General features: G+C 65.0%; 55 protein-coding genes and 1 other RNA gene (1 of these 56 cut by a window edge). 44 read left to right on the top strand and 12 right to left on the bottom strand.

What is annotated here, in order from left to right; translation table 11 throughout:
- Positions 1-37, top strand: the 3' portion of a protein-coding gene (locus tag B5D38_RS02340; protein ID WP_078707077.1) for a response regulator. The gene continues 350 nt to the left of window position 1, outside the view; the window shows 37 of its 387 coding nt (coding positions 351-387); its start codon lies beyond the left edge, outside the window; its stop codon occupies positions 35-37.
- A gap of 6 nt (positions 38-43) precedes the next feature.
- On the opposite strand, the gene B5D38_RS02335 is transcribed toward B5D38_RS02340, so the two are convergent.
- Positions 44-373: a DUF2293 domain-containing protein gene (locus B5D38_RS02335; RefSeq protein WP_078706765.1), complete on the bottom strand. Its 330-nt coding sequence runs from the start codon at positions 371-373 to the stop codon at positions 44-46.
- Positions 374-593: 220 nt separating this feature from the next.
- Between B5D38_RS02335 and B5D38_RS02330 the strand changes: the two genes are divergently transcribed.
- Positions 594-1,532, top strand: coding sequence for an ArsR/SmtB family transcription factor (locus B5D38_RS02330; RefSeq protein ID WP_425349309.1), 939 nt, complete (start codon positions 594-596; stop codon positions 1,530-1,532).
- A 13-nt stretch (positions 1,533-1,545) separates the two neighbouring features.
- A complete protein-coding gene (gene metF, locus B5D38_RS02325) occupies positions 1,546-2,463 on the top strand; it encodes a methylenetetrahydrofolate reductase [NAD(P)H] (RefSeq protein WP_078706763.1) in 918 nt (305 codons plus the stop codon).
- Positions 2,464-2,608: 145 nt separating this feature from the next.
- Here metF and B5D38_RS21975 read toward each other — a convergent pair whose 3' ends face one another.
- Positions 2,609-2,914 (bottom strand): hypothetical protein, encoded by a 306-nt coding sequence (locus B5D38_RS21975; RefSeq protein ID WP_131829850.1) that lies wholly within the window; start codon positions 2,912-2,914, stop codon positions 2,609-2,611.
- A 121-nt stretch (positions 2,915-3,035) separates the two neighbouring features.
- The gene (locus B5D38_RS02315; protein ID WP_165690763.1) at positions 3,036-3,470 is read right to left on the bottom strand and encodes a MarR family winged helix-turn-helix transcriptional regulator; all 435 of its coding nucleotides are present in this window, start codon (positions 3,468-3,470) and stop codon (positions 3,036-3,038) included.
- A 132-nt stretch (positions 3,471-3,602) separates the two neighbouring features.
- Between B5D38_RS02315 and B5D38_RS02310 the strand changes: the two genes are divergently transcribed.
- Complete coding sequence (locus B5D38_RS02310) at positions 3,603-5,294, top strand: MFS transporter (protein ID WP_078706760.1); 1,692 nt, start codon at positions 3,603-3,605, stop codon at positions 5,292-5,294.
- A gap of 32 nt (positions 5,295-5,326) precedes the next feature.
- On the top strand, positions 5,327-6,547 hold the full coding sequence (locus tag B5D38_RS02305) for a type III PLP-dependent enzyme domain-containing protein (RefSeq protein ID WP_078706759.1): 1,221 nt from the start codon (positions 5,327-5,329) through the stop codon (positions 6,545-6,547).
- A 19-nt stretch (positions 6,548-6,566) separates the two neighbouring features.
- Here the strand turns inward: B5D38_RS02305 and B5D38_RS02300 are convergent, their stop codons facing one another.
- The gene (locus B5D38_RS02300) at positions 6,567-6,980 is read right to left on the bottom strand and encodes a DUF4112 domain-containing protein (protein ID WP_078706758.1); all 414 of its coding nucleotides are present in this window, start codon (positions 6,978-6,980) and stop codon (positions 6,567-6,569) included.
- Between the two features lie 108 nt (positions 6,981-7,088).
- Here B5D38_RS02300 and B5D38_RS02295 point away from each other — a divergent pair, with 108 nt between their 5' ends.
- From B5D38_RS02295 to B5D38_RS02285, 3 genes are all read left to right on the top strand, one after another.
- Complete coding sequence (locus B5D38_RS02295) at positions 7,089-7,364, top strand: hypothetical protein (protein ID WP_078706757.1); 276 nt, start codon at positions 7,089-7,091, stop codon at positions 7,362-7,364.
- A gap of 163 nt (positions 7,365-7,527) precedes the next feature.
- Positions 7,528-8,790, top strand: coding sequence for a CHASE3 domain-containing protein (locus B5D38_RS02290; protein WP_165690762.1), 1,263 nt, complete (start codon positions 7,528-7,530; stop codon positions 8,788-8,790).
- A gap of 17 nt (positions 8,791-8,807) precedes the next feature.
- A complete protein-coding gene (locus B5D38_RS02285) occupies positions 8,808-9,260 on the top strand; it encodes a response regulator (RefSeq protein WP_165690761.1) in 453 nt (150 codons plus the stop codon).
- A gap of 21 nt (positions 9,261-9,281) precedes the next feature.
- Here the strand turns inward: B5D38_RS02285 and B5D38_RS02280 are convergent, their stop codons facing one another.
- From B5D38_RS02280 to B5D38_RS02270, 3 genes are all read right to left on the bottom strand, one after another.
- A complete protein-coding gene (locus B5D38_RS02280) occupies positions 9,282-9,845 on the bottom strand; it encodes a GNAT family N-acetyltransferase (protein WP_078706755.1) in 564 nt (187 codons plus the stop codon).
- Between the two features lie 12 nt (positions 9,846-9,857).
- Complete coding sequence (locus tag B5D38_RS02275; RefSeq protein ID WP_078707075.1) at positions 9,858-11,048, bottom strand: lytic murein transglycosylase; 1,191 nt, start codon at positions 11,046-11,048, stop codon at positions 9,858-9,860.
- Positions 11,049-11,185: 137 nt separating this feature from the next.
- Positions 11,186-11,938 carry a glycoside hydrolase family 25 protein gene (locus B5D38_RS02270; RefSeq protein ID WP_245318737.1) on the bottom strand — a complete coding sequence of 251 codons (753 nt, stop codon included), beginning with the start codon at positions 11,936-11,938 and terminating at the stop codon, positions 11,186-11,188.
- Between the two features lie 427 nt (positions 11,939-12,365).
- Between B5D38_RS02270 and B5D38_RS02265 the strand changes: the two genes are divergently transcribed.
- From B5D38_RS02265 to B5D38_RS02150, 24 genes are all read left to right on the top strand, one after another.
- Positions 12,366-13,079, top strand: a complete 714-nt coding sequence (locus B5D38_RS02265; RefSeq protein ID WP_078706754.1) for a J domain-containing protein — start codon at positions 12,366-12,368, stop codon at positions 13,077-13,079.
- A complete protein-coding gene (locus tag B5D38_RS02260) occupies positions 13,076-13,846 on the top strand; it encodes a peptidoglycan recognition protein family protein (protein WP_078706753.1) in 771 nt (256 codons plus the stop codon). The genes B5D38_RS02265 and B5D38_RS02260 overlap by 4 nt, the downstream gene beginning before the upstream one ends.
- 33 nt (positions 13,847-13,879) lie before the next feature.
- Positions 13,880-14,319, top strand: an RNA gene (rnpB, locus tag B5D38_RS02255) — RNase P RNA component class A.
- Positions 14,320-14,850: 531 nt separating this feature from the next.
- Entirely contained in the window at positions 14,851-15,312 is a 462-nt protein-coding gene (gene mraZ / locus B5D38_RS02250; protein ID WP_078706752.1) for a division/cell wall cluster transcriptional repressor MraZ, read from the top strand.
- Positions 15,309-16,340, top strand: coding sequence for a 16S rRNA (cytosine(1402)-N(4))-methyltransferase RsmH (rsmH, locus tag B5D38_RS02245; RefSeq protein ID WP_078706751.1), 1,032 nt, complete (start codon positions 15,309-15,311; stop codon positions 16,338-16,340). Before mraZ ends, rsmH begins: the two co-directional genes overlap by 4 nt.
- Before the next feature lie 5 nt (positions 16,341-16,345).
- Positions 16,346-16,702, top strand: coding sequence for a cell division protein FtsL (gene ftsL / locus B5D38_RS02240; RefSeq protein WP_078706750.1), 357 nt, complete (start codon positions 16,346-16,348; stop codon positions 16,700-16,702).
- A complete protein-coding gene (locus B5D38_RS02235) occupies positions 16,699-18,429 on the top strand; it encodes a peptidoglycan D,D-transpeptidase FtsI family protein (RefSeq protein ID WP_078706749.1) in 1,731 nt (576 codons plus the stop codon). The genes ftsL and B5D38_RS02235 overlap by 4 nt, the downstream gene beginning before the upstream one ends.
- 72 nt (positions 18,430-18,501) lie before the next feature.
- A complete protein-coding gene (locus B5D38_RS02230; protein ID WP_078706748.1) occupies positions 18,502-19,953 on the top strand; it encodes a UDP-N-acetylmuramoyl-L-alanyl-D-glutamate--2,6-diaminopimelate ligase in 1,452 nt (483 codons plus the stop codon).
- Positions 19,950-21,416, top strand: a complete 1,467-nt coding sequence (locus B5D38_RS02225; RefSeq protein ID WP_078706747.1) for a UDP-N-acetylmuramoylalanyl-D-glutamyl-2,6-diaminopimelate--D-alanyl-D-alanine ligase — start codon at positions 19,950-19,952, stop codon at positions 21,414-21,416. Before B5D38_RS02230 ends, B5D38_RS02225 begins: the two co-directional genes overlap by 4 nt.
- A 2-nt stretch (positions 21,417-21,418) precedes the next feature.
- Positions 21,419-22,510: a phospho-N-acetylmuramoyl-pentapeptide-transferase gene (mraY, locus tag B5D38_RS02220; protein WP_078706746.1), complete on the top strand. Its 1,092-nt coding sequence runs from the start codon at positions 21,419-21,421 to the stop codon at positions 22,508-22,510.
- 10 nt (positions 22,511-22,520) lie between these two features.
- Positions 22,521-23,915, top strand: coding sequence for a UDP-N-acetylmuramoyl-L-alanine--D-glutamate ligase (murD, locus tag B5D38_RS02215; RefSeq protein ID WP_078706745.1), 1,395 nt, complete (start codon positions 22,521-22,523; stop codon positions 23,913-23,915).
- A gap of 4 nt (positions 23,916-23,919) precedes the next feature.
- On the top strand, positions 23,920-25,074 hold the full coding sequence (ftsW, locus tag B5D38_RS02210) for a putative lipid II flippase FtsW (protein WP_078706744.1): 1,155 nt from the start codon (positions 23,920-23,922) through the stop codon (positions 25,072-25,074).
- Positions 25,075-25,167: 93 nt separating this feature from the next.
- On the top strand, positions 25,168-26,268 hold the full coding sequence (murG, locus tag B5D38_RS02205) for an undecaprenyldiphospho-muramoylpentapeptide beta-N-acetylglucosaminyltransferase (protein ID WP_116002564.1): 1,101 nt from the start codon (positions 25,168-25,170) through the stop codon (positions 26,266-26,268).
- A gap of 37 nt (positions 26,269-26,305) precedes the next feature.
- Complete coding sequence (murC, locus tag B5D38_RS02200; protein ID WP_078707073.1) at positions 26,306-27,733, top strand: UDP-N-acetylmuramate--L-alanine ligase; 1,428 nt, start codon at positions 26,306-26,308, stop codon at positions 27,731-27,733.
- 390 nt (positions 27,734-28,123) lie between these two features.
- Positions 28,124-29,047, top strand: a complete 924-nt coding sequence (locus B5D38_RS02195) for a D-alanine--D-alanine ligase (RefSeq protein WP_078706742.1) — start codon at positions 28,124-28,126, stop codon at positions 29,045-29,047.
- Positions 29,035-29,943 carry a cell division protein FtsQ/DivIB gene (locus tag B5D38_RS02190; protein ID WP_245318734.1) on the top strand — a complete coding sequence of 303 codons (909 nt, stop codon included), beginning with the start codon at positions 29,035-29,037 and terminating at the stop codon, positions 29,941-29,943. The genes B5D38_RS02195 and B5D38_RS02190 overlap by 13 nt, the downstream gene beginning before the upstream one ends.
- Positions 29,940-31,268 carry a cell division protein FtsA gene (gene ftsA, locus B5D38_RS02185; protein WP_078706741.1) on the top strand — a complete coding sequence of 443 codons (1,329 nt, stop codon included), beginning with the start codon at positions 29,940-29,942 and terminating at the stop codon, positions 31,266-31,268. Before B5D38_RS02190 ends, ftsA begins: the two co-directional genes overlap by 4 nt.
- Before the next feature lie 123 nt (positions 31,269-31,391).
- Positions 31,392-33,044 carry a cell division protein FtsZ gene (gene ftsZ / locus B5D38_RS02180; protein ID WP_078706740.1) on the top strand — a complete coding sequence of 551 codons (1,653 nt, stop codon included), beginning with the start codon at positions 31,392-31,394 and terminating at the stop codon, positions 33,042-33,044.
- 282 nt (positions 33,045-33,326) lie between these two features.
- Positions 33,327-34,265 (top strand): UDP-3-O-acyl-N-acetylglucosamine deacetylase, encoded by a 939-nt coding sequence (gene lpxC, locus B5D38_RS02175; protein WP_078706739.1) that lies wholly within the window; start codon positions 33,327-33,329, stop codon positions 34,263-34,265.
- Positions 34,266-34,604: 339 nt separating this feature from the next.
- A complete protein-coding gene (locus B5D38_RS02170) occupies positions 34,605-35,423 on the top strand; it encodes an outer membrane protein assembly factor BamD (protein ID WP_425349308.1) in 819 nt (272 codons plus the stop codon).
- Between the two features lie 158 nt (positions 35,424-35,581).
- Complete coding sequence (gene recN, locus B5D38_RS02165) at positions 35,582-37,258, top strand: DNA repair protein RecN (RefSeq protein ID WP_078706738.1); 1,677 nt, start codon at positions 35,582-35,584, stop codon at positions 37,256-37,258.
- 4 nt (positions 37,259-37,262) lie between these two features.
- Positions 37,263-39,395, top strand: coding sequence for an NAD-dependent DNA ligase LigA (ligA, locus tag B5D38_RS02160; protein WP_078706737.1), 2,133 nt, complete (start codon positions 37,263-37,265; stop codon positions 39,393-39,395).
- Positions 39,396-39,475: 80 nt separating this feature from the next.
- Positions 39,476-40,189, top strand: a complete 714-nt coding sequence (locus B5D38_RS02155) for an AzlC family ABC transporter permease (RefSeq protein WP_245318733.1) — start codon at positions 39,476-39,478, stop codon at positions 40,187-40,189.
- Positions 40,182-40,478 carry an AzlD family protein gene (locus B5D38_RS02150; protein ID WP_078706736.1) on the top strand — a complete coding sequence of 99 codons (297 nt, stop codon included), beginning with the start codon at positions 40,182-40,184 and terminating at the stop codon, positions 40,476-40,478. Before B5D38_RS02155 ends, B5D38_RS02150 begins: the two co-directional genes overlap by 8 nt.
- Here B5D38_RS02150 and B5D38_RS02145 read toward each other — a convergent pair.
- Positions 40,472-40,996 (bottom strand): cytochrome b, encoded by a 525-nt coding sequence (locus tag B5D38_RS02145; RefSeq protein WP_078706735.1) that lies wholly within the window; start codon positions 40,994-40,996, stop codon positions 40,472-40,474. The two genes, B5D38_RS02150 and B5D38_RS02145, sit on opposite strands and share 7 nt — an antisense overlap.
- 187 nt (positions 40,997-41,183) lie before the next feature.
- On the opposite strand from B5D38_RS02145, the gene B5D38_RS02140 reads away from it, so the two are divergent.
- Positions 41,184-42,386 (top strand): MFS transporter, encoded by a 1,203-nt coding sequence (locus B5D38_RS02140; RefSeq protein ID WP_078706734.1) that lies wholly within the window; start codon positions 41,184-41,186, stop codon positions 42,384-42,386.
- Here the strand turns inward: B5D38_RS02140 and B5D38_RS02135 are convergent.
- Positions 42,353-43,030 (bottom strand): DapH/DapD/GlmU-related protein, encoded by a 678-nt coding sequence (locus B5D38_RS02135; RefSeq protein ID WP_078706733.1) that lies wholly within the window; start codon positions 43,028-43,030, stop codon positions 42,353-42,355. The two genes, B5D38_RS02140 and B5D38_RS02135, sit on opposite strands and share 34 nt — an antisense overlap.
- 215 nt (positions 43,031-43,245) lie before the next feature.
- On the opposite strand from B5D38_RS02135, the gene B5D38_RS02130 reads away from it, so the two are divergent.
- The 3 genes from B5D38_RS02130 to B5D38_RS02120 all read left to right on the top strand — a co-directional run bounded on the left by B5D38_RS02130 (position 43,246) and on the right by B5D38_RS02120 (position 46,691).
- The gene (locus tag B5D38_RS02130; RefSeq protein WP_078706732.1) at positions 43,246-43,842 is read left to right on the top strand and encodes an SCO family protein; all 597 of its coding nucleotides are present in this window, start codon (positions 43,246-43,248) and stop codon (positions 43,840-43,842) included.
- Positions 43,843-43,953: 111 nt separating this feature from the next.
- Positions 43,954-45,831, top strand: coding sequence for a cation:proton antiporter (locus tag B5D38_RS02125; protein ID WP_078706731.1), 1,878 nt, complete (start codon positions 43,954-43,956; stop codon positions 45,829-45,831).
- Positions 45,828-46,691 carry a 50S ribosomal protein L11 methyltransferase gene (locus B5D38_RS02120; RefSeq protein WP_078706730.1) on the top strand — a complete coding sequence of 288 codons (864 nt, stop codon included), beginning with the start codon at positions 45,828-45,830 and terminating at the stop codon, positions 46,689-46,691. Before B5D38_RS02125 ends, B5D38_RS02120 begins: the two co-directional genes overlap by 4 nt.
- 57 nt (positions 46,692-46,748) lie before the next feature.
- Here the strand turns inward: B5D38_RS02120 and B5D38_RS21970 are convergent, their stop codons facing one another.
- Complete coding sequence (locus B5D38_RS21970; RefSeq protein ID WP_131829849.1) at positions 46,749-46,946, bottom strand: hypothetical protein; 198 nt, start codon at positions 46,944-46,946, stop codon at positions 46,749-46,751.
- A 256-nt stretch (positions 46,947-47,202) separates the two neighbouring features.
- Here B5D38_RS21970 and B5D38_RS02115 point away from each other — a divergent pair, with 256 nt between their 5' ends.
- Positions 47,203-49,035 (top strand): aminopeptidase P family protein, encoded by a 1,833-nt coding sequence (locus B5D38_RS02115; protein ID WP_078706729.1) that lies wholly within the window; start codon positions 47,203-47,205, stop codon positions 49,033-49,035.
- Between the two features lie 99 nt (positions 49,036-49,134).
- Here the strand turns inward: B5D38_RS02115 and B5D38_RS02110 are convergent, their stop codons facing one another.
- Positions 49,135-49,605, bottom strand: a complete 471-nt coding sequence (locus tag B5D38_RS02110) for a BA14K family protein (RefSeq protein ID WP_078707069.1) — start codon at positions 49,603-49,605, stop codon at positions 49,135-49,137.
- A gap of 187 nt (positions 49,606-49,792) precedes the next feature.
- On the opposite strand from B5D38_RS02110, the gene B5D38_RS02105 reads away from it, so the two are divergent.
- The 7 genes from B5D38_RS02105 (at position 49,793) to B5D38_RS02075 (ending at position 55,720) form a co-directional block, all read left to right on the top strand.
- A complete protein-coding gene (locus B5D38_RS02105) occupies positions 49,793-50,662 on the top strand; it encodes an STAS domain-containing protein (RefSeq protein ID WP_078706728.1) in 870 nt (289 codons plus the stop codon).
- 5 nt (positions 50,663-50,667) lie between these two features.
- Positions 50,668-51,039, top strand: coding sequence for an STAS domain-containing protein (locus B5D38_RS02100; protein WP_078707068.1), 372 nt, complete (start codon positions 50,668-50,670; stop codon positions 51,037-51,039).
- Between the two features lie 27 nt (positions 51,040-51,066).
- Positions 51,067-51,450 carry an ATP-binding protein gene (locus tag B5D38_RS02095; RefSeq protein WP_207552872.1) on the top strand — a complete coding sequence of 128 codons (384 nt, stop codon included), beginning with the start codon at positions 51,067-51,069 and terminating at the stop codon, positions 51,448-51,450.
- Positions 51,447-52,436 carry an ATP-binding protein gene (locus B5D38_RS02090; RefSeq protein ID WP_078706727.1) on the top strand — a complete coding sequence of 330 codons (990 nt, stop codon included), beginning with the start codon at positions 51,447-51,449 and terminating at the stop codon, positions 52,434-52,436. The genes B5D38_RS02095 and B5D38_RS02090 overlap by 4 nt, the downstream gene beginning before the upstream one ends.
- A complete protein-coding gene (locus B5D38_RS02085; RefSeq protein WP_078706726.1) occupies positions 52,433-53,560 on the top strand; it encodes an ATP-binding protein in 1,128 nt (375 codons plus the stop codon). The genes B5D38_RS02090 and B5D38_RS02085 overlap by 4 nt, the downstream gene beginning before the upstream one ends.
- Before the next feature lie 134 nt (positions 53,561-53,694).
- Positions 53,695-55,152 carry a TrkH family potassium uptake protein gene (locus B5D38_RS02080; RefSeq protein ID WP_078706725.1) on the top strand — a complete coding sequence of 486 codons (1,458 nt, stop codon included), beginning with the start codon at positions 53,695-53,697 and terminating at the stop codon, positions 55,150-55,152.
- Positions 55,153-55,324: 172 nt separating this feature from the next.
- Positions 55,325-55,720 carry a DUF6481 family protein gene (locus tag B5D38_RS02075; RefSeq protein ID WP_078706724.1) on the top strand — a complete coding sequence of 132 codons (396 nt, stop codon included), beginning with the start codon at positions 55,325-55,327 and terminating at the stop codon, positions 55,718-55,720.
- Between the two features lie 105 nt (positions 55,721-55,825).
- Here B5D38_RS02075 and B5D38_RS02070 read toward each other — a convergent pair.
- Positions 55,826-56,011, bottom strand: a 186-nt coding sequence (locus B5D38_RS02070) for a transposase (protein ID WP_342587339.1), incomplete at its 5' end; no start/stop codon positions are given.

Below are 56,011 nucleotides of genomic sequence, written 5' to 3'. Positions count from 1 at the left end.
CGAGCTTTCCGGCGTGAGGGCTTTGCCTCCGTCCTGACCCGCTTCAGCCTCGCGCCATGCCTTCGTCGTCGATTGGCTCGTCGGCTGAGAGATGCCGCGTCGCCCCCCATTGGTCCAGGACCGCGTTGATGTCGTCGATGACGAAGAAGCGCGCCGCGTCGCGCCCATACCCCTCGTCGAGCAGGGTGTCGTAATCGGTGTGCATGTGGCGGATGTGCGCCACCGCCGCGAGCCAGAGGGCCGTGGACGGGGGCAGCATCTTCAGCCGTTTCGCGCCCGCCGCCTCACGGATCGCCTCGGCGTCGATGAAGGGTGCCCGAGGGATCGTGGCTGTCAGTGCCCGCTGGATCGCCTTTTGCCGTTCGCTTGCCACCGCCTGCGGCTCCTTATGGACGGCATGAGGAAGAGCGCTTTCGCCGAAACACCGGGTAAACCTTGTCGCGCTTCCTGTCCACCGCGCGCTTGCTCTGATCTGCCTGATGATATAAACATTTCTTTATATGGATTGGGAGATAGAGTTGCCGGCCGTGCCCTTGCCGTTTGCCTGCGCTGTGGAGGTTTTGAAGGCCGTCGCCGAGCCGACGCGTCTGCGGATGCTCGTGCTACTGGCGCGGAACGACCTGACCGTCACCGACCTCACCGAAATCCTGGACCAGTCTCAGCCTCGAGTTTCTCGCCACCTGAAGCTGTTGCTGGAGGCAGGGCTGATCGACCGGCACCAGGAGGGGGCCTGGGCCTATTTTCGCCTTACCGAGGCCAAGGCGCGCGCGCGCATGGTGCGTCAGGTGCTGGACGCGGTTCAGCAGGATGATCCGGCTCTTCTTTCTGATGGAACGCGGCTCGACACGGTTCGGCAACGCCGCGCGGCCCAGGCCGCCGACTACTTTGCCAAGAATGCCGGAAGCTGGGATCGCATCCGTTCGCTGCATGTGCCTGATGCCGAGGTTGAAAGCGCTCTGCTCGACATTCTCGGCAGCCGCCGGGTCGACGCCCTGCTTGATATCGGTACGGGAACGGGACGAATGTTGGAGCTCATGGCGCCGCTCTGCGGTCGGGCGCTCGGTGTCGATGCCTCTCGCGAGATGCTGGCCATCGCGCGAGCCAAGCTCGATGAGGCGGGCATCACCAATGCGTCGGTCCGCCTTGCCGACGCCTACCGCCTGCCGGTGGAGGCGGAGAGCTTCGATCTCATAACCGTTCACCAAGTTCTTCACCATCTCGACGATCCCGCCGCGGCCATTCGCCAGGCGGCGCGGGCGCTGCGTCCTGGCGGGCGCCTCGTCGTCGTCGATTTCGCGCCGCACGAGCTCGAATTCCTGCGCACCGACCACGCCCATCTCAGGCTCGGCTTCTTGCCCGAGGTGGTTGCCGATTATCTCGCTTCCGCCGAACTCGACCTTCTCGCCGTGCGCACGCTCGATCCAAAGGCGGAAGAGGAGGGCCATATCGCGGTAACGCTATGGCTCGCGGAAAAGCCTCGCGCCAGCGCACCATCGTTTCTCCGGACGGCTGAGCCGGCCACATCTCATTGAACGGATCTGCCCCATGGCCTTTCGTCAGACCCGCCCCAGGATTAACGTCTCCTTCGAGTTCTTTCCGCCGAAGACGGAAAAGATGGAGGAGACGCTCTGGGCTTCGGTGCAACGTCTCGCGCCTCTCGCGCCGGAGTTCGTCTCCGTCACCTACGGCGCCGGCGGCTCGACGCGCGAGCGCACCCACCACACCGTTCGTCGAATCCTGACCGAGACGCGGCTGAAGCCCGCCGCCCATCTCACTTGCGTCGACGCTTCGCGGCAGGAAGTCGATGAAGTGATCCGCCAGTACCGCGATACTGGCGTGCGTCATTTCGTGGCGCTGCGTGGCGATTCGGCGAGCGGCGTCGGCGAGAAATATCGCCCCCATCCGGAGGGTTATGCCAACGCCGTCGAGCTGGTGGCCGGGCTGAAGGCGATCGACGACTTCGAGATTTCAGTCTCCGCCTATCCCGAGAAGCACCCGGAAAGCCCGGATTTCGCCACTGACATCGACATGCTGAAGCGCAAGGTGGACAACGGGGCCACCCGCGCCATGACCCAGTTCTTCTTCGACAACGACGCCTATGAGCGCTTCGTCGAGAGGGTTCGCCGCGCCGGCATCTATATTCCGATCGTGCCGGGGATTGTTCCGATCCACGACTTCACCAAGATCGCGCGCTTTTCGGCGGCCTGTGGCGCTTCCATTCCGGCCTGGCTGGCGGAGCGCTTCGAGGGGTTGGAGAAGGACCCCGAGACCCATTCGCACGTCGCGGCGGCGGTGTGCAGCGAACAGGTCCTGGATCTTGTCGATCGGGGCGTGCGAGATTTCCATTTCTATACGATGAACCGCGCGGAACTCGTCTATTCGATCTGCCACATTCTCGGGTTGCGACCGCAGCCGGAGGAGCCGGAGGAGAACGCTGCGGCTGCGGCAGGTGCGTCCGCCTGAGCGCTTTGAAAGATGGGCTTCCGTCTGCCGAGCCAGCCTAGTCGTCGTCGAGGAACGAGCATCAAACAAAAAGCCGAGGACTGGGCCTCGGCTTTCCGCATTCACGAAACTGCTGGGGCGCGGTGAAAGCCGCGCCCGGATTGCCTCAGGGCAGCAGCCCCATCACGGCCGCTCCAACGAACACGAACGCGGCGCAAATCATAATGAAGTTGATCGAGCGCGTGAGTACCATGTTCTCCTCCCTGGTGCTCTTCGGGGTCGAATGCAGAAAGGGTACCTGCTTATCCGGTTTGGTAAAGGGATATTTTTCAGTCTGGCCAAAATTGATCGATTTAACGGCCATACTTTCAACAGCCGGCGGATCGGCGGTTTCAGGCGAGAAGTCGCCTGCAACGCTCTGATTTCCCTCGGTTGAACTTCGCGCCAGAAGGCGGCGTCGCGGGTGCGTCAAAAGCTCGCACGTGACGACGTATTCGTGCCTCCTCACGATCCCGTGATGGCGGGGACAGGCATCCAAAGTTGTGGCCGGCGCAGAAGAGGAGCAGAACGATATTTCCAGCGCCTCCCGAGCGTTAATCCTCTGCCGTCAGCAGGGCCAACCGTTGGCCAAGCGACTCGTTGAGCTTCGTCAGAAGACGCGCGAGATCCGCGCCGTCTTCTGCGCTCCATTGCCCGACGAGCTCCTCCACCCGCTGAATTCGATCCTTGCGCATGGTTTCGGCGGCGGTGCGCCCTTTGCCCGTCGCCTCGATGAGACTGCTGCGGCCATCGGCCGGATTCGCTCGCCGCTTGATCAGCAATTGGCGTTGCATCGCAGCCACCTGGCGCGTGACCGTCGAGGAGTCGAGCGAAAGGCCCGCAGCAAGCTCGCCGATGCTTTGAGGGCCGTCGGTGAGGCGCAGGAGGAGCAGATAGTGGGCGCGCTCCATCGGATAGGCGCGCCTTCGGTAGAGCGCTTCGAGATTGCGCGCCAAGAAGGCAATCTCACGCTCGAGGGTCTCTTCCATTGGTTCGCCGCCGACGGCCTGTGATCGGTCGTTTCGCATCGCTGTCATGCAAGTTTATATGTATCATACATCTTGTTGCGATCTCACCGGTCTTTATATCGCGGGGATCGAAACGCGCATGGATTCGACGCCGTGTCCTCCCAGTCCGCCGCTCCCCATTTCCTCGATCAGCCGCGCGCGGTGTGGGCAACGGCCTTCGCCTGCGTCGTCGGCTTCATGTCCATCGGACTGGTCGACCCGATCCTGACATCGATCGCCGCCGGGTTGGACGCCTCTCCCAGCCAGGTTTCCCTTCTTTTCACCAGCTACTTCTTCGTCACCTCCGTGATGATGCTGGCGACCGGCTTCGTGTCGAGCCGCCTCGGGGGCAGGGCGACGCTCCTGCTCGGCGCTGCGCTCATCGTCGTCTTCGCAGGTCTCGCCGGCACCTCCGACTCCGTGGCCGCACTCGTGCTCTATCGGGGCGGTTGGGGCCTCGGCAACGCGTTTTTCGTCGTCACCGCTCTCTCCGTCATCGTCGCGTCCTCGCGCGGCGGAACGGCGAGCGCCATCCTTCTCTACGAGGCGGCGCTCGGTCTCGGCATCTCTGCTGGGCCGCTCGTCGGGGCCGCGCTGGGTTCCATGTCCTGGCGCTATCCGTTCTTCGGCACGGCGACGCTGATGGCCATCGGCTTTGTCGCCATCGCCCTGTTCCTGCCGAAGCTGCCGAAGCCCGAACGGAAGATTGGCCTCAGTGCGCCCGTACGCGCGCTCGGCCACCCCGGGCTCCTCACCGTCGCGTTGTCGGCGATGGCCTACAACTATGCCTTCTTCACGGTGCTCGCCTTTGTGCCTTTCGTGCTCGAAATGTCGGCCTATGCCACGGGATTGATCTTCTTCGGCTGGGGCCTTCTCGTCGCGATTTTCTCGGTTCTGGTGGCGCCCCGCCTTCAGGCGCGTTTCAGCGCGCCGGCGCTGATGACCGGCTGTCTCGTCACCTTCGCCCTTCTTCTGCTGATGATGGGGCTCGCGCCGCGCTGGGCGGTGGCGGCCGGCGTGGTCCTGTCCGGTGCGATTTCGGGCGTCTGCAATACGGTCTTCACCGAGATGGCGCTGGAGGTCTCCGACGCGCCCCGGCCTATCGCTTCCGCCGGTTACAATTTCCTGCGCTGGTTCGCCGGTGTCGTCGCGCCCTATGGCGCCCCGCTCATCGCCGAGCACTGGGGCGTGGAGACGACGTTCATCGTCGCGGCGGCGGCGGCCGTCGCTTCGCCGCTGGTCCTGTTTCTGCGCCGCAGCTCGCTCGGCGCCTTTGCCGCGCGTCCCGGCGAGACCAAATCTACGCTCGGGTCGTCGCCCGCGCCCGTCATGGCGGCGGTAGACGGCAGCCCGACCGACGAAGCCGTGCTGGCGCGTGCCGTTTCGCTCGCCCGGACGAAAGGCTCGGGCGTCGTCGTGGCTCATGTTCGGATGGCGGAGGTCTTCGGCGACGAGGCGGCTGAGCTCGAGGATGAAACCGCGCCGAGAGCAATTGTCGAAAGCGGCCTGGCCCGGGTCCGCGCTTCCGGCCTTACAGCGATTCCGCTGCTGTTGCGTTCAAGCGCGGCCCTCGCGGCCGAAGCCGTGCTGGAGCAGGCAAGGCAGGACGGCGTCTCGACGCTCGTCGTGGGGGAGCCCCACAGCCACGATCTCGGCGATTTCGTCCACGGCTCGTTCGCTGCGACCCTTGCGAAGGCCGCACCGGATGCGCTTTCCGTCATTCTTGTGCCGGAAATCGCGCCAAAGGGCGAAGCGAACGGGAATGATATCGCTCCTTCGCTTGTGCCTGCGGCCTCCCAGCGCTAGTTGCTCCTGCCGTTGAACGGGAAGAGTGCCTAATGCTGAAATTCGCGACGGCCAGGGATGCGGTGCTGGAACTTCGGCCCGATGCCCCGGTCTACTGCTTCCGCCCCGAGGTCCTGGCCGGGGACGCGCGGCGCTTCATGGCCGCCTTCCCGGGCGAAACGGCCTATGCCGTCAAGACAAATGGCGAGCCGATGGTGTTGAAGACGCTGGCCGAAGCCGGCGTGACGACGTTCGATGTCGCCTCGCCCGGCGAGTTTGCGGCGGTGCGCGACGTCGCGCCCGACGCGCACATGCTCTACATGCACCCGGTCAAGGCACAGTCGGACATTCGCCTGGCGCTGGAGAAATATCATATCCGCGTCCTCGCTCTTGACCATGAGGACGAGGTCGCGAAGATCCTGCGGATCGTCCATGCGCTCGATCTCGACCCTTCCTCGATCACGCTTTTCGTGCGCATCCAGACCAAGGGCTCGGCCGCCTACGAGCTGTCGAAGAAGTTCGGCGCAGCACCCGCCCACGCCGTCGAGTTGCTGCAACGGTGTGCCCGGATCGGCTTCAAGGTCGGCATCTGCTTCCATGTCGGATCGCAGATCGAGGACCCCGAAACCTATAACCGCGCCATCATCTCCGCCGATTGGGTCCGCAGCCGTGCCGGCGTCGATCTGGCGGGACTGGACGTCGGGGGCGGCTTTCCGGCGACCTATGGGCGCGATCCCCGCCGCAAGAAGGTGGAACTTCCCGATCTCGAAACCATCATGGCGCGCTTGCGCTCGGACCTTCACGAGTGGGGCTTCTCTGATCTGCCGCTGGTGGCGGAACCGGGCCGGGTGATGGTGGCACGGGCCTTCTCGTTGATCGTCAGGGTGCTTCTGCGCAAGGGGCGGCGGCTCTATATCAACGACGGAATATGGTCGTCGCTGTCCGATTCCTGGACGGGAAAGATCACGCTGCCGGCCCGCTTTCTGCCCGACCCGGCGCGGCGCAACCGCCATGGCGACCCGGACAGCATCGGTGCCTTCCGGGTCTGCGGCGCGACGTGCGATTCTGTGGATATCCTGTCTCGACCGTTCTGGCTGCCGGAGACGGTAGACACCGGGGATTGGATCGAGATCGGCCATATAGGCGCCTACTCGATGGCGCTGAGGACGCGTTTCAACGGCTTCTATTCGGACGACTTCGTCGAGGTCACGACGCCGTTCGACGCCGGAGGTGCGGCGGAGAGCTTCGCCAGTCTCGAGACCATGGCCGACTGACCTCGCGGCCCGCCGGCGTTCACCGCCTTGGCGGCGTGATGTCCTTGGCCAGATGCGGACGCAGCTCGTCGAAATGGTCGAGGAGGATGTCCATGTTGCGCCGGTTCGCCTTGAAGAAGACGTCGAACACGTCGCCGAGCACGGGCACGGCGCCCACCGCCGCGTCGATCCCGATGTTGCCGATCATGCGCGCCAGCTTTTCCGGCGGCACGTTCATCTTGCGCGCCTCGTTGACCATGTAGAGCCCGACGAGACCGCCGGCGATATCGCCGACGCCGGGGATAAGGCCGATGACGGAATCGAAGCCGAACCGAATGCCGAGGATCGGGATGCGGACCGCCGTATCCATGGTGCGCGCGAGCATCGCCAGGCGGCGGAGCCGGCGAAGCGTTTCGGCGGCCTGAAAGTCCTGGTCGATGGAAGGGCGTGGCATTTGGGCAGCTCGCAACTCGGTTGCCGACGACCCATTCTTGCGTGGAGCCGTGGTAGGCATGGCGCCGCGAAAGCACTAGGATCGGCGTTTGGGAGGAGAACCGACGTCATGCCGCAGAGTTCCGCGAAGATGCCGAAGCTCGTGCGCTTCGTCTTGAAGAACGCCCTGATCGGCGTGGTGTTCGGCTGGGTTGTCGCCGCGCTGTTGCTCTATTTCGATATGGGCGGCATGGGCACTCGGATCGCCCACTCCCGCGACCCCATTCCCCCGCTCGTCATGCTTGCCATGGGCTTCGGCGTCACCTTCGGCTTCGGATATCTCGCCACCGCCGTCTGGTTCCTGCCATGGGACCAGGAGAGCTTCGACAAGCTCTTCAAGGAATAGCGAGGCCGCGGCTCTGGCGGCTTTCTCCAGGTCAACAATTCGGGTTGCGTAACGAAGGATTCACCCTTATCGCTTGAGCTCTGCTGATCGGGTGTCTCCAAAGTGGCTTTGTATGGCTCAAACTCGCGGGCTTGACGGTTTTTCGGGGTCCCGCCGAGCTGTGATGACAGCCAGCACGCTTTCGCGCTTGATCATCCTGGTGGTCTGCCTGTTCCTGGCGGGTATCATCGTCCTGCTGTTTCAGACCACCGCGGCTGAACAGCGCGCCCGTGAGCAGGCCGAGGCAACGACCCGCTCTCTTGTCATGTTGCGCCGCTCGCTCAGCATCGGGCTGGAAACGGAGACCGGTCAGCGCGGCTATCTCCTGACGTTGGAGCCGCGCTACCTCGAGCCTTATCTGCGGGGGCAGGACACTTGGCTCGCCGCCATTGACGAGCTGCGCCGTTCGCTCTCCCTGACCCCGGAACAAGCCGCAAAGGTTGACCGCATCCGCGAGCTTGCGCGCGAAAAGCTGAAGGAGGAGGCGGACACCATTGCTCTTGCGAAGCAGGGACGGGTCGAGGAGGCGATCGCCGTGGTTCGCTCGGACGCGGGCAAGAAGATCATGGACGAAATCCGCAATCTGACGATCGCTCTCGAGGAGGAGGAACAGACGCTGGTCACGCAGCGGCTGACCGAGGCTGCCGTCATCGAGACGCGGACTTGGCCTATCCTCTATCTCCTGGTGGGCGGCATTCTGGTCCTTGTGGTCATCGGCTTCTGGCTCGAGAAACGAAGCGCGCTTGCCGAGATGTCGGCGCATGAGGCCGATGCATTGCGTGCCGCCAGCGAGCGGTCGGACCTTTTGGCGCGCGAGCTCAACCATCGGGTCAAGAATCTCTTCGCCGTAATCCTGTCGATCGTGTCCTTGTCGGGACGGGGAGAGACGAACGTCAAGCGCGCCGTCGAGAAGATCAGCGACCGCATCCATGCCCTTTCCATTGCCCATGCCGTCAGCCAGGGGCAGCTGGAGGCGAAGACCGTTCCGCTCGCCGATGTCGTCAAGGCGACGATCGAGCCCTACTCCGAATCGGGTGCCGCGATATCCATGGACGGTCCCGATGTGGTGTTGCCGGTGCGCGCGATCACGCCCTTCGGGCTCTTCGTCCACGAACTGGCCACCAACGCCGCCAAATATGGCGCTTTGTCGGAGGAGGGCGGGCGGCTCGATATTTCGTGGTCGCTCGATGCGGAAGGCGCTGAGACGAAGGTGCGTTTCCTGTGGTGGGAATCGAGTTCCCGGCAGGTGCCCGAAAAGGCTCCCCTTGATGGTTTCGGCTCGCTGATGATGACGCAGTCAGCTCGCCAATTGAAAGGGCGCGGCGACCGCCGTTGGCACGAGAGCGGCATCGTCGCCGAGCTTGTCTTTCCCTTGTCCGAGTCATGACAGACGGGTTGTGTAAGATGTTGTGGTCGCCGTCGATTTATCTTCCCTCGCGGTTTCCGGCCGCTGCCTTCCGCGCCATGGCGCGGCTCGATGATCCCAAGTCGAAGGGGCTCAGCGAGAGGCGCATCCTGATCGTTGAGGACGAGGCGATGATCGCGCTGGATCTTGAAATGTCGCTCGAGGACGCGGGGGCGGAGGTCGTGGGGCCGGCGATGGACATCGAGACCGCGCTCGATTTGGCGACGGACGAGGACGATGAGATCGACGCGGCCATTCTCGATGTCGACATGCATGGCAAGGATGCTTTTGCCGTGGCCGAGGCTCTGGCCGCCCGGGGCGTTCCCTTCCTCTTCCACACGGGCCATGCCTCGCAGGCCGAGCTTCGACGTCGCTTTGGCGATGTTCCCGTCTGTATCAAGCCCACGCGCCATGACGTGCTGCTGCATCATCTGGCAAAACTGGTGGACTGATCCTGAAGCAGCGCCAGCCGCTCAAGCCGGCCTTCGCCGTGTCAGCAGAACCGCCGCTTCGCCCTGAAAATCAATGGTGCGCTCCTCGCCATAACCGAGGCGACGTGCAAGACGCAGCGACGGCGGGTTGTCGGGCGCGATGATGCAGACGCTGGCGGAATGGGGCGTTGCCTCGTCCAGCCAGGCGAGCGCGGCGGTCATGGCCTCTCGGGCATAGCCCTGTCCCTGGGCGGCAGGCGATATGATCCAGCCGGCCTCGGGTTGGCCGCTGATGGAGGGCGTCAGCGGCCGATGAAAGTCGCCGAAGCCAATGTCTCCGACAAAGCGTCCGCTGGCCCTTTCACGAACTGCCCAATAGCCGAAGCCTAGAAGTGGCCAGAGGCCGCGATAGCGCAGCATCCTGAACCAGCTTTCCTGGTCGGTGGAAGGTTTGCCCGAAATGTGGCGAACGATCGCCTCGTCGCGCCAGAGGGCGAGGAGCGCATCGAAGTCCTTGAGTTCATGAGCCTCAAGAATGAGCCGCGCCGTCTCGATACGCGGCGGCGCGACAGGGGGGAGGCGAGGGGCACGATCGGGGCGCCTCAATCGGAAGGCCGGTTACTCGGCCTGAAGCAGCGCGGGCGTCGGCCAGCCATCAGCCGGAAGCCCCAGCCGAAGCTGCTCCTGGCGCACAGCGGCTCGCGTGTTCTCGCCGAGAATGCCGTCGATGTCGCCGACATCATAGCCGCGCGCCGCGAACTTGCGTTGCAGCGCCTTCATCTGGTCGCCCGTGAGGCCCTGTTCAGGATTGCCGAAATCCACCGCCGGGGCGCCGTCGAGCCGCGTCGCGAAATAGGCGGCTGTCAGCGAATAGACCAGCGACTTGTTCCACTCCAGATAGACGTCGAAGTTCGGGAAGGCGAGGAAGGCCGGCCCCTTGCGCCCCATGGGCAGGATGATCGAGGCGGGCAGCGAGTCGTTCTCCAGGGGAGCGCCGTTCGCCTTGGTTACGCCGAGCGCGGCAAAGCTGGAACGCGGCTCCTTGGAGACGAGGGCCGCTCTGTCCCAGGGGAAATTCGCAGGAACGCGCACTTCCTCCAGCCAGGGCTGGCCGCCCTGCCAGCCGAGCGAGCGAATGAACTTGCCGGTCGTCGCCAGAACGTCCGGCACGTCGTTGCGAAGGTCGACCCGCCCGTTGCCGTCGGCGTCTGTGCCGTAGGCCAGATAATCCTCTGGAAGAAGCTGCGTCTGGCCGATTTCGCCCGCCCAGGCGCCCTTCATCTCGGACGGCGGCAGATCACCGCGCGCGAAAAGCTTGATCGCCGCGATGAGGTGGGGCCGGAAGATTTCCGGACGGCGGCAGTCGTGGGCGAGGGTCGCCAATGCCGAGAGCGTGTCGAAGTCGCCGAGGAACCCGCCGTAGTCGGTTTCCAGGCCCCAGAACGCCGTGATGACCGGCCCGGGCACGCCGGTTTCGGCCTCGACGCGGGCGAAGTTGCTCGCGTATTTTTGGAGCATCTGCTTGCCCTTGGCGAGGCGGTTGGCGTTCACCATGCGGGAGGAGAACTCCTTCCACGTCTGGGTGAACACGCCCTGGCCACGATCGCGCGACAGCACCTTCTGGTCGAGATGCATGCGCGAAAGCGCGTCCGTCACCTTGGCTTCGGGTACGCCCTTGGCCTCGGCCTCTGCGCCGACGCCCTGGAGGAAGGAGTTGAAATCGCCACCGCACGGCACCTGCTGGGCGGCGGACATGGAAACGCTCCCCATCATTGCGGCGAAGAGGGCGGCAAGACGCAAGGCATTCATTGGCGAAGGAATTCCCCTGAAAAACACGATTCGGGCAGCGGTCATGGAGGGATAAAGCGGCGTTTTGAAGAAGTCACGCCCGATTGTCGCCATCCGTCGCCCGGGGGAGACCACAGCCGCTATTCCGGTGCCCGCCCCTATCCCCATCCCCGTGCCCGCGCGCGAGTGGCCGCGCGCCATTTCGCCCAATCGGATTTCGAGCCGGCGAAGACGTTGCGATCCACCTCGCCGCCAATTCCTGGTACGGTGCCGGTTCCCGTCCACTGCCAGAAGCGGAAATCGCGTTCCTCGTAGACGTTGGCGGGGAAGTCCTTCACCGCCCTCAGCCAGAATTCATGGCCAGGGAAGGCACCCACCAGCCGTTCGCGGTGAACGTCGATCGGCACGTAGATGATCGGCCTGACGCCATAGTGGCGCTCAACCGTGTCGAGGAAATCCTTCATCTCGCGGACTAGCTCGTCGCGCGGCGGGCGGCGCGTGCAGGTCGGCGAGTCGGGCGTCCATTCCACATCGAGCACCGGAGGCAGCGCGTCGGGATCACGAGGCACGTTGCGGATGAACCAGTCCGCCTGCTCCTTTCCGGGCCGGCAGAAATAGAAGAAGTGATAGGCGCCGCGCGCAACGCCGGCGCGTCCGGCCGCCGCCCAGTTTTCCGCGAAGCGATCATCGACCCGGTCGCCGCCTTCCGTCGCCTTGAGATAGGCAAAGGCGATGCCGGCCTTCTTCGCCCGGTCCCAATCGATCGGACCCTGATACTTGGCGACGTCGATCCCGTGGACCGGGTAGTCGTAGACGGAGGCCGAGTGAAACTCCGTCAATCCGAGATTGCGCGCATCCATGGATGTCGAGGTGCACCCGGCGGCGAATGCGGCGATGACCACGGCTGCCATCGCCGAAGTCTTTCGCAGAAAGTTGCGAGACCTCATGCCGCGGTGTCGCGTTCCTTGTTTGGGAAAGCGTTCGATCGTCATGTTTGAGCCTGCGCCCCCTCGATGCGGCGCCAGAGCGCCGTTGCGGGAGCCAAACTCTGCCCGTCATGGTTAAATTTGCGTTGATGCGTCATTGTCCACTGGTCTGCCATCGTGCCCCCATGCATGTGGCGGATCTGCCGCCTTTCTTCTGGGTAATCGTGGCGACGGTGCGTCAAACCCTGCGCGAAACCGTGTCGGGGAGGGGCTGCGCGACGTTGGGCTGCCGCATGGTTCGCGCACGACGCTTGCTCTTCCTCGCACAACTTGAAAAAAGACGATGCTCGTCGAAAATCGAAGCGGGCCGATGTGAATCGGACGGCAGACTCGGCGAAGTTCGGAGCGAAGAATGAAGGCCCTCAGCAAGCTTACCGAGATCCTGCTCGCTCTGCCGGGGCAGGGCCGGGCAACGCTTGGCGCCGTGGTGGAGACGGTGCGCTCGGTGTTCGGCGGCGATCGCCAGACACGGCGCAGCGTCGCCTTCTCGATCGCCATGATCGCGCTCTCCGCGAAGATGGCGAAAGCCGATGGCGTGGTGACGCCCGCCGAGGTGGCGGCCTTCCAACAGATTTTCCACATTCCGGCGGACGAGATGCGCAACGTCTTTCGCCTCTATGACCTCGCCAAGCAGGATACGGCGGGCTTCGAGGCGTATGCGACGCGCCTTGCGGGCCTGTGCGAAGATGGTGAAAAGCAGTGCGCGCTTCTTTCCGACGTGCTCGACGGCCTGTTCCACATCGCCAAGGCTGACGGCTTCGTCCACGAGCGGGAGCTCGACTTCCTCGCTCGGATCGCCGAGATCTTCGGCCTCGATCCCGTGGATTTCGCCTCGCTCCGCGCCCGGCACACGGCAGGCGAAGGCCAGGATTACGCCATTCTCGGCGTGAACCCGGCCGAGCCGGTGGAGGCCGTGCGCCGCCGCTATCTGGCGCTTGTGCGCGAGAACCACCCCGACAGCCTCATCGCGCGGGGCGTGCCGGATGAGTTTCTGGCCATCGCCACCGAGCGCATGAAGGCGATCAACCATGCCTATGAGAATATTGTGAAGGCCCGAGCCGCATGACGCCCGACAGTCCCCTCGCAAGCGAAGTGATCGCCTCGCCCAACCATGACGAACGCCGCAGCGGCGCCCGGCTCGACACCATCATTCTCCACTACACCGGCATGGCCAATGCCGCCGCCGCCGTGGAGCATCTCGCTTCGCCGGAGAGTAAGGTTTCCTGCCACTACGTGGTTCATGAGGACGGCCACGTGCTCCAGATGGTGCCGGAAGCGCGGCGCGCCTGGCATGCGGGCGCCGGCAGTTGGCGGGGACGCGGCGACGTCAACTCCTTTTCCGTCGGCATCGAGATCGTCAATCCTGGGCATGAGTACGGCTATCGGCCGTTCCCGCCCAAGCAGATCATGGCGGTGGCTGAGCTATGTCGCGACGTCTCTGCGCGCCATGGGATTTCTGCCGAATCCATCCTTGCCCATTCGGACACCGCTCCGGCGCGCAAGCAGGACCCCGGCGAGCTTTTTCCGTGGGACGCGCTCTTCCGCGAAGGTGTCGGGCATTGGGCCGCGCCCGAGCCGCTGGGTGATGGGCGCCATTTCGGTCTTGGTGATCGCGGGCAGCCGGTGGAGGCTTTCCAGGCTCTGCTGGCCGCCTATGGATACGAGGTCGAAATAGACGGCAACTTTGGGCCGGCGACGCGCCTCGTCACGCTCGCCTTCCAGCGCCATTTCCGTCAGTCGCGCGTCGATGGCGTCGCCGACGCGTCCACTGTGACGACGCTCCACCGTCTTCTCGTCGCCCTGCCGAACTCTCCCTTCGCGTCTCGCGCTTGACAGGGCGCGCCTTGGCGGGGCACTGACGGGCCGCCAGCCGGCCGGGCGACCGCTTCCGTTCAATGTCGAAAGACGGCGGGAGAGGAAAGTCCGGGCTCCATGGAGAAACGGTGCCGGGTAACGCCCGGCGGGGGCGACCCCAGGGAAAGTGCCACAGAAATGAAACCGCCCCGCCTGTAGTGCGGCTGAATCGCCGGGATTGTCCGGTGCTGGAGCCGCAGTGCTGGCGGGGTAAGGGTGAAACGGTGGGGTAAGAGCCCACCGCGCGACTGGCAACAGGAGCGGCACGGCAAACCCCACCGGGAGCAAGACCGAATAGGAATGACGTGGCGGCCGCGAGGTCGTCAGCCTTCTCCAGGCCAGTCGTTCGGGTGGGTTGCTTGAGGCGCCGCGCAAGCGGCGTCCCAGAGGAATGGTCGCCGGTCAGCCGCAAGGCTGTCCCACAGAACCCGGCTTATAGGCCGGCTGGCATCTTTCTTGGTACACGACGACGATTTTGCGCACCGTGGGAGGACATGGGACGCGCCTTCCCACATGATCGCGGGCCCACGCCCAAACTTTTTTTTGCCAAGCCAAAAACAGTTCGGAAAGCTGAGCGTTTTCCTCGCCTTCGCTGTTGACTTTCAAGGGTGTTTTCCACGCGATCTGACGCAACGGCAGAGCATCGGGCGCCGTGCGGCGTCGGCTGCGAGCAAGTAAGGAAAACCTAACGTTAATAGGGCGTTAAGACAGTCGAATTATAAAGGACTGAAGCTCCCCGAACTGCCTCCGTGGGGGGCAATCCCATTGACGCCCAAGATGGCCCATGCTATCCCTTTTCACGTCATCGCAAGGGTCGTTCAGGCCCTTTTCAACAACAACCAAACGCACCTTCGAGGTGATCGAAGGCGGCAAGGCATTCCGCTTTGTGGGTGCCTCACGGGTAGCTGCGTGTCGTCAGTGGACCAACCGAGCGGGGGTGCAAATGTCGGGCGCGGTGGCCGAAGAAGCAGGTCTGGCTGTTGATGGACCGGTTTCTCTCCAACGCGGTCAACAATATCGATTCCAAGGGTCGTGTTTCCGTGCCGGCGATCTTCCGTCAGGTGCTGGCGCAGCGCGCCGACCCGCAGCTCTATGCGCTCCAGTCCATCGCGCATCCGGCGATCGACGTTGGGGGGATGGACCTTCTCCAGCGCTACGAGGATCGGATGAAGGCCGAGGACCCTTTCAGCGAGACCTTCGCGGACATGTCGCTCTTCACCTACGGCGACGGTGCATTTCTGAAGTTCGATTCGGAGGGGCGGATCACTGTGACCGATTTCATCCGCACTCACACCGGTATCACCGATCGCGTGGCGTTTGTCGGGCGCAACGATTTCTTTCAGCTTTGGGAGCCTTCCCAATTCGAGGCCCACAGGGCGCAGGCCCGTGCGCGTTTGGCGCGGCTGCACCTCAGCAAGGGCGTGTCCCAGAGTACACCGGAATGATGGCGGGTAACGGCGGGGGTGAGGCCCCTGTTGGTGGCGGACCTGTCCGCCACATTCCGGTGCTTTTGTCCGAGGTTCTTGATGCGCTCTCCCTGGAGGGCGGTGAGCAGGTCGTGGACGGCACCTTCGGGGCAGGGGGCTACAGCAGCGCCTTTCTGGCGCGTGGCGCCAATGTCCTCGGCATTGATCGTGATCCCGCGGCCATCGCCGGCGCCGCTGATCTGGTGGCCCGCTTCGCGCCTCGCCTGACCCTTGTGGAGGGGCGTTTCGGCGATCTCGATGCTCTCGTTGCCCGCGCCATCCGCGGCCCCGTCGATGCCGTGGTCCTCGATATCGGCGTCTCCTCCATGCAGATCGACGAGGCAGCGCGGGGCTTTTCCTTTCAGAAGGATGGGCCGCTCGATATGCGCATGAGCGGCAAGGGGCCTAGCGCAGCGGATGTCGTGAATCAGCTGAAGGTTTCTGACCTCGCCCGCGTCATCGGCATTCTGGGTGAGGAGCGTCATGCCGGGCGCATTGCCCGCGCCATCGACGCCCGACGCTCTGAGCAGTCTTTCGAGACGACACTTGATCTCGCTTCGCTTGTCGGCCGGGTGGTGGGACGCGCGCCCAAGGACCGCATCGATCCCGCGACGCGTACCTTTCAGGCGCTTCGGATTTTCGTCAACGACGAACTTGGCGAGCTTGCTCGCGCTCTCGTCGCCGCCGAGCATGTGCTTCGACCGGGTGGTAGGCTCGCCGTCGTCACCTTCCATTCGTTGGAAGACCGGATCGTGAAGCGCTTTTTCCGTGACCGTGCGGAGACAGCCGAGGGATCGCGTCATCTGCCGGCCGCTCATGTCTTGCCGGCCGTCTTCGAATCCGATCAAAAGGCCACCGCCGCGTCGCCGCGGGAAAGCGCGGAAAATCCCCGCGCCCGCTCGGCGAAGCTGCGCTTCGGTCGCCGAACCGAGGCGGCGCCCCGCGCCACGCCTCTTTCATTCTTCGATATGCCGTCACTTGCGGCTCTGCCTGGGTCGGGAGCCTGATCGCCATGTTGAGAACGCTCGATATTATCCTGATCGCGGTGATGATCTCCGCTGCCGCCTGGACCTACAAGATCAAGCACGAGGCCGAGGCGATCGAGGAGAAGGTCACGGTTCTCGACCGCCAGATCTCTCAGGAGCGCGAGACCATCGCCCTGCTTGAAGCCGATTGGAGCCTGCTCGATCAGCCGGATCGGCTCCAGCGTCTCGCCGACACCTTCTCCGCCGATCTCGGCCTGCAGGCCATGCGCCCAGACCAGATCGTCGAGCCCGACGAATTGCCGGCACCTCATATCGATTTTGTGCCCGACGCCACCAAGACCCTCGGCGGCTATGCCGACAGCAGCCGGAGCGCCGTGCGATGATCAACTTCATCAAGGAATGCCGCAAAGAGCCTGAGGACCTGCCGGCCAGCAGCTTCATGCTGGCCTCGAGGCGGCGCCGCGAGGTGGCGATGCCGCGTCATCGCGAGCGCTTCGTCATCGCGGTGGCCCTTTTCTGCGCCATCTATGTCGTCATCGGCGGGCGCATGGCTGTGTGGGGGGCCTTCCCGTCCGATGGAGGCGGCTACCGCTACGTTCCGAGCCAGATCATGGCGGCGCGCCCCGATCTGCTCGATCGCAACGGCAAGGTTTTGGCCACTGACATCAAGACGGCCTCGCTTTATGCCGAGCCGCGTCGCATCGTCGATGCCGACGAGGCGGCCGAGCTTCTGCTTTCCGTGCTGCCGGACCTCGACCCCAAGACGCTTCACGATCGCCTGTCGAGCAAGGCGGGCTTCGCCTGGCTGAGGCGCGAGCTGACGCCGCGCCAGCAGCAGGAGATCCTGAAGCTCGGCATTCCCGGCATCGGCTTCCGCACGGAGAAGAAGCGCTTCTATCCCGGCGGCCCCACCGCGGCCCATGTCGTCGGCCTTGTGAACATCGACAACCAGGGCATCGCCGGCATGGAGAAATATGTCGACGATGCCGGCTACAGCGCGCTGCAGAGCGCGGGGCTTGCCGTCGACACCGACCTCAAGCCGGTCAACCTTTCGCTCGATCTGCGCGTCCAGCACATCGTGCGCGACGAACTGGCCGCAGCGATGCAGCGCTATCGCTCGATCGCCGCGGGCGGCGTCGTCCTCAATGTCCGCACGGGCGAGGTTCTGGCCCTCGCGTCGCTGCCCGACTACGACCCCAACAATCCGGTGGATGCCCTCAAGAAGGAGAACCTCAACCGGATGTCGGCGGGCACCTTCGAGATGGGCTCGACGTTCAAGACCTTCACGACCGCCATGGCGCTCGATTCCGGGCTCGTGAAGATGACCGACAGCTTCGACGCCACGAAGCCGATCTACATCGGCGGCTTCCGCATCACCGATTTCCACGGCAAGCACCGGCCTCTCACCGTGCCCGAGGTCTTCATCTATTCCTCGAACATCGGTTCGGCGAAGGAGGCCGAGACGGTCGGCATCGAAGGCCACAAGGCCTTCCTGACCAAGATGGGCCTGCTCACCCGCATGCACACCGAGCTTCCCGAGGTGGCCACGCCCGGCCAGCCGAAGGAGTGGAAGCTGATCAACTCGATCACCATCTCCTACGGCCATGGCGTGATGACGACCCCGCTCCAGACGGCGGTGGCGGCGGCTGCCCTGATGAATGGCGGCTACCTCATTCCTCCGACCTTCCTTCCCCGTACGGAGGAGCAGGCCGCGGCGCTCGCCAAGCAGGTCGTGTCGAAGAAGACGAGCGATGAGATGCGCTATCTCTTCCGCTTGAACGTCGCCGATGATCGCGGCTCGGGCAATCTGGCCAACATCCCAGGGTACAAGGTCGGCGGAAAGACGGGAACCGCGAACAAGGTGGTCGGCGGCAAGTACTCCAACACCAAGAAGTTCAACGCCTTCCTCTCCGCCTTCCCGATCGATAACCCGCAATACGTCGTTCTCGTCGTCATCGATGAGCCGCAGCCCGAGCCCGGCAAGTACTACGCAACGGCCGGCATGAACGCCGCGCCCACCGTCGGCGCCATCATTCGGCGGGCAGCGCCGCTGCTCAAGGTGAAGCCGGATTTCGGCGACAGCGGAAAGTCCTTGCTCGTCTCATATTAGAGGCTAGAACGAGAGAGACCAAAGGCCGGCGCTTCTGTCGCCGGCTTTTCTCTGCAGCGTGGAATATGGTTAATGCGACTGTCTGATCTGTCCCAAGGCATCGCCGCCGAAACGGCTTTCGGCAACCTCGAGATCACGGGCGTCACCGCTGATTCGCGAAAAGTCGCGCCGGGTTTCCTGTTCGTCGCAGTTCCCGGCGCCAAGGCTAATGGCGTTACCTTTGTCGCCGACGCGAAGGCGCGGGGCGCCGCCGCCGTGCTGACGGACGAGGCGGCGACGATCGACGCCGGTCTGCCCGTCATCCCGGTACGCGACGTGCGCCGGGCGCTGGCGCTCATGGCGTCCCGCTTCTATGGCGAGCGTCAGCCGGCGACCATGGTGGCCGTCACCGGCACCAGCGGCAAGACATCGATTACCGCCTTCGCCCGCCAGATCTGGAGCGCGGCGGGATTTGCCGCCGCCTCCATCGGCACCACCGGCGTCGTATCGCCGAGCCGCGACGACTACGGCTCGCTCACGACGCCCGATCCTGTGGGCCTTGCCAAGCTGCTTTCCGAACTCGCGGAGGAGGGGGTGACCCACGCCGCGATGGAAGCGTCTAGCCACGGCATCGAACAGCGCCGGCTCGACGCGGTCCGGCTTTCCGCCGCCGCCTTCTCCAATCTCGGCCGCGACCATCTCGATTATCACGCGACGATGGAGGACTATTTCGCCGCCAAGATGCGCCTCTTCCAGACGCTCCTGCCCAAGGGCGCGCCGGCCGTCGTCTTCGCCGACGACCTGTGGTCCGATCTCGTGGTCAAGACCGCGGAGGCGAGCGGCGTCAAGGTGCTGACGGTGGGGCGCAAGGGCTCCTTCCTGACGTTGAAGCGCCTGGAACTGGAGCGCTGGCGCCAGATCGGCGAGATCGAGGCCGAAGGCGAGCTTCATCGCGTCGTTCTGCCGCTCGCAGGCGAGTTCCAGATGGCGAACGCGCTCGTCGCGGCGGGCCTCGCGATCGCCACCGGCGTGCCGGCCGCCAAGGCGCTCGCCGCGCTGGAGCATCTCAAGGGCGCGTCGGGCCGCCTCGATCTTGCCGGCACGACGCCGTCCGGCGTTCCGGTCTTTGTCGACTATGCCCACAAGCCGGAGGCGCTGGAGAACGTTCTTTCCGCTGTGCGTCCGTTCACGACGGGCCGCGTCATCGTCGTGTTCGGCTGCGGCGGCGACCGCGATCGTGGCAAGCGCCCGATCATGGGCGAGATCGCCGCGCGTCTCGCCGACATCGCCATCGTCACCGACGATAATCCGCGCACCGAGGACCCGGCGACGATCCGCGCCGCGATCATGGCCGCCGCCAGGGGCGCAACCGAGATCGGCGATCGCCGCGCCGCCATCCGCCATGCGGTGGCCGAGGCGCGGGCGGGAGATACTGTCGTCATCGCCGGCAAGGGTCATGAAAATGGCCAGACTATCGGCGAAGAGACGCATCCCTTCAGCGATCACGAGGAGGTTCGTGCCGCGATTGGGGAGGGTGGAAAATGAGCGAGGATCTTTGGGAAATCGGTGCTCTGGTCGCTGCAACAGGGGGGCGCCCCATTGGCGCCATGCCCTCGGTCGTCTCCGGGCTTTCGATCGACACGCGCACACTTCAGCCGGGTGATGCCTTCTTCGCCATCAAGGGCGATCGCTTCGACGGCCATGGGTTCCTGACGGCGGCGGTCGCTGCCGGCGCGTCCGTCCTCGTCGTCGCGGAGAAGAAGCTTCCGGCGCTTGGCCGTGTGCAGTCGCCGATGATCGTCGTCGACGACGTTCTGGTCGCGCTTGGCCGGCTCGCGGAAGCGGCCCGCGCGCGCTCCAAGGCGAAGATCATCGCCGTCACCGGCAGCGTCGGCAAGACCACGACCAAGGAAGCGTTGCGCCACGCATTGGCGGCCTCCGGTCCCGTTCACGCCTCCGCCGCCTCGTTCAACAATCACTGGGGCGTGCCGCTGAGTCTTGCGCGAATGCCGGCGGATGCCCGCTATGCCGTGTTCGAAATCGGCATGAACCATCCTGGCGAGATTCGCCCGCTGGTGAAACTTGTTCGGCCTCATGTCGCCATCGTCACGTTGATCGCGCCGGCCCATCTCGGCCACTTCCGCGATCTCGACGAGATCGCCGACGCCAAGGCTGAGATCTTCGAGGGGCTGGTGGTCGGCGGCACCGCGCTTCTCAATGCCGACGATCCGCAGAGCAGCCGTCTCGCCACGAAGGCGCGACAGGCGGGCGTGACGGCCATCCTTACCTTCGGCGAAAGCACTGGCGCCGACGTTCGCCTTACGTCCTTCACACCGGCGCCCGAGAGCAGCCGCATCAGCGCCCAGGTCGAGGGCGAGGAAGTGACCATCGCTCTGCCGGTGGCGGGGCGCCATACGGCGCAGAACGTTCTGGCCGTTCTGGGCGCCGCCAAACTGGTCGGCGCGGATCTCCAGGCGGCGGCGGGCGCGCTGGAGACTTGGCGCTCGGTCAAGGGGCGCGGCCAGCGCCATTCGATCTCGCTGCCCGCCGGTGGCTCGATGGTGCTCATCGACGATAGCTACAATGCCAACCCCGCCTCGGTTGCCGCGGCCATCGCCGTCCTGGGAGATGCACGCCCGACAGGCGAGGGACGCCGCATCGCCGTGCTCGGGGATATGCTGGAGCTCGGCGAACATGCGCCAGCTCTTCACGCCGGCTTGGCCGGCGCGCTGGCATCGGCAGGCCTCGGCAAGGTCTTCCTTGCCGGCGAGGCGATGAAATCGCTGGATGATGCCTTGGAAGGGCGCGTCGCCTGCGAATGGCACGAAAACACCAAGGACCTGGCGGCGAGCCTCGTGCCGCAGTTGCGCTCCGGCGACGTGGTGCTGGTCAAGGCCTCCCTGTCCATGGGGTTCGGAAAGATCGTCGAACGGCTTCTCGCGGCCGGCTCGCCGGAAAAGGAAACGGCGAGCGAAGAAGGTCCGGCCGACGCGGCCGGAAAGGCCTGAGAATGCTGGCATACCTTGGCCTACTGAGCGATCAGTTCCCGGCCTTCAACGTGTTCCGCTACCTGACGTTTCGCACCGGTAGCGCGATCATCACGTCGTTCATTATCGTGTTCCTGTTCGGGCCGACGATCATCGCCGCGTTGCGGTTGCGTCAGGGCAAGGGCCAGCCGATCCGGGCCGACGGCCCGCAGACCCATTTCAAGAAGGCCGGAACGCCCACCATGGGCGGGCTGATGATCATGTCCGGGGTGCTGGTTTCGATCGCGCTCTGGGCCGATCTCACCAGCATCTATGTCTGGATGGTGCTGATGGTCACGGTCGGCTTCGGGCTGATCGGCTTTTATGACGACTACCTGAAAGTGACCAAGCAGAGCGACAAGGGCTTTTCCGGCAAGGCGCGGCTGGCGCTGGAGTTCCTGATCGCCGGCGTCGCAGCCGTGGTGATGATCTGGATCGGCATGCGCGGCACGGGCTCGTTCTCGACGTCGCTGGCCTTTCCCTTCGCCAAGCGGCTCCTCGTCGATCTCGGATGGTTCTACGCCGCGTTTGCCGCCTTCGTCATGGTGGCTTCCGGCAACGCGGTGAACCTCACCGACGGGCTGGACGGCCTCGCCATCGTGCCGATCATGATCGCCACGTCCGCCCTCGGCCTCATCGCCTACCTCGCCGGCAATGTGAACTTCGCCAACTACCTTCAGATCCACTATGTCGCCGGCACCGGCGAGTTGGCGGTGCTATGCGGCGCCGTGATAGGGGCCGGGCTTGGCTTCCTCTGGTTCAATGCCCCTCCGGCCGCGATCTTCATGGGCGACACCGGCTCGCTCGCCCTCGGCGGCATGACGGGAGCCATCGCTGTCGCCACCAAACACGAGGTAGTGCTGGCCATCATCGGCGGGCTCTTCGTCGCTGAGGCGCTGTCCGTCATCCTCCAGGTCGCGTCCTTCAAGCTCACGGGCAAGCGCATCTTCCTGATGGCGCCCATCCACCACCATTTCGAAAAGCTCGGCTGGACCGAGAGTCAGGTCGTGGTCCGGTTCTGGATCATCGCATTCCTGCTCGCCTTCCTTGGTCTGTCGACGCTGAAGCTCAGATAGGGCCCGTTTCATGATCCCTGCCTCATCGCTTTCGGGCAAGAAGGTCGCTCTGTTCGGCCTCGGCGGTTCGGGCCGCGCCACCGCCCACGCCCTGATCGAGGGCGGCGCGGACCTCGTCGTGTGGGACGACAGCCCCAACGCGGTGGCTTCCGCCGCCGCCGAGGGCATGCGAACCAGCGACCTCAAGACCTTTGACTGGACAGGCGTTTCGGCCCTTGTCCTGTCGCCCGGCGTGCCGCTCACCCATCCGAGGCCCCATTGGGCCGTGGATATGGCAAGGGCCGCCGGCGCCGAGGTCATCGGCGATATCGAGCTTTTCGCCCGCGAGCGGCGGTCCCTGGCGCCGCGCGCGCCCTTCGTCGCCATCACCGGCACCAACGGCAAGTCGACGACGACCGCGCTCATCGCCCACTGCCTCAAGGCCAATGGCCGCGACACCCAGCTCGGCGGCAACATCGGCGTCGCGGTGCTGACGCTCGATCCGCCGGCGCCCAACCGCTTCTACGTCGTCGAGTGTTCGTCCTATCAGATCGATCTCGGTCCCTCGCTGAAGCCGACTGTCGGCATTCTCCTCAATGTCACCCCCGACCATCTCGATCGACACGGCACCATCGAGAACTACGCGGCCATCAAGGCGCGCCTGGTGAAGGGCGCCGAGACAGCCGTCGTCGGTGTGGACGACGGCTTCTGCCGGGCGATTGCCGGCGAGATCGAGAGCGCGGGCGGGCGCGTCGTGCGCATCTCGAAGGAGAAGGTGCTGGAGGACGGTGTCTTCTTCGACGGCAAGAGCGTGGTGCGCCGCCGCCCAGGCGTGGGCGATATCACGTTCTCGCTCGAGGGCATCGGCTCGTTGCGGGGCCGGCACAACGGCCAGAACGCGGCGGCCGCAGTTGCCGCCCTGGAGGCGCTCGACCTGACCAACGAGGAGATCGCGGCGGGCCTTCGTTCCTTCCCCGGTCTGGCGCATCGCATGGAAGAGGTCGGCCGCGTCGGCCCCGTCCTCTTCGTCAACGATTCCAAGGCGACAAACGCCGATGCGGCGGCTCCCGCTCTCGCGACCTTCCCGAAGATCCACTGGATCGCCGGCGGCCTGCCCAAGGCGGGCGGCATCACCTCGCTCGGCGAGTTTTTTCCGAGAATTGCGAAGGCCTATTTGATCGGCGAGGCGGCCCCGGCGTTTGCCGCCACTCTTGGTGAACGAATTCCTTACGAAATATCGCATACTCTCGATGTGGCGGTGGAGCACGCGGCGCAGGATGCGGCGCGCACAGGCGAGGAAGAGGTCGTTCTCCTTTCGCCCGCTTGCGCCAGCTTCGATCAATTCCGCAACTTCGAGGTTCGTGGTGCCGCCTTCCGCGAGGCGGTTGGTCGACTGAAGGGCGTCGAGATCTTCCAGAAAGGCTGAACCCATGGCGAGCCGAGCAGATCGTGGCATTGTGAGCGAGTGGTGGTGGACCATCGACCGCTGGTTTCTGGCCGCGTTCCTGGCCCTCATGGTGGCGGGCGTGGTGCTCTCCTTTGCGGCGAGCCCGCCGGTGGCCGAGCGCATCGGCCTCGAGCCCTTCCACTTCGTCAAACGTCACGCGTTCTTTCTTATTCCTGCGGTCGTGACCATGCTCGGCTGCTCGATGTTGACGCCGCGCGGCGTTCGTCGCGCCGCCCTTGTGATCTTCTGCGTCTCGCTGGTCATGATGGTGCTGACGCTGTTCATTGGCACGGAGATCAAGGGCTCGCGGCGCTGGTTCGATCTTGGCGCGCTGTCGATTCAGCCGTCCGAGTTCATGAAGCCTGCCTTCATCATCCTGTGCGCGTGGCTCTTTGCCGAGCGGGCGCGCCGACCCGATATTCCCGGCAACTTCTTCTCCATCATCCTGCTCTTCGTCGTCGACGCGCTTCTCGTCGCCCAGCCCGACCTCGGACAGACCCTCTTGATCACCGCGACCTGGGGCGGCCTCTTCTTCATGGCCGGGATGCCCTGGCTGTGGATCGCCATTCTGGCGGTGCTCGGCGTCGTCGGCGGGGCGTCGGCCTATCTCGTCTTCCCCCACGTCGCCAGCCGTATCGACCGCTTCTGGACGGGCGAGGGCGACACTTTTCAGACCGACACGGCGCGAGAGGCCATCATGCGCGGCGGCTGGCTCGGTCAGGGGCCGGGCGAGGGCACGGTGAAGCGGCTTCTTCCCGATAGTCATACCGATTTCGCCTTTTCGGTGCTCGCCGAGGAGTACGGAATCATCGCCTGCATGATCCTCGCCTCCGTCTTCTGCTTCATCGTCGTGCGTGGCCTTTCCATTGCTCTTGGCCAGCGCGATCCGTTCTCTCGGCTGGCGGTGTCGGGCCTGGTGTTCCTCTTCGGTCTGCAGTCGATCATCAACATGGCGGTGAACCTTCAGCTCATGCCCGCCAAGGGTATGACGCTGCCGTTCATCTCCTACGGCGGCTCCTCCATGATCGCCGTCGCCGTCAGCGCGGGGTTCATTCTGGCGCTCACCCGCAAGCGGCCGGAGAACGCCTCCCAGACCGATCGGCTGGTGCAACGCACCGCAGCTTATCACGGCGCCTGAAGGTCAGCCTCTAAGCGACTCTCGCGCTTATCGAAACACTCGCGAAGGTGGGGCGATCCTGAACCCCCGACGCCGGAGCCTTGAATGCCCAGCCTGACACTTGGTCCGATCCTGCTTTCAGCCGGCGGCACTGGCGGCCATCTTTTCCCCGCCGAGGCCCTCGCGCACGAACTGAAGGCGCGCGGAGCCTCCGTGCATCTCGTCACGGACGACCGCGTCGGCCGGTTTTCCACGAACTTTCCGGCGGACGCCATCCACGTCATTCGCTCGGCGACTTTCGCCTCCAAGGCGCCCATGGCCGTCGCGGTGTCCGCCCTCAGGCTCTGGAGCGGCTATCGGCAGGCCAAGGCGCTGATCAAGCAGCTGAAGCCGGCTGCCGTCGTAGGGTTCGGCGGATACCCGACCGTGCCGCCGCTGCTTGCCGCCGCGCGTTCGGGCGTTCCGACCATCGTGCATGAGCAGAACGCGGTGATGGGCCGGGCCAACCGCTTCCTCGCCGGGCGGGCGGACCGCATCGCCGCCGGGTTCCCGCAGAACCAGGCCGATCCCGCCTGGACCTCCAAAACGGTGGTGACGGGCAATCCGGTGCGCCCGGCCGTGATCGCCGCCGCCGGGGTGCCCTATGTGCCGAGCAAGGACGGCGAGCCGTTCAACCTCGTCGTCTTTGGCGGCAGCCAGGGCGCGCGCTTCTTCTCTGAGGCGATGCCGGAGGCGATCGGCTTTCTGCCGGAGGCGCTCAAGGCCCGCCTCGTCGTTTCCCAGCAGGCCCGCGCGGAGGATGAAGCCGGGGTCCGCGCCTTCTATGAGGGGGCGGGGATCAAGGCCGAGGTGGCGCCCTTCTTCTCCGATATGGCGGCGCGCATCGGCGCGGCCCATCTCGTCATCTCGCGCTCCGGCGCCTCCACGGTTTCGGAAGTCGCGGTCGTCGGTCGCCCCGCCGTCCTCGTGCCCTATCCTTACGCCCTCGATCATGACCAGGCGGCCAACGCCGCCCGCCTGGAGGAAGCCGGCGGCGCCATCGTTGCGCCACAGGCGTCCCTCACTCCCGAGCGGATCGCCGCGCTCATCACGGAGATCGCGACCGATGCGGCGCGCGCCTCCACGATGGCGGCTGCTGCTCGCTCCACCGGCATTCCCGATGCGGCGCGGTTGCTTGCCGATCTCGTAGAGTCTATCCCCGCGTCCGGAAAATAATCCGGTAGGATTTGAAGGAAGTTCAGCCATGAAGACGATGAAGATACCGCGCAGTATCGGCCCGGTTCATTTCATCGGCATCGGCGGTATCGGCATGAGCGGCATCGCCGAGGTGCTGGTCAAGCTCGGCTACACCGTCCAGGGCTCCGACCAGTCGGAGAACGTCAACGTCCAGCGCCTGCGCGGGCTCGGCGTCAGCGTGGCGGTGGGCCATGCGGCGGAGAACCTCGGCAAGGCCGAGGTCGTCGTCGTCTCGTCGGCCATCAAGCGCTCCAATCCGGAGCTGGTAGAGGCGCGTGAGCGGCTTCTGCCCATCGTCCGCCGCGCCGAGATGCTGGCCGAGCTGATGCGTTTCCGCCAGGCGATTGCCATCGGCGGCACCCATGGCAAGACCACCACGACCTCGCTGGTCGCCACGCTTCTCGATGCCGGTGGCCTCGACCCGACAGTGGTCAATGGCGGGATCATCAACGCCTATGGCACCAATGCGCGCATGGGCGAGGGCGATTGGATGGTGGTTGAGGCCGACGAGTCGGACGGCACCTTCCTGAAACTGCCGGCGGATGTCGCCGTCGTCACCAACATCGATCCGGAGCATCTCGACCACTACGGCACGTTCGACAAGGTGAAGGAGGCTTTCCGGGCCTTCGTCGAGAACGTGCCGTTTTATGGCTTCGCCGTGATGTGCCTCGACCATCCCGTCGTGCAAAGCCTCGTCGCCGAGATCGAGGATCGGCGCATTATCACCTATGGCGAGACCATCCAGGCCGACGCGCGCTTCGGCAATGTGGAGACGGACGGCCCGCGCTCGACCTTCGACGTGACCATTCGCGACCGCGTCACCGGCGAGACCGAGGAAGTGACCGGACTGACGCTGCCGATGCCCGGCATCCATAACGTCTCCAACGCCACGGCGGCGGTCGCTGTGGCGCATCGGCTCGGCATCCCGGCCGACGCCATTCGCAAGGGGCTCGCGGGGTTTGGCGGCGTCAAGCGCCGCTTCACCTTCACCGGCAGCTCGGGCGGCGTCGACGTCTATGATGATTATGGGCATCACCCGGTGGAAATTCGCGCGGTCCTCGCCGCGGCCCGCCGGTCCGCCAAGCGCCGTGTCATTGCGGTCGTCCAGCCCCATCGCTTCTCCCGCCTGCAGAGCCTTTTCGCCGAGTTCGCGGCGTGCTTCAACGATGCCGACGCGGTGATTCTGGCCCCCGTCTACGCGGCCGGAGAGGACCCCATCGACGGCGTCGATTCCCAGATGCTGGCCGAGCGCCTGAAGCTCGGCGGCCATCGCGACGTCAAGCTCATCGACGGACCGCAGGAGCTTGCTCCCCTGGTTCATCGCATGGCGGAATCCGGCGATCTGGTGGTGTGCCTCGGCGCCGGCTCCATCACGACCTGGGCCTATGCCCTGCCGAAGGAGCTGGATGCGCTCGCCACGGCCGCCGCTGCGGCCGAGGCCTGAGACGCGATCACCACCATGGCCGGTGAACGCCGGCCGTGGCACATTCCCGAGCGGTGGCATCTGGCAACGTCGTCCATCGCCGCGGCAACGGCGCCATCATGTCGCCGTTTGACGATGCTCCCTATTCTCTACCGTTGAGATCCCGACAGCGGTCCGCCTGAAGAGGCGGCGGAGCATTGGGCGGCCGCGCGCCGCCTCCTCGCCTGGCCGAGGGGCCCATGCGTTTTCAATGGGATGCCGAGGTAGTTTCCCAGACTTAAGAAGTCAGCTTCGCACCGGGATCAGCCCTTACAACTTCTTGCGATGGCCTCCTGCGGTTAACGACTGTTTAACCATCGGGAGGCAATGAATGGTGGTGTCACCCTCCAAGAAGGTCGGGATCCACGGTCGATGGCCACGCATGTCGCAGTCTTGATGGGCGGTTTTTCCTCGGAGCGGGCGGTCAGCCTTGCGTCGGGGGAGGCGTGCGCCCTTGCACTGGAAGCCGAGGGCTTCGCGGTGACGCGTGTCGATGTCGATCACGCAATTGCCGAGCGGCTCGCGGCTCTGAAGCCCGATGTCGCCTTCAACGCCCTTCATGGGCCATTCGGTGAGGACGGCACCATCCAGGGCATTCTTGAATTCTTGCAGATTCCCTACACCCATTCGGGCGTGTTGGCGTCCGCCCTCGCGATGGACAAGCAGCGGGCGAAAATCGTCGCGAGCGCGGCGGGCGTTCCTGTGGCTGAGGCGAGGGTCATGCACCGCCTCGAGGCCGCGAAGGCCCACGCCCTGACGCCGCCCTACGTCGCCAAGCCGGTGAAGGAAGGCTCGAGCTTCGGCGTTCTCATCGTCAAGGAGGATCAGCTTGAGCCGCCGCAGGAGCTCTATCGTGATGACTGGCCCTATGGCGACATCGTCATGGTGGAACGCTTCGTTCCTGGCCGGGAATTGACCTGCGCTGTCGTCGGCGATGAGGCTCTCTCGGTGTGTGAGATCATCCCCGAGGGCCACTCCTTCTACGATTACGATTCCAAATATGTGGCCGGCGGCTCGCGGCACGTGATCCCCGCGGCCATTCCGTCGGAGGTCGCGGACAAGGTGCGCGCCTGGTCGCTCGCGGCGCACAAGGCGCTTGGCTGCCGGGGCGTGAGTCGTTCGGATTTTCGCTACGACGACCGCGAGGGCGCCGGTGGCGAGATCGTCTGGCTGGAGGTCAACACCCAACCGGGCATGACACCGACCTCTCTTGTGCCGGATATCGCCCGCGCCGAAGGGCGTTCCTTCGGTGAACTTTTGTCCTGGATGGTGGGAGACGCGTCATGTCAGCGGTGATGCCTTCTCTCGATTTTGATGCCGATGGCCGCGCGGGCCGCATCGTCCGCCGTGTGTCCATGCTCGGACGCCGCGTCGCCTCCCTTTCGGAGGGACTGAGTGGCTGGCCGGCGCCGCGCTTCATGACCATTGCTGCCGTGATGCTGGGGGCCACGGGGCTTTACGGCATGGTGATCGGCGGCCACACGACGACCGTTGTCGACAGCCTCGCCCAGCCAATGGGTTTTGCCCTCGATACGATCAATGTGTCCGGCAATCGCGAGACGACCGAGATCGACGTGCTTCAGATCCTCTGGGGCACGGGTTCGCAAAGCCTCGTTTCGCTCGATCCGGATGCGGCGCGCCAGGCGCTGGAAGCCATGCCGTGGATCGAGGCGGCGGCGGTGAAGAAGGTCTATCCCGACCGGGTGGACATCACGCTGACCGAGCGCCAGCCTTTCGCTCTCTGGCAGCGCGACCGCGACCTGTTCATCGTCGATCGCGAAGGGCGCGAGATCGTGCCTTATGCCGGCAGCCGTTTTGCGTCGCTCCCGCTGGTCGTTGGTCGTGGCGCGGAGAAGACCGCCGCCGAGCTGCTCGACACGCTCGATGCACTTCCCGGCCTCAAGGCCCGTACCAAGGCGTTCATCCGCGTCGGTGATCGGCGCTGGGACCTTCGGCTCGACAACGGCATCACCATTCGCCTGCCGGAGAAGGACCCGGTCGAGGCCGCCGCCGAGGTCATGCGCATGGACCGAGAGGAGGGATTGCTGGAGCGTGACATTCTCTCGGTCGACATGCGTGTCGAGGACCAGATGATCATCAAACTGACCCCCGATGCGGTCGTGCGCCGCAATGCCCGGTTGAAGGAGCGCGACAAGCTGATCAAGCAGCGCCAGAAGGAGAACAAGGTATGAGCCCGTTCTCCCGTCGCCGTTCGTCTTCCCTGCCTCGGCTCGCCGGTCTCACGCGCCGGTCCCGCACCGTGTCCGTGCTCGACGTCGGCAGCTCCAAGATCACCTGCCTCATTGCGCGGCTGCGTCCGCGCCAGGAGTCGGAGATCCTGCCGGGCCGGACCCATGAAATCGAGGTGGTCGGCGTCGGCCACCAACGCTCGCGCGGCGTCAAGTCCGGCGTCGTCGTGGATCTGGCGGCGGCCGAGCAGTCGATCCGCCACTGCGTCGACGCCGCCGAGCGCATGGCTGGCTTGACCATCGAATCGCTCATCGTCTCATTGACGGCGGGGCGCCTGAAGAGCCTGAAGGGTTCGGGAGAAACCGTCGCCGCCGGCGAGACGATCGATTCCGCGGATGTGAAGCGGGCATTGGGGCGCGCCGCCCAGGTGCCGCTGGAGGATGGACGCCTCATCGTTCATTCGCTGCCCTTCGACATGAGCCTCGACGGCGAGGCCGGCATCGAGAATCCCGAAGGCATGGTGGGAAGCCGCTTCAGCGCCCATCTCCATGTGCTGACAGCGGAAGAGACCCCGCTGCGCAATCTCGAGGCGGCGGTCAACCGTGCGAATCTCTCGGTAGAGGCATTTGTCGCCACGCCTTATGCCAGCGGCCTGTCCACGCTTGTGGAGGACGAGGCGGCCATGGGCTCGGCCTGCATCGACATGGGCAGCGGCTCGACCACGATCGCCATCTTTCAGGCGGGGCGCTTCGTCTATGCCGATTCGATCGCGCTCGGCGGAAATCACATCACAATGGATCTGGCGCGGGGACTTTCGATCAGCCCCGAGCAGGCTGAGCGTGTCAAGGTCATGCACGGTTGTGCTCTGAGCGAACTGATGGATGACACGCAGATGATTCAAATCGCGCCTCTGGGAGAGGAGGGGCGGGACGTTCCGATCAACGTCGCGCGCTCTCTTATTTCCCGTATCATTCGTCCGCGCGTCGAGGAGACGTTCGAGCTGATCCGCGATCGCCTGGCCGCGTCTGGCCTTGGCCACGTCATCGGAAAGCGCGTCGTTCTCACCGGCGGTGCGTGCCAGCTCGCGGGGCTTTCCGACACTGCCCGCGCGATCATGCAGCGCAACGTCCGGCTGGGCCGGCCGCTCGGCGTGGCGGGCCTCAGCGCGGCGAACAAGAGCCCCGCCTTCGCGACCTCGGTGGGCCTTCTGATCTACCCGCAGGTCGCGGCCAGCGAACGCTTCGCGGATTCCGCGGCAGCGGGGCTGGTCTTCGACGACAGAAGCCGGCTTGGGCGCTTCGGCACCTGGCTGCGTCATAGTTTTTGAGAATCAAGAGTTCGGGGCAGAGCTCGTCAGCCTTCCCCACCCGTAGCGAAACGCCGCACGCGGCACCCATGAAAAGCACCACGGCCGGCGCGGCGAGGCGGCCATCGCAAGAGGAACACTGAAATGCCCATCAACTTCGCAAAGCCGGACATCACGGAGCTGAAGCCCCGCATCACCGTCTTCGGTGTCGGTGGCGGAGGATGCAACGCGGTCAACAACATGATCAACGCCGGCCTGGAAGGCGTTGAGTTCGTCATCGCCAACACGGACGCGCAGGCGCTGCGTTCCTCGCGGGCCGAGCGCATCATTCAGATGGGCGTGGCCGTGACCGAGGGCCTCGGCGCCGGTTCGCAGCCCGAGGTTGGCCGGGCCGCCGCCGAGGAGTCCATCGACGAGATCTGCGATCACCTTCTCGGATCGCACATGTGCTTCGTCACCGCCGGCATGGGCGGCGGCACGGGCACGGGCGCGGCTCCGGTCGTTGCCCGCGCGGCACGTGAAAAAGGTATACTGACGGTCGGCGTCGTCACGAAGCCCTTCCACTTCGAGGGTCAGCGCCGCATGCGCATCGCTGATCAGGGCATCGACGAGCTGCAGAAGAATGTCGACACGTTGATCGTCATTCCGAACCAGAATCTCTTCCGCATCGCCAACGACAAGACGACCTTCGCCGATGCCTTCGGCATGGCCGACCAGGTGCTCTATTCGGGTGTGGCCTGCATCACCGACCTCATGGTCAAGGAGGGCCTCATCAACCTCGACTTCGCCGACGTGCGTTCGGTGATGCGTGAGATGGGCAAGGCCATGATGGGCACTGGCGAGGCGTCCGGCGATGGCCGCGCGCTGGCCGCAGCCGAGGCCGCGATCGCCAACCCGCTCCTCGATGAGACGTCGATGAAGGGCGCGCAGGGTCTCCTGATCTCCATCACCGGCGGCCGTGATCTCACGCTGTTCGAGGTGGACGAAGCCGCCACGCGCATTCGCGAAGAAGTGGATCAGGATGCCAACATCATCCTCGGCGCGACTTTCGATGAGAACCTCGAAGGCATCATCCGCGTCTCCGTCGTGGCGACCGGCATCGACAAGGCTGCCAATGAGATCTTCGATCGCCCGGTCGAGATCCGCGGTCATGTGAAGGCGACACCCGCCGCCCAGCGCGCTCCGCAGGCGGCCGGTCAGGCCCCGGCCGCGCCTCAGCCGGCGCCCCAGGCTCAGCCTCAGCCCATGCCGGCGGTCGCCGCCGAACCCGCGCCCGCCGCTCGCGTAGAGCGTCAGCCCGTCCACGAGCAGCCGATGGCGCATGACATGCCTGAGGTCGAGGACGATTTCACCGCCGCCTTGGAAGCGGAAATGGCCGAGATCAAGCCTGAGCGTGTGATGCCCGCTTCGCGTCCCGCCGCCCAGGCGCCGCAGGCCCCGCAGATGCGTATGCCTCAGGTTCAGGATTTCCCGCCGGTCGTTCAGGCTCAGCTGGAGCGCCATGGCCACGAGACCCGAGCTGACGCGGCGCATGACGAGCGTGGTCCGATGGGGCTCCTGAGCCGCCTGACGAAAGGCCTTTCTCGTGGCGGTGGAGAGGAGGCCGCGCCGCATATGGAAGCGCCGCGCGCCCCCCGTCCGGCCGAAGAGCGCCGTCCGGCTGAGCCGCAGCATAATCCCTATGCCCCGCGCCGCGCCGCCGCCGATTCGGCTGCCCGTCCTGTGTCCCAGTCGCGGCCGATGAGCGAGGACGAGCAGCTGGAAATTCCGGCTTTCCTCCGCCGTCAGGCAAACTGAATGTGACTGTTGCTGAATTACAACGTGTGCCGCCGGTCCTTTGGGCCGGCGGTTTTATATCTGCTGCGCTCAACTTCGCGCTGCCGATGGTCAACGCGGCATTATCGGTAACACGGGGTAACCAAGCGTGATTTGGTATGGGCAGCCAGGCGAATTAGGTTTCGCTTGGTTTTAGAGGTCGCATGAACGTTCCGGCGGCGCGTTGAAGCCCCGGCCCTGGAGACACTCTCCGAGGGCTGATCCAATCCCGGATCATCTGTGTGACAAAGAAGAGACGTGTTCATGTGGCAACAGACGATCGGCGCGCGAGTCGAGTTTGAAGGCGTCGGCGTCCACGGCGGCCAGCCTGTTCATATGGCTCTTCTGCCGGCAGCGGAAGACACGGGCATCGTATTTCACCGCGTGGACGCATCCGGGTTTCGTCACGAGATCGCGGTTTCCACATGGAGCGCGCCGGCTGTTGATCTGGCGACGATCGTTGCCGCTCCCTCGGGCGTTCACGTTTCCACCATCGAACACATCATGGCCGCGCTTTATGCGATGGACGTCGACAACGTCGTGATCGAGATCGATTCCGACGAGGTGCCGATCGTCGATGGCTGCGCCTCCGCTTTTGTCGAGGGCCTCGCCGCCGTGGGCACTATCGCGCAGGCCGCCAAGCGTCAGTACATCCGTGTGCTGAAGCCGGTGCGCGTCGAGACCGCCAGCGGATTTGCCGAATATCGACCCTATGCCGGCACCCGCTTCGAGGTTGAGATCGACTTTTCCTCGCGCGCTGTCGGGCGCCAAGCCTTCGCCTTCGATCTGTCGCCCAAGACCTTCCGCAAGGAGCTCTCGCGGGCCCGCACCTTCGGCTTCCTTGCCGATGTCGAGCAGCTTTGGGCCGCCGGCCGGGCGCTCGGCTCCTGCCTGGAGAACTCGGTTGTCATCGGTCATGATCAGACGGTGATCAATCCGGAAGGTCTGCGCTACCCGGACGAGTTCGTGCGCCACAAGGCGCTGGACGCGGTGGGTGATCAGGCGCTGGCCGGCGCGCGGGTTCTCGGCTGCTACCACTCCTATCGTGGCGGCCACAAGATGAATGCGCTGGCCCTGAGGGCGCTTCTGTCCGACAGTTCGGCGTATGAGCTGACCGAGCGTCCGGCCCGCCGGGCTGGTGGCGCTCGCCACGCTCTGCCTGCCGCTGCCGCCGCGCCTGTGTTTGGCCCCTTCACTCTTTAAGCGTCCAAGCCGTCGACGGCTTGGCTTTGTCGCGGGGTGCGAGGATGCGCTCCCCGCGCATCGTGATCCGGCCTCGCAAGTCGTGATCGGCGTATGGGCTTTTCCCTGCGTTCGTGGTGCGATGCCGTCGCAAGAGGCGCGAGAAGTGCGCCCTCGGAATCACGTCCGGCAGGGTAAAAGCCACAAAAAAGGCATGATGGCGGTTCTTCAACCGTTGTCGGGGCGCGCCGGCTGACGTAGGAAAGGCGGCGTCTTCGAAGAGGGGAATGAATGCGCATGGTCAACGCACGGTGCGGTCGAGCGGCTTCGAGGCCGGCAAGGCGGTCTCTTGCCACCGGGATGCTGGTGGTGTGCGCTGCCGTTGGGCTGTCCGGCTGCATGTCGTCCAAGGACGACAAGATGGACGTCATGGCGCTGGCCGCCGAGACGGACCCGGCCGACGTTCTCTACAATCAGGGCCTCGCAAACCTCAATTCAGGTCGTCTGAAGGAAGCGTCGCGGAAGTTCGACGCCATCGACCGGCAGCACCCCTATACAGAGTGGGCGCGCAAGGCGCTGGTGATGAAGGCCTTCACGTCCTATCGCTCCGGCGATTACGAGGAGGCGGTGACGGCGTCGCGGCGCTATCTGTCGCTTTACCCGGCATCCGATGACGCGGCCTACGCGCAGTACATCATCGGCCTTTCCTATTTCCGCCAGATCCCCGACGTGACGCGCGACCAGAAGTCGGCGGCCCGCGCCGTGGCGGCCATGCAGGAGGTGGTCGATCGCTATCCCGACTCGGAATATGTCGAGGATGCGAAGGCGAAGATCCGCTACGCCAACGACCAGCTCGCCGGCAAGGAAATGCAGATCGGCCGGTACTATCTGGAGCGGCGCGAATATTTGGCCGCCATCAACCGCTTCAAGCGCGTCGTTGATGTCTATCCGCGCACGCGCCAGGTGGAAGAGGCGTTGGCCCGTCTGACGGAAGCTTATTACGCCATGGGCCTGACGCAGGAGGCTCAGGCCTCGGCTTCGGTGCTTGGCCAGAACTTCCCCGACTCGCAGTGGTACGCCGACAGCTACAAGCTGCTTCAGTCGAAGGGGCTGGAGCCGCGCGAGGGTGGCGCCGGCTCGTGGTTCGCCGACGCGACGCGCAAGCTCGTGGGCGCCTGATCCGGCAGGCCGCCGCTTCACGGGGGCGTCTCCGCCAGGGATGACCCCGACGGCCGAACAATTGGCTTAGGCCGGGCTCTCAAAATTCCGCGCCGTTCAGCTATATTGAGCGCCGTGGCCGGTTGCATTCCCACCGGCGCTCGATCAACAACGGCGTCATGCTCGTCCATCTTGCCATTCGCGACATTGTGCTCATCGACCGCCTCGATCTGACCCTCGGGGCCGGGCTGTCGGTGCTGACGGGCGAAACCGGCGCCGGCAAATCCATTCTTCTCGACGCGCTTTCGCTCGCCCTCGGCGGGCGAGGCGACGGCGGTCTCGTTCGTCATGGAGCGAGGCAGGGCGAGGTGACGGCCGTGTTCGACGTCGGCCCCGACCACCCCGCGCGCGCGCTTCTTTCGGAAAACGGCTTTGATGACGATGGCGATGTGATCCTGCGCCGCATCCAGAGCGCCGACGGCCGCACCCGCGTCTTCATCAACGACCGCCCATCGAGCGTCGCGCTGATGCGCGATCTGGGTGGGCATCTTGTGGAGATTCACGGTCAGCATGACGACCGGGCGCTGGTCGACAGCCACGTTCATCGCCAGCTGCTCGATGCCTTCGGCGGCCTCTCCGGCGAGGCGCAGGAGGTGGGGGCCGCGTACCGGCGCTGGCGCGAGGCGGAGGACGAGCTTGTCCGGCATCGTGCCCGCGTCGAGGCCGCCGCGCGAGAGGCCGACTATCTTCGCGCCAGCGTCGACGAGCTCTCCGAGCTGGCGCCCATCGCCGGCGAGGAGGAGGAACTTGCCGAGAGCCGGCAAGTGATGATGCGCTCCGAAAAGATCGCCTCGGACGTCAACGAGGCCCATGAAGAGCTGGCGGGCACGGCGTCGCCGGTTCCCGCGCTGGCCGGTCTCCTGCGCCGCCTCGACCGCAAGAAGGATACGCTTCCGGGCCTCCTGGACGAAACCATCGCGCGGCTCGAGGTCGCCCTCGACGCGCTTTCGGACGCCCAGATGAGCCTTGAGGGTGCGCTCCGTCAGGTCGAATTCGATCCCCACGCCCTGGAGAGGACGGAGGAGCGGCTTTTCGCCCTGCGCGCGGCGGGCCGCAAGTTCTCCGTACCCGTCGACAGCCTTCCCGAGCTTCAGGCCCGGATGATCGGCGAACTCGCCGATCTCGATGCCGGCGAGACGCGCCTGACGCAGCTGGAGAGCGAGGTGGCCGAGCGTCGCGCCCTGTTTGACCGTCTGGCCGCCGCGCTCTCCGAAAAGCGGAAGACGGCCGCGCGTCTTCTTGAGGGCGCGGTCATGGCCGAGCTTCCGGATTTGAAGCTGGAGCGGGCCGAGTTCATCGTCGAACTGACCAGCGAGCCCTCCGCGCCTTCCGCAAGCGGCATCGACACGGTGGAGTTCTGGGTGCGCACAAATCCCGGCACGCGCGCCGGACCGATGATGAAAGTGGCCTCCGGCGGCGAGCTTTCGCGGTTCCTTCTGGCGCTGAAGGTGGCGCTGGCTGATCGTGGCTCCGCGCCGACCTTGGTTTTCGATGAGATCGACTCGGGTGTCGGCGGCGCCGTGGCCGACGCCATCGGCCGTCGTCTTTCGCGCCTTGCCGCCAGGGTTCAGGTGCTTTCCGTTACTCATGCGCCGCAGGTGGCGGCGCGCGCGACGACGCATCTGCTCATCTCCAAGGGTGATGCGGGCACGGAGGAGGAGCGCGTGGTGACGCGGGTCGTTCCTATCGCCGACGAGCACCAGCGCGAGGAGATCGCGCGGATGCTGGCGGGCGAAACTGTAACCGAAGAGGCGCGCGCTGCCGCGCGCCGCCTGCTGCGACCGGGAGCCGCCTGAGCCAATGACGAAGGATGGGGCAGGGGCCTTGCGGGAAAAATCGGTGGATGCGCTGTCGGCGGCCGAGGCGGAAAAGGAGCTGGCCTCGCTCGCCTCCGAGATCGCCGAGCATGACAGGCGCTACCACGGCGAGGATGCGCCCACCATCTCGGACGCGGAATACGATGCCCTGCGGCGGCGCAACCTCGCCATTGAGCAGCGCTTCCCGGATCTGAAAAGAGAGGATTCTCCGTCCACCAAGGTCGGCGCCGCCGTATCCGAGAAGTTCGGCAAGGTGCGGCACGCGGTGCCGATGCTCTCGCTCGACAATGCCTTTTCCGATGGCGATGTCGCCGATTTCGTCGCGCGCATCCGCCGCTTCCTGCGGCTCGACGGCGGGGCGATGCCGGCGATCACCGCAGAGCCGAAGATCGACGGGCTCTCCATGTCGCTGCGCTATGAGAGAGGTGTTCTCGTTTCCGGCGCGACGCGCGGCGACGGCGCGGTGGGCGAGAATGTCACGGCGAACGTCAAGACCGTGCCCGACATCCCGAACGTCCTCCACGGCAAGCCGTCCGAGGTCATCGAGGTGCGCGGCGAGGTCTATATGGAGCATCGCGACTTCGCCGCGCTGAACGAGCGTCAGGCGCAGGCGGGTCGGCAGGTTTTCGCCAACCCGCGCAATGCGGCGGCGGGCTCGCTGCGCCAGCTCGACGCCTCCGTCACCGCCTCGCGGCCATTGCGCTTCTTCGCCTATGCATGGGGCGAGGTGAGTGAGATGCCCGCCGAAACCCAGACGGACATGGTCGCCGCGCTCGCCGGTTATGGCTTTCGCGTCAATCCCCTGATGCGGCGGTTCACCGATCTTGAGGAGCTGCTTCGCCACTACCATGAGATCGAGGAACAGCGGGCGAGCCTCGGCTACGACATCGACGGCGTCGTCTACAAGGTCGACGATCTGGAACTGCAGCGCCGCCTCGGCTTCGTCTCGCGCAGCCCGCGCTGGGCCATCGCCCACAAGTTTCCGGCCGAGCAGGCGACGACGGTGCTCCGCGCCATCGAGATCCAGGTCGGCCGCACCGGGGCGCTGACGCCTGTTGCAAAGCTCGATCCAGTGACGGTCGGCGGTGTCGTCGTCACCAATGCCACGCTGCACAATGCCGAGGAGATCGGCCGTCTCGGCGTGCGCATCGGCGATACGGTCCATATCCAGCGCGCCGGCGACGTCATTCCCCAGGTGCTGGGCGTCGACCTGGATAAGCGCCCCGAAGGCACCGAGCCGTTCGAGTTTCCCTCCGTCTGTCCGTGCGAGCTGAAGACGCCGGTCGTCCAGGAGGAAACCGCGTCGGGCGCCCAGAGCGTCGTCAGGCGCTGCACCGGCGAGTTCGCCTGCCCCTTCCAGCGCAAGGAGCATCTGAAGCTCTTCGTCTCCCGCCGCGCCTTCGATATCGAGGGTCTGGGCGACAAGCAGATCGATTTCTTCTACGACGACCCCGACCTCTTCATCCGCGCCCCGGCCGACATTTTCACGCTGGCGCGGCGCGAGGCCGACAGCTTCAAGAAGCTCAAGGACAAGGAGGGCTACGGAGCCGTTTCGGCGCGGAACCTCTTTGCCGCCATTGAGGTGCGGCGCGAGATCGCCCTGGAGCGCTTCATCTACGCTCTCGGCATCCGTCATGTCGGCGAGGCGACGGCGAAGACGCTGGCGCGCGCCTATGGCAGCTTCGATGCCTTCCACCGCGCGGCTCTCGCCGTCTCCGAGGGGGACGAGGCCGCGACGGCGGAGATGGATGCGCTGGACGATATCGGCGAAGCGGTGATTACCGCGATCGGCCGCTTCTTCCGCGAGGAGCATAACCGCAAGCTGGTCGAGGACCTTGTCGCCGAGCTCACGATCGTCGATGCGGAGCGCCCGGCCGCGTCCTCGCCGGTGGCCGGCAAGACGATCGTCTTCACCGGATCGCTGGAAAAAATGACGCGCGACGAGGCGAAGGCCATGGCCGAGGGCCTGGGCGCCAAGGTGGCGGGTTCGGTCTCCAAGAAGACCGACCTCGTGGTGGCCGGTCCCGGCGCCGGCTCCAAGCTCGCGAAGGCTGCCGAGCTGGGCGTCGAGGTCATCGACGAGGATGCCTGGTTCGAGCGGATCGGAAGGGTGTGAACGGGCGCCGCGCAGCGCTTTTGGTTTTCGCTGCGATGCACTAGAAGCGAGGCATCCTTCCTCCGCTCAAGAAGCCTGCCTTGTCTCGTCAATCCGAATTTCGCGAAGCGCTGCGCGACGCGCTACCCGTCGCCATCGCCTCTGCTCCGTTTGGCATGGTCTGCGGCGCCATCGCCGTCGGCGCCGGCATGACGATCGTCCAGGCGACGTCCTATTCCGCGACGGTCAACGCTGGCGCCTCACAGCTCGTGGCGTTGCAGGTCACGTCCATCGGTGGATCGCTGGCGTCGGCTCTGCTGGCGCTTTTGGCCGTGAATGCGCGCATGGTGCTCTATTCCGTGATCATCGGAAGGCACTTCGGCGCGCTTTCACTCGTCCAGAAGGCAGTTGCCTTCTTCCTCCTGACCGATCCGATGTTCGTGACGGTGGAGGTTCGCGCGATGACACGGAAGGTGACTCCCACCTATATCTTCACCTTCGGCATCGCCCTCTACACGTCCTGGGTCGTCTGCACCGCGATCGGCGCGAAGTTCGGACAGTTGATCGAGGACCCGCGCGCCTTCGCGCTGGATTTCATCCTGCCGGTCTTCTTCTTCGCCATGTTGATGGGCTTCCGCCGGCGCCCTGGCTTCTATGCGGTTGCCGGCATCAGCGCCGCCGCCTCCATCGCGGTCTATCTCACGCTCGGCCCGCCGTGGCACATCACGCTCGGAGCCGCCGCCGGTCTCGTCCATGCTGCTATTACCGCCCCCTCCGCCGCGGCGCGGTCGGTCATGGAGGCGCGCGATGAGTGACGCGTGGGCGCTGATCGTTCTTGGCGCGCTTTTGACCTACGTCACGCGCATCATCGGCCATGTGATCGCCACGCGCTTCGCCGTTCTTCCTCCACGCGTGGAGGCCGTGCTCAACGCGGTGCCGAGCGCTGTGCTGACGGCGCTTGTCGCTCCCGTCGTCGTCAGCGGCGCATGGCCTGAGCGCCTCGGCATTCTCGTCGCGCTCGTTTGTGCCCTCAGATTGCCGCAGATCGCCACCGTGGCCATCGGGACGGCGGTGGTCATCGCGGGGCGGGCCATGGGTTACTGACCCGACCCCGCCGAATCCGGCCGCACCATGCGGGTGAGGACATTCGTCCGGAAAATGAAGTGCTGGGTGAGCGCGCCGAGAATGTGGACCCCGATGAGGACCAGCATGATCGTCCAGATCAGCGAGTGCGCCGAACCGGCGCCCTCGACCCCCCCGAACCAGGCGACCAAGCCCGAGATCGGCATCAGGATCAGCGCCAGATAGAGCAGCGCGTGGACGGATTTCGCGAGCCACAGCGCCCAGACCGGTTCGTCCTCGGGGTGGGGAGGCCGGCCCCGGATGAGACGGTCGGCGAGGCGCACCAGCGCGAAGACGAAAATGGTGAAGCCGACGCCGATGTGCAGCCAGACCATCAAGGCGTCGCTTTCGCCCTCGCTCGCGCCCCTCAGCGCGTTTCGCCATGCATCCTCCATGGCGTCGTGATCCAGAATCTGCACCACGATCAGCGCCGCGATCAGCCAATGCATCCAGATGTTCAAGGCCGACCAGCTAGGTCTGCGCGGCGTGTGGTTCTGCATCGTCGCCTCCTCGTCGCGGATGGGTTGCTCGAGGCATCTATCTATTCGAGCGGCGCCGAAGGTGGTGTTACGAAACGCAAGGATTTGTTGGTTCTGACAGCGGATCGACAGGTTTGCAAAAACGCACCTCGTCGGCGCCGTCTGGGAACGCTATGTTGACTGCGTTTTTCCTATTTACAGTTCACCTATGACCACTCAGACAAATCTTGACGCGCATGTCCCACATGCGGGCGGCATCGGTGCCGCGCTCACGGTGCTGATCGCTTTTGCCTGCGGCGCGCTTGTTGCCAACCTCTATTATGCCCAGCCGCTCGTCTCGCTGATCGGCCGCTCGGCGAACATGCCGGCCGGCGCGGACAGCATGCTCGTCACGGCAACGCAGCTGGGCTATGGCCTCGGCCTTATTCTCCTGGTGCCCCTGGGCGACATTCTCGAGAACAGGCGCGTCATCGTGGTCACGATGGCCGCGACCGTGGTCGCTCTCATTGGCCTCGCCATGGCGCCGGGGGCCGGAACGCTCTTTCTCATGATGTTCGTCGTGGGCGCCAGCTCCACGGCGGCGCAGATGCTGGTGCCTCTCGCCGCGCATCTCGCCCGGTCGGAGGAGCGCGGCCGCGTGGTCGGCAACGTCATGAGCGGACTGCTCGGCGGCATCCTTCTGGCCCGCCCGCTGGCGAGCTTCCTCGCCGACTGGATCGGCTGGCGCGGCGTCTTCCTGCTGTCGGCCGTGATCGTCGCGGCGACGGCCCTGGTCTGCCGGGCGGTGCTGCCCCAGCGCCGCCCCGAGCATTCCCAGAGCTACGGAGCGCTTCTTCTCTCCATGGGGCGGTTGATCGTCGAGCAGCCGCTTCTTCGGCGCCGGGCGCTCTTTCACAGCGCGATGTTCTGCGTTTTCACGATTTTCTGGACGGGCGCGCCGATCATCCTCATGCGGGCGCCTTTCGATTTCACCGCGACGGGCGTTGCCGTCTTCGCCCTGGCGGGCGTACTCGGCATTTTCGCCGCTCCCGTGGCGGGAAGGCTTGCCGATCGTGGACACAGCCGCGCCGGCACGGCGGCCGCCATGATGACCGTCATCGCGGCCCTGGTCATCGCCTATTTCGGCTCATCCTCGCTGTCCTGCCTCGTCGCCGCGGCCATCCTCATCGACCTCGGCGTCCAGGCGAACCTGGTCATCAGCCAGCGCGAGATCTACGGGCTCGCCGCCTCGGTTCGTAGCCGGCTCAACGCGGTTTTCATGGCGGTGTTCTTCCTTGGCGGCGCCATCGGCTCTGCCTTGACCAGCCCTGTCCTTTCGGCACTCGGCTGGCATGGGCTCATCCTTGTCAGCCTTCTCTTTCCCGCCGCCGCGCTGGCCTATTTCTCTGCCACCGAGCTGCGGGCGCGCTGAAGCGCCTCCCAGCGATCCAGGAACGCCTCGATGGGCAGCGTCTGGATTTCGGGCAGTGCCTCGAAGAGCGTCTCGGCCGGCCAGTCCCACCAGGCAAGACGCTCGACGCGGGCCGCGATGTCATCGGGAAAGCGCTGCCGCAGGGCTTTCGCCGGGACCCCGGCTGCGATGCTGTAGGGCGCGACGTCGCGCGTCACGACCGCGTTGGCGCCGATGACCGCGCCGTTGCCGATCGCGACGCCCGGCATGATCACCGCGCCGTGGCCGATCCAGACATCATGGCCGATGGTGACGCGCGCTTCCCGCCGGCGCTCGCGAAACGCGCTGTCGACGGGCCTGTAGCGGAAATACTCGTTGGGCCGGTAGCTGATCTTGTGCGTGGTCAGGCGTTCCATGGGGTGGGTGAGGGCGTTGATGCGCACATTCGCGGCGATCGAGCAGAACTTTCCGATCTTCGCATAGATCGCTTCTCCGCCGCGCTCGAAATAGGAAAAGTCGCCCACCGTGACCTCGCGCAGCACACATCGCGGCCCGATCTCCGCGAACCGGCCAAGCTTGACGCCCTTCAGCTCAGCCGTGGGATGAATGCGCGGTTCGGAGGAACGAACGCGCACGTCCTCTTCAATCTCCGCCGGTGCTTCCATAGGCATGTCGTCGGTCATGGCGGTGTCCGCACGGTTGGAAATTGGGTCACTAAAGCGTGCTTGGGGCGTTCCGGCCACGCAAGCTTTGCTCGAAGGAGGTGGCTTTCGAGGTGGCCTTCTATAGAATGCGCGCACCAGTTTGTAGCCGGGCGGTGCCGGTCCGCGGTGCGTGGATGAGCGACGGCATCTGGCCTGATGAAATGCGTGGTGGTCTCATGAAAGCCCGTTCCTTCATTCGCATCGGCCTTTGGGCCGCGGTCGCAGTGATGGCCGGCGCCATCCTGTGGACGGTGCTTTTCTACAGCAACGCCTCGCCTCTGAGCGAGGAGAAGCCCTATGGCGTTCCCTTCGCGCTCGTGGATCAGGATGGCCAGCCGGTAACGGAGGCGGTGTTCCAGGGTCGGCCGACAGCAGTCTTCTTCGGCTATACCCATTGCCCCGACGTTTGTCCGACCTCGCTCTATGAGATGGCGGGCTATCAGGAGAGCCTGAAGGCCGAGGGCCATGATCTCCAGGTCGTCTTCGTCAGCGTCGACCCGACCCGCGACACGTCGGAGATCCTGAAGAACTACTTGAGCGCTCTGGATGCGAACATCGTCGGCATCACCGGAGATCCGCAGAAGGTTGCGGCCATGGCCAAGGGCTGGGGCATCTATTCCGAAAAGGTGCCGGGCGACGAGCCTGACGAATATACGATGAACCATACCGCGACGATCTTCCTGCTCGACGGGAAGGGGCGCTTGAAGTCGACCATTGCCTTCGGCGAGGACCCCAAGTCCGCCGCCGAGAAGCTGGAGAACCTGTTCTCCTGAGCTCCCATGGACGAGAGCGATTCACCGGCCATCCTCTTTTGTGCGACGCCGCATTTCCTTTCGCGACGCCGAGACTACGTTTGGCGCGTGGTCGAGAGGGGCACCTGATCCATGGAAGAGCTTAGTCTCAAACTGGCGATGATCGGCGTTGCCGGCATCGGCGCCCAATGGGCCGCCTGGCGCTGGCATTTGCCGGCCATCGTCCTCCTGTTCGTCGTTGGACTTCTGTTCGGTCCCGTCACCGGCTTCCTCAATCCTGCGCGGGACTTCGAGACGCTCTATCGGCCGGCGGTCTCGATGGCGGTGGCGATCGTCCTGTTCGAAGGCGGGCTGACGCTGAATTTCCGCGAGGTCCGCGAGACCACCGTTGCCGTGCGACGGGTGATCCTGGGGGGCGGAGTCCTCGTCTGGCTTTTCACGGCCTTGGCGGCGCACTTTCTGAGCGGCCTGTCCTGGCCGACCTCGATCATTCTCGGCGCCGTTCTGGTCGTCACCGGACCGACCGTCATCATCCCGCTGCTTCGACAGGCACACCTGAAGTCTCGGCCCGCCTCGATCCTGAGGTGGGAAGCGATCATCAACGATCCCATCGGCGCGCTCTTCGCCGTCATCGCCTTCGAGACCCTTCTCGTGATGGGCGGCGCGCATGAAGCGGAGAACTTCATCGTGAGCGCGATCGCCTCCGGAGTTTTCGCGCTCGTCGGCGGCGTTGCCGCCGGGTATGGCCTCAGCCGGCTCTTCGCGCGCGGTCATGCGCCCGAATACCTCAAATCGCCCATCCTCTTCGTCACCGTGCTCGGCATGAACGCCGTGACCAACCTCATTCTTCACGACAGCGGGCTTTTGACGGTCACGGTGATGGGCGTCACCATGGCCAACCTTCGACTTTCCTCTATCTCCGACATCCGCCGGTTCAAGGAGACGATCACGACCCTCCTGGTCTCCGGCCTCTTCATCATTCTGACGGCGGCCCTGACGCGCGAGGAGATCGCGCTGTTCGACTGGCGCGCGGTCCTCTTTGTCCTGGCGGTTCTGTTTGTCGTGCGTCCGCTCGCCATCTTCATCGCGACCCTCGGCACCGGGCTTCCCTGGCGAGAACGCGTCCTGGTCGGGTGGATCGCGCCGCGTGGCATCGTCGCCGTTGCCGTCGCCGGGCTCTTCGGCGCGAGCCTCTCCAGATATGGGGTGGAGGATGGTCCGCGCATGCTGACCTACACCTTCGCCGTCGTCGCCGCGTCCATCGTTCTGCACGGTTTTTCTCTGAAGCCGATGGCTCGCGCGTTCGACCTCGTTGCGGCCGACCGGCCGGGCGTTCTGCTGGTCGGCGCGTCGCGCTTCTCCATTGGGCTCGCGCGCCGGCTGAAGGCTCTCGGCGTTCCAACCCTGATCGCCGATTCCAACTGGTCGAGGCTTGCCGAGGCGCGACTGGGCGATTTCGACACGTGGTTCGGCGAGATTCTCTCCGAAAACGCCCACCATTCGCTCAATCTGTCGCGCTTTTCCTACATCGTCGCCGCCACCGACAATCCCGCCTATAACTCGCTGGTCTGTACCGATTTCGGTCCCGACGTCGGCCGCTCGGCCGTTTTCCAGATCGGCCCCTCGACCAATTCGGACCGCCATTCGGTCAACTTCACCATCGGCGGGCTGCCGCTCTTTCGCCCTGGGAAGAGCTTCAACGATCTGCGCGACCACATCGCGACGGGTTGGCTCTTCCAGGCGACGCGCCTGACGGAATCCTTCGGCTATGCCGCCTTCACGGCGGAGTGTCCCGAGGGCACGCACGTCATCCTCTGGGTTCGCCCGTCCGGGGAATTGATTTTTGCGGCGAAGGAGGGCTCAGGTGATCCGGTCGCCGGCGACACGATCATCAGTTTCGGGCCACCGCGAAAGGACCGTGATCAGGAAAAGATCGCGCGGGCGACGACGGTTGATCGAGAGACGCGCGCCGAACGCGCGCGCATGGCGGCGGACGAGGCCAAGGCTTGAAGCAGACACGTTATCATTTCATCGCGCCGAAGCCCGACGCCGATCGGGCCTATGCGGTGCTCGAGGCCGCTTTCGAGGACGAGGGGGCGCCGCTGGCTGTGGCCGAGGTCGACGAGGCGGCGGCCCTTTTCGAGGTCTCGCTTTATCTCGACGGCGAGGACGACCGGCGCGCCGACGTCGAGGCCGCGCTGGCGGGAGAAGCCTTCACCATTGAGGCGGAGGTCCTGCCGGATATCGACTGGATGAGCCGAGTGCTCGCCGAGTTGAAGCCGGTGCGGGCAGGGCGGTTTCTCGTCCATGGCGCGCATGATCGCGACAAGGTGCGCCCCGGCGATCTGGCGATCGAGATCGAGGCGAGCGAGGCCTTCGGAACCGGCCATCACGGCACCACGGCTGGCTGTCTCGAAATGATCTCGCGCCTGGTCGCGCGGCGCCGCCCGAGAAACGCCCTCGACGTCGGTACCGGCACGGCGGTGCTCGCCATCGCGCTTGCCAAGCTCGCGCGTGTGCCGGTTCTGGCCAGTGATATCGATCCTGTCGCGGTGAGGGTGGCGCGCGGCAATATCGCGCTCAATCATGCCTCGACCATGGTCGACACGGTGGTCGCCAAGGGGCTTTCCGCGCCGGACATCCGCCGTCGCGGCCCGTTCGACCTCATCGTGGCGAACATTTTGGCGGGTCCGCTCATGATGCTCGCGCCGGATATCGCCCGCAGCCTCTCATGGGATGGCGACGTCGTCCTATCGGGTATCCTCGAGCGCCAGCGCCGCGCGGTCCTTGCCGCCTATGGCATTCAGGGATTGGTACATCGAGCCACCATCCGCCACGGCGAATGGGCGACGATCCATCTCTCCCGCTAAAACGAAACCGGCCGCCCAGAAGGCGGCCGGCATCTTTTGGGATTTTTTTGATGTCGCTTACGGGCGCTCGGGCGCGGTGCCCTCGAACAGCGACCGCCGCTTGGCCGTGCCGTTGTTGAACTCGGAAAGCTGCGCGACATAGCGGTCGGCCTGACGCTGGCGAGCCTCGACCATTCGGTCGAACGCGACTCTGAGGACACTACGAGAGCCGGCCCTATTCCGCATGCTGAGGTCGGTGTAAGTGGTGTCGGTCATGGTTGCTCCTGGTTGGCTATAACAGCCCTCCCTTGGTGTGCATATTGGTCGCACCTCCCCCTCTTGACTAGCGGGAGGTTCGCATAGCTCCTGTCCGGATATTGCAACGCAATAATCCTTCTTTTGTCATCAATCGGTAACGCTTCCGGCTCCGCCACGGCCGAGAGGGCCGGCGCGTCGGGCGATTGCGCCTCTCCACTTGACGGGAGACGCGGAGAGGCAGAGTCCGTTGCATCTCTGATGATGGGAGACGGGCATGTATCAGGCATTCGATGTAATCGGTGGCTCCAGCGGCTCGGCGGAGCGCGTGGCGCGTTTGCGCGCGGCCTTCGACGCGCTCTCGATCGATGGCTTTATCGTGCCGCGCGCCGACGAGCATCAGGGTGAGTACATTCCCGACTCGGCCGCTCGTCTCGGCTGGATCACGGGCTTCACCGGCTCGGCCGGCGTGGCGCTGATCCTCAGGGATCGCGCGGCGATCTTCGTGGATGGACGCTACACCGTCCAGGTCCGCGCCCAGGTCGACACCACGCTCTACGACATCGAGAGCCTGGTCGACACGCCCCTGTCCGAGTACCTGAAGGAGCGCGGAGCACGGTTGCGCATCGGCTTCGACCCATGGCTCCACACGATCGGCGAGGCGAAGCGCCTGCGTGAGGCGATGGTCGCGGCGGGCGGCGCCCTGGTTCCGCTTTCGTCCAATCCCATCGATGCCATCTGGGCGGATCGGCCGGAGCCGCCGAAGGGCCGCGTTTGGCGTCACAACGAGCGTTTCGCCGGGCGGCCCGCCGCCGACAAGATCGCCGCGCTTCAGGCGGATCTCGACAAGAAGGACGTCTCGGCGACGGTCGTCACCGATCCGTCGTCCATCGCCTGGGTTCTCAATATCCGGGGTAGCGACGTTTCGCACACGCCGTTGCCGCTCTCCTTCGCCATTCTGCCGCGCGAGGGGAGGCCGACGCTGTTCATCGATCCGGACAAGATCCGGGATGCCGAGGTGCGCACCTATCTTTCCGGCCTTTGCCAACTGGAAGCGCCCGCTGCCTTTGCCGGGGCTGTCGAAGAGGTTGCGAAGAACGCTCGCATCCTTCTCGATCCGGCGCTCGCCGCCGAACAGCTTCGCGAGATCGTCGAGGGCGCGGGCGGCGCGGTCGTCGAGGGACCCGATCCCGCTCGCCTGCCGCGCGCCATCAAGAATGAGACGGAAATCGCCGGCTCCCGCCTCGCCCATCAGCGCGACGGAGCGGCCATGGTCGATTTTCTCTATTGGCTGGATCTTCAGGCGCCGGGCTCGATCACCGAGATCGGCGCGGTCGAGGCGCTGGAAAACGCGCGGCGGGCAAGCGGCGAGGCCGCGCAAATGCCGCTACGCGACATCTCGTTCGATACCATCTCCGGCGCCGGCCCCAATGGTGCGATCGTACATTATCGCGTTAACCGCTCGACCGACCGGACGCTTCAGGCGGGCGAGCTGTTCCTGATCGATTCAGGCGCGCAATATGAGGACGGAACCACGGACATCACCCGGACGGTCGCCATCGGCGAGCCGACGGCGGAGATGCGCGAGAAGTTCACGCTGGTCCTCAAGGGCATGATCGCGCTGTCGTTGGCGCGCTTTCCAAAAGGGACGCGCGGCATGGACATCGATGTGCTGGCGCGCATCGCGCTTTGGAAGGCGGGTTGCGACTATGCCCACGGCACCGGCCATGGCATCGGCTCGTTCCTGGCGGTGCATGAGGGGCCGCAGTCGATCTCGAAGCGAGGGGTGACAGAACTCGAAGCCGGCATGATCATCTCCAACGAGCCCGGCTATTATCGCGAGGGCGCCTTCGGAATCCGCATCGAAAACCTGATTCTGGTCAAGGATCGGGAGCCGGTCGCTGGCGGCGACCTGCCGATGCATGGCTTCGAGACGTTGACGCTGGCGCCGATCGACCGGCGGCTCATCGAGGTACGCTTGCTCACTGAAGAGGAGAGGGGATGGCTCGACGCCTATCACGCCTGGGTGCGTGAAACTCTCTCGCCGCTACTTCGCCCGGAGGTCGCCGAATGGCTCGCGGGCGTGACGACGCCGCTCGAGCGCGCCTGACCGTTAGGCCTCAACACGAGACACGAAAAACCCCATGCGACCGGGTCGCATGGGGTTTTGATTTGACTGTAATGATCGCCAGTTCCCGGCAAGATACCGTCAGCGGCAGAGCTGGCGCGGCCCGTTGTAGGGCTGGAACGTGCCCGAACCGGGATCGAACGAGCGGTAGCGCGCCGAGCAGTAGCGGTACCACTCCGACGTCCATGGCGCGGGGCGCCCATAGGCCGGCGCGGCGTAGACCGGTGCCGGCTCGTAATATCTCACGCGCGGCTGCGCCTGGCTGGCAATGGCGGCGCCGACACCCAGACCGACGATGGCGCCAACGACGCCTGCACCCACATCGCTGTGGTGACGGCGACCATAGTAGCGCGGCCGATAATAATCGCCTCTATGCCAACGCCGTCCACCGTCGTAATAGCGCGGCCCGCCACCCCAGCCGGGATGACCGCGCCAGTCGGCGCTGGCCTGGCTGACGCCGACCACCGGCACCGTGCTGGGCACCACCGCTGCGACTGTGGAAAAAGCCACCGCCAGCGCGATGGCCTTTGCTCCGAGAATTTTCTTGAACATGCTCGCCTCCATGGCAAACGCCGATATGGCCTGCATCTTAACGCCTGGGAAGGTGAACCGTTGCTGAACAACCCTGTCATGCGCCCGCGCTGTTCGCCGGGAACGTCAAAAGTTGGTGACTTTGATGGTGGCGGAATGGCGCCGGCCGGCATAGATAGCCCCCGGGGACAGTTTTGCCGGTGAGACAATGAACGACCAGACGATCAGCTTCGCAACCATCATCCAGGAAGACTTCGAGCAAATTCTTTCCGCCTGGCTTCGCAATCAGGCGATTGAGGGCGTGAAGCGGACGGACCTCGTTTCGCCGCGCGAGACCGAGGCCCAGAGCCGCGAATTGCTGGCGGCTCTCTCGCGCGCCCTCAAGACGGCGGGCATCGGCGACGATTTCAATTTCTCCAATCCTGCGTGGGACCCGGTGCGGGAGGCTCTGGAGCAGATCACCGACAGTCGCACGCAGCGCGGCGTTTCTCCCACCGAGATGTTCTGGTTCATCGCCTCGATCAAGCAGGGCATTTTCGAGCGGCTGAAGAATACGGTTCCCGACAACTCCAATCACCTCATCGACGAGGTTTGGAACGCAACCCGGCTGATCAATCAGCTCGCCCTCTACGCCATCGACACTTTCGTGCAGAAGCGCGAGGCGATCATCGAGCGCCAGCAGTCGGAGATGACCGAGGTTTCCGCGCCGGTGGTCAAGGTGTGGGATCGCATCGTGACGGTCCCCTTGCTGGGAACGCTCGATTCCTTCCGCGCCCAGACGGTGATGGAAAATCTTCTCGAGGCGATCGTGCAGCGAGAGGCCCAGGTCGCGATCATCGACATCACGGGCGTCGCGACGGTCGACACCATGGTCGCCCAGCATCTTTTGAAGACAGCGGCGGCGGTGCGCCTGATGGGCGCCGACTGCGTGATCTGCGGCATCAGCCCGAAGATTGCCCAGACCATTGTCCATCTCGGCGTCGATCTGCCCAACGTGACGACGCGCGCCGATCTTCAGAGCGGACTTGCCTATGCTTATGAGAGAATCGGGCTGCGCGTTGTCGCGATGAAGGATTGAACACGGTGGAGTCCCACAGCACGTCCGGCGGCTCGCCCATCGTCACCATCACGGGATGCGTGATCGTCGCCATTCGCGACGATCTCGACGACCGGTCGGTGATGGTTCTTCAGGATCATCTGGTCGATGAGATCGCCCGCACCGGGGCGACGGGCGTCATCATCGATATTTCCTCCCTCGAAATCGTCGATACGTTCGCCGGCCGTATGTTGGGCGCCATGGCGGAAATGTCGAAGATGCTCAACGCGCGGACCATCGTCGTGGGCATGCGCCCGGCGGTGGCCATGACGCTGGTCGAGCTCGGAATGACGCTGCAGGGGGTCGAGACGGCGCTCAACGCCGATCGCGCCATGGCACTGATCAAGGCGGGGCGTTGACCCGCCTTGGCTTCGGAAGTTTGGAACGTGACGCTGGCCCGCTCCTCCGACATCGTCTTCGCCCGTGAGACGGCGATGAAAGCGATGGCGAAGATCGGCGCTTCCGCGGTCAAACGGACCAAGTTTGTGACAGCTGTTTCCGAGATTGCGCGCAACGCGATCATCTACGGCGGCGGGGGCGCTATTTCCTTTCGCATCGAGGGCGTGGCGCCAACCATCCGGGTCGTCGCGGAATGCAAGGACGGCGGTCCTGGGATCGCCGACATGGATCTCGCGTTGAAGGATGGCTACACCACCGGGTCCGGCCTGGGACTTGGCTTGAGCGGTGCGCGCCGTCTCGTCGATCGCTTTAATATCGTATCTTCGTCCAAAACCGGGACAACCGTGACGTTGGAAAGCTACGCTCGATGATCCTCCTGCCCATTGTCGAGCCGAGCCAGGTCGGTGCCGCGCGGCGCCGGGCGGTCCAGGAGGGCCGCAGGCTGGGCCTGTCGGATGCCAATTGCGACCGCTTGGCGATCGTGGTCACGGAAGCCGGCACCAATCTCGTGCGCCATGCCAGGCAGGGCGAGATCATTCTCGTTCCCCACCTGTCGCACGAACCGCTTTCCATTCACGTCGTGGCGCTCGACAAGGGGCCGGGGCTCGTTTCCGTCGAGGCTGCGCTGCGCGACGGCTTCACCACCAAGGGCGAGGGCATCGGCGGCGGTCTCGGCGCCATCAAGCGTCTTTCCGATTTTCTCGATATCTATTCGGACACGACCGGCACGACGGTGGTTGCCACCATATCCGAGGAGCCGCTGCCTCGCTTCCACGACGCGGAAATCGCGGGTCTCACCATCGCCAAACCAGGCTTCAAGGTCGGTGGCGACGCCTGGGCCTTTCGGCGCGAGGAACAGGCCATGATCGTGATGCTGATGGACGTGCTCGGGCACGGAGCCGTCGCAGCCGATGATGCGCATCTCGGTGTCGAGGCTTTTTGCGGCGCGAAGGGCGCCGGCCTGGAGGAGACCGCGGCATTGGTGTCCCAGGCGCTCGCCGGCGGGCGCGGCGCCGCCGCATTGATCCTCGAGGTGCCTCACGGGCCAGGGCGGTTGCGCGCCATTGGCCTTGGCAACGTCAAGGGCGAGATTCTCGCGGGCAACGATCGCCGCGGCATTCCTTCCGCTCCGGGCATCATGGGCACTTCTCCCAAGCGCTTGGCGCCGACCGAGCATGATTGGCCGGCCGGCGCGCTTCTGGTTCTCAGCACCGATGGCTTGAAGAGCGCGGATCGGGGAGGAGACCCGCTCGCTCTCTATGTGCGCTCGCCTCTCGCCATAGCCGCGACGCTCTACCATCGCCGCCGCCGCGGAACCGACGATTGCGGCGTCGTCGTCCTTAGGGCCAGCGAATGAGACTCGTCGTCACTTCCATCAGGATCGAGCGGGACACCGACGTGGCTCATACCCGCCGCACGGCGCGCGTCGCCGCCAAGGCGAGCGGCTGCAGCACCCGCGATCAGATCCGCTTCGCCACCGCCGTTTCCGAAATCGCACGCAACGCTCTCCAGTACGCCGACGGCGGCATCGCCGAGTTTTCCTTCGATCGAACGGGAGGAACGACACAGCTGATCGCCAAGATTTCAGACAATGGCGGCGGCATACCGGAACAGGTGATTTCGGGGGGCGGACGCAGCCATATCCGCTCCTCAACGGGCCTCGGCCTCGGCCTCGCCGGCTCGCGCAAGCTGGTGGATGGGTTCGACATCGTCAGCGGCTCGGGAGGAACCGTCGCGACGCTAAAAATGAATCTGGAGGGCGGTCCAGAGCCCGCGGCCTTGAGCCACGCGGCTGCGGACGCGATGATCGAAGCGGCCAAGAGCAATCCGCTGGACGAGCTCGCCGAACAGAACCGAGCCTTGCGCGACTCTCTCGCCCAACAGGAGTTCCTGCTGCGCGAGCTTCATCACCGCACCAAGAACAATCTCGCCGTCATCCAGTCCCTGGCGATCATGCAGGGGCGCCAGATGCAGTCGGAAGAGGCGCGGACCGCCTTCGAAACGCTCACCAGCCGTATTCGCGCCTTCGCCAACGCCCACAATTTTCTGCATCGCGCCGACGATGTATCGAGCATCGACCTCAAGCTTCACATCGCCGAACTCGCCCATCAGCTGGGAGAAGCGTTCGGGGCGGGCGGCATCGTCATCGACTGCGAGCTGGAGTCGGTTTCGGTAGATTTTGACACGGCAACCGAGGTCGGCCTTATCGTCAACGAGCTCGTGACCAACGCCGCCAAGCATGCGTTCACCGGCCGCCACGGCACCGGGCACATCCTCATAGAGGTCTACGCCCAGGACGCGCGCTTCATTCTCAAGGTCTCCGACAACGGTCCCGGGCTGGCGGATGCGGAGGCGACCTTGCGTGATTCGCGATCGCTCGGCTGGCGCATCGTCCAGGGCGGCGCTCGCAAGCTGAATGCCGACTTGAAGGTGGATGGAAAGGGCGGCCTTTCGGTCACGCTGGTGGTGCCCAACGAATAAATCGGGGACACGTCAGCTTTCCAGCCTCTTCGCATTTCCTCCATCTTTCGCTATGCCGCCGTTCTTGGTGCAAGGGTGCTCGAGGGCTTTACCGGTCCGCCATCCGCACAAGCCGGTAACAGGTTTGGCAATTCATGATCTCCAGGCGGCTCGGCTTCATCGTCTATATCAACGGCTTGTTCCTGATCGCGCTGTCGGCCGTGATGGTGCTGCCGATGCTGGTCGATTACGGCTCGAACAACCAGGATGCCGGCAATTTCCTCGCCTGTATCGTGTTGGTCGGCGGCACCGGCGGTTTTCTGGTGGCGGGCTTCCGCAAGACCGAACGAGAGCGCATCGTCGACCGGCGCACCGGCTATCTGTTGACGGTTTCCGCGTGGCTCTCGATTTCCTTTTTCGGATCGCTGCCGCTGCTGATTTCTTCGCTGAACCTGTCCTTCACCGACGCGATGTTCGAAACGGTGTCGGGCTTGGCAACGGCCGGCTCCACCATTTTGACCGGGCTCGACACCATGCCGCCGGGGCTGCTTCTCTGGCGCTCCCTGCTGAATTGGATCGGCGGCATCGGCATCGTCGGCATGGCTCTCGCCGTCCTGCCGATGCTCAACGTCGGCGGCATGCAGCTCTTCCGCTCCGAATCATCTGACGTTTCGGGAAAGCCGTTTCCTCGCGTCGCCGAGATGGCGCGCGCGGTCGGCAGCGCCTATGTCGGATTGACTGCGCTTTCCGCCTTCAGCTTGATCGCCGCCGGCATGTCTCCCTTCGACGCGGTCAACCACGCGATGGCGGCCATCGCCACGGGGGGCTTTTCCACGAAGGACGCTTCTGTCGGCTTCTTCGATTCCGTTCCGATCGAGTGCATCCTCACCGCATCGATGATCGCCGGCGCGCTGCCGCTCAGCTTCTACGCGAACTTTTTCGTGTCGGGCCATCGAGTGCTTCTCGAGGACCAGCAGATATCGGCCTTTCTGAAGATATGGGCGGTGGCGGTCGGTGCCATGGTGGTGTGGAACGTCTTTCAGGGCATGGAGCCCTACCACGCGCTGCGCGTGTCGACGTTCAACGTCACGTCGATCCTGACGGACACAGGCTTCGCCTCGACGGATTTCTCCACCTGGGGCAGCTTCGCCACGGGCTTCTTTCTCATGCTTTATTTCGTCGGCGGATGCGCCGGGTCGACCTCGGGCGGCGTCAAGGTCTTCCGCTGGCAGCTGCTCTTTGCCGGCGCGCTTCGTCATCTGCGCCAGACGCTCTCGCCCAACCGTGTGCAGGTGGTTCATTACCAGCATCAGGCGGTCGAAAACGAAACGCTGTCGGCGGTCAGGACCTTCCTCTTTCTCTACATCATCACCTATGTGGTGCTGACGCTGCTCGTGATGGCGACGGGGCTGGATCTTCTCTCCGCCATGTCCTCCATCGCGCAGGCCATGGCCGGCGCGGGGCCCGGTCTGGGGCCTGAGGTCGGACCCGCCACGACCTTCGCTGGCGTCTCGACGACCGCGAAGTGGATCATCATGTCGGGCATGCTTCTGGGCCGGCTCGAATTGGTCACGGTCTATGTCGTGCTGTTGCCGGAGTTTTGGCGCGGCTAACGAGCATTGCCCAAATCGCAGGGCATATCTTCGACCTTGTGACTTGACGAATGGGAAGCTACGCCGTATCCGACTGGCAGCATCCGGTTAGGCTGAACTTGGCCGCTGGCCCTTTCTCGTGAGAGGTGCCTTACCGCTTGCTCTTTCACACATCGACTGGTGACGAAAAGCTTTGAGCATCTTCAATAACAGCAATTTCGCCGACCGTCGCAAGACGGCGGATGACGCAAAGAAGGCCCTGTTGGAAAGGGCGCGCGCCAAGGCCAACGACCCCGAACTGGTGAAGCGCCAAGCCGAGCGTGCCAAGATCGTGCAGGCTCGCGAGGAGCGCGAGGCGGCCCGTCGCGCCGAGCGCGAGCGCCAGCGCCAGGAGGAAGAGGAGCTGAAGGCGCTCCTCGCCGCTGAGGAAGCTGCCCGCGCGGCCGAGGCCGAAGCCGAGCGGTTGGCCGAGGAAGAGGCCAAGAAGAAGCTTCAGGACGACATGATCTCCCGCCTGGTTGCCGACGAGGCCGAGCGCAAGGCACGGCGCGACGCGCGCTACGCCGCCCGCAAGGCCCGTCAGCGCTGAGCGTCTCACGCCTGTTGGCCTGATCCGGCTGGCCAGGATCGCCCCATAGGGCGGTCCCAAGGCCGCGAGTATTGGCGGATCGGATGATCCTAGAGCGGGATGAGATTAGGATCGTCCATATCCTGAGTTGACGAGGTAGTTGCTGCATTCGTCGGCGGAGATGGTGGAGAGGATCTGGCCGATGGCGGAGCAGACGGCGTCTCTGGTGCGCTGGCCGGCTTTGCGCAGCAGGTGCTTCAGCTTGGCGAAGAGCTGCTCGATGGGATTGAGGTCGGGGGAGTATTTGGGCAG

Source organism: Consotaella salsifontis, assembly GCF_900167365.1.
Classification (GTDB): Bacteria; Pseudomonadota; Alphaproteobacteria; order Rhizobiales; family Rhizobiaceae; genus Consotaella; species Consotaella salsifontis.
The sequence above is the reverse complement of the archived record's forward strand: the minus strand, read 5'-3'. Positions and strand labels throughout refer to the sequence as shown.

Coding starts and splice junctions, on each gene's coding strand:
- B5D38_RS02330 (WP_425349309.1), top strand. CDS start 594: ATGCTCGTGCTACTGGCGCGGAACGACCTGACCGTCACCGACCTCACC.
- metF (WP_078706763.1), top strand. CDS start 1,546: ATGGCCTTTCGTCAGACCCGCCCCAGGATTAACGTCTCCTTCGAGTTC.
- B5D38_RS02315 (WP_165690763.1), bottom strand. CDS start 3,470: ATGGAAGAGACCCTCGAGCGTGAGATTGCCTTCTTGGCGCGCAATCTC.
- B5D38_RS02305 (WP_078706759.1), top strand. CDS start 5,327: ATGCTGAAATTCGCGACGGCCAGGGATGCGGTGCTGGAACTTCGGCCC.
- B5D38_RS02300 (WP_078706758.1), bottom strand. CDS start 6,980: ATGCCACGCCCTTCCATCGACCAGGACTTTCAGGCCGCCGAAACGCTT.
- B5D38_RS02295 (WP_078706757.1), top strand. CDS start 7,089: ATGCCGCAGAGTTCCGCGAAGATGCCGAAGCTCGTGCGCTTCGTCTTG.
- B5D38_RS02290 (WP_165690762.1), top strand. CDS start 7,528: ATGACAGCCAGCACGCTTTCGCGCTTGATCATCCTGGTGGTCTGCCTG.
- B5D38_RS02285 (WP_165690761.1), top strand. CDS start 8,808: ATGTTGTGGTCGCCGTCGATTTATCTTCCCTCGCGGTTTCCGGCCGCT.
- B5D38_RS02275 (WP_078707075.1), bottom strand. CDS start 11,048: ATGAATGCCTTGCGTCTTGCCGCCCTCTTCGCCGCAATGATGGGGAGC.
- B5D38_RS02270 (WP_245318737.1), bottom strand. CDS start 11,938: ATGGCAGCCGTGGTCATCGCCGCATTCGCCGCCGGGTGCACCTCGACA.
- B5D38_RS02265 (WP_078706754.1), top strand. CDS start 12,366: ATGAAGGCCCTCAGCAAGCTTACCGAGATCCTGCTCGCTCTGCCGGGG.
- B5D38_RS02260 (WP_078706753.1), top strand. CDS start 13,076: ATGACGCCCGACAGTCCCCTCGCAAGCGAAGTGATCGCCTCGCCCAAC.
- mraZ (WP_078706752.1), top strand. CDS start 14,851: ATGGACCGGTTTCTCTCCAACGCGGTCAACAATATCGATTCCAAGGGT.
- rsmH (WP_078706751.1), top strand. CDS start 15,309: ATGATGGCGGGTAACGGCGGGGGTGAGGCCCCTGTTGGTGGCGGACCT.
- ftsL (WP_078706750.1), top strand. CDS start 16,346: ATGTTGAGAACGCTCGATATTATCCTGATCGCGGTGATGATCTCCGCT.
- B5D38_RS02235 (WP_078706749.1), top strand. CDS start 16,699: ATGATCAACTTCATCAAGGAATGCCGCAAAGAGCCTGAGGACCTGCCG.
- B5D38_RS02230 (WP_078706748.1), top strand. CDS start 18,502: ATGCGACTGTCTGATCTGTCCCAAGGCATCGCCGCCGAAACGGCTTTC.
- B5D38_RS02225 (WP_078706747.1), top strand. CDS start 19,950: ATGAGCGAGGATCTTTGGGAAATCGGTGCTCTGGTCGCTGCAACAGGG.
- mraY (WP_078706746.1), top strand. CDS start 21,419: ATGCTGGCATACCTTGGCCTACTGAGCGATCAGTTCCCGGCCTTCAAC.
- murD (WP_078706745.1), top strand. CDS start 22,521: ATGATCCCTGCCTCATCGCTTTCGGGCAAGAAGGTCGCTCTGTTCGGC.
- ftsW (WP_078706744.1), top strand. CDS start 23,920: ATGGCGAGCCGAGCAGATCGTGGCATTGTGAGCGAGTGGTGGTGGACC.
- murC (WP_078707073.1), top strand. CDS start 26,306: ATGAAGATACCGCGCAGTATCGGCCCGGTTCATTTCATCGGCATCGGC.
- B5D38_RS02195 (WP_078706742.1), top strand. CDS start 28,124: ATGGCCACGCATGTCGCAGTCTTGATGGGCGGTTTTTCCTCGGAGCGG.
- B5D38_RS02190 (WP_245318734.1), top strand. CDS start 29,035: ATGTCAGCGGTGATGCCTTCTCTCGATTTTGATGCCGATGGCCGCGCG.
- ftsA (WP_078706741.1), top strand. CDS start 29,940: ATGAGCCCGTTCTCCCGTCGCCGTTCGTCTTCCCTGCCTCGGCTCGCC.
- ftsZ (WP_078706740.1), top strand. CDS start 31,392: ATGCCCATCAACTTCGCAAAGCCGGACATCACGGAGCTGAAGCCCCGC.
- lpxC (WP_078706739.1), top strand. CDS start 33,327: ATGTGGCAACAGACGATCGGCGCGCGAGTCGAGTTTGAAGGCGTCGGC.
- B5D38_RS02170 (WP_425349308.1), top strand. CDS start 34,605: ATGCTGGTGGTGTGCGCTGCCGTTGGGCTGTCCGGCTGCATGTCGTCC.
- recN (WP_078706738.1), top strand. CDS start 35,582: ATGCTCGTCCATCTTGCCATTCGCGACATTGTGCTCATCGACCGCCTC.
- ligA (WP_078706737.1), top strand. CDS start 37,263: ATGACGAAGGATGGGGCAGGGGCCTTGCGGGAAAAATCGGTGGATGCG.
- B5D38_RS02150 (WP_078706736.1), top strand. CDS start 40,182: ATGAGTGACGCGTGGGCGCTGATCGTTCTTGGCGCGCTTTTGACCTAC.
- B5D38_RS02145 (WP_078706735.1), bottom strand. CDS start 40,996: ATGCAGAACCACACGCCGCGCAGACCTAGCTGGTCGGCCTTGAACATC.
- B5D38_RS02140 (WP_078706734.1), top strand. CDS start 41,184: ATGACCACTCAGACAAATCTTGACGCGCATGTCCCACATGCGGGCGGC.
- B5D38_RS02135 (WP_078706733.1), bottom strand. CDS start 43,030: ATGGAAGCACCGGCGGAGATTGAAGAGGACGTGCGCGTTCGTTCCTCC.
- B5D38_RS02130 (WP_078706732.1), top strand. CDS start 43,246: ATGAAAGCCCGTTCCTTCATTCGCATCGGCCTTTGGGCCGCGGTCGCA.
- B5D38_RS02125 (WP_078706731.1), top strand. CDS start 43,954: ATGGAAGAGCTTAGTCTCAAACTGGCGATGATCGGCGTTGCCGGCATC.
- B5D38_RS21970 (WP_131829849.1), bottom strand. CDS start 46,946: ATGACCGACACCACTTACACCGACCTCAGCATGCGGAATAGGGCCGGC.
- B5D38_RS02115 (WP_078706729.1), top strand. CDS start 47,203: ATGTATCAGGCATTCGATGTAATCGGTGGCTCCAGCGGCTCGGCGGAG.
- B5D38_RS02110 (WP_078707069.1), bottom strand. CDS start 49,605: ATGTTCAAGAAAATTCTCGGAGCAAAGGCCATCGCGCTGGCGGTGGCT.
- B5D38_RS02105 (WP_078706728.1), top strand. CDS start 49,793: ATGAACGACCAGACGATCAGCTTCGCAACCATCATCCAGGAAGACTTC.
- B5D38_RS02090 (WP_078706727.1), top strand. CDS start 51,447: ATGATCCTCCTGCCCATTGTCGAGCCGAGCCAGGTCGGTGCCGCGCGG.
- B5D38_RS02085 (WP_078706726.1), top strand. CDS start 52,433: ATGAGACTCGTCGTCACTTCCATCAGGATCGAGCGGGACACCGACGTG.
- B5D38_RS02080 (WP_078706725.1), top strand. CDS start 53,695: ATGATCTCCAGGCGGCTCGGCTTCATCGTCTATATCAACGGCTTGTTC.